This window comes from Hallella absiana (assembly GCF_025457485.1).
Lineage (GTDB): Bacteria > Bacteroidota > Bacteroidia > Bacteroidales > Bacteroidaceae > Prevotella > Prevotella absiana.
In genome coordinates, this window is the sequence record NZ_JAMXSP010000008.1 from 57672 (window position 1) to 115342 (window position 57671).

The 57671-nt window shown below is 49.5% G+C and carries 50 protein-coding genes (2 of these 50 cut by a window edge); 19 read left to right on the forward strand and 31 right to left on the reverse strand.

Annotated features, from left to right (window positions below):
* From porZ to leuS, 4 genes are all read right to left on the reverse strand, one after another.
* Positions 1 to 523, reverse strand: partial view of a type IX secretion system anionic LPS delivery protein PorZ gene (gene porZ, locus NG346_RS05740; protein ID WP_262279505.1) — the 5' end (the start) only. 1472 nt of this gene lie to the left of the window's left edge; 523 of the gene's 1995 nt are visible here — the first part of the coding sequence; its start codon is at positions 521 to 523; its stop codon lies off the left edge, out of view.
* 110 nt (positions 524 to 633) lie between these two features.
* The gene (locus NG346_RS05745; RefSeq protein ID WP_154533087.1) at positions 634 to 1239 is read right to left on the reverse strand and encodes a non-canonical purine NTP diphosphatase; all 606 of its coding nucleotides are present in this window, start codon (positions 1237 to 1239) and stop codon (positions 634 to 636) included.
* Positions 1236 to 2240 carry a YitT family protein gene (locus NG346_RS05750; RefSeq protein ID WP_154533086.1) on the reverse strand — a complete coding sequence of 335 codons (1005 nt, stop codon included), beginning with the start codon at positions 2238 to 2240 and terminating at the stop codon, positions 1236 to 1238. The genes NG346_RS05745 and NG346_RS05750 overlap by 4 nt, the downstream gene beginning before the upstream one ends.
* A gap of 3 nt (positions 2241 to 2243) precedes the next feature.
* On the reverse strand, positions 2244 to 5105 hold the full coding sequence (gene leuS / locus NG346_RS05755) for a leucine--tRNA ligase (protein ID WP_262279504.1): 2862 nt from the start codon (positions 5103 to 5105) through the stop codon (positions 2244 to 2246).
* A gap of 357 nt (positions 5106 to 5462) precedes the next feature.
* On the opposite strand from leuS, the gene ahpC reads away from it, so the two are divergent.
* Positions 5463 to 6029 (forward strand): alkyl hydroperoxide reductase subunit C, encoded by a 567-nt coding sequence (gene ahpC, locus NG346_RS05760; protein ID WP_262279503.1) that lies wholly within the window; start codon positions 5463 to 5465, stop codon positions 6027 to 6029.
* 76 nt (positions 6030 to 6105) lie between these two features.
* Entirely contained in the window at positions 6106 to 7656 is a 1551-nt protein-coding gene (gene ahpF, locus NG346_RS05765) for an alkyl hydroperoxide reductase subunit F (RefSeq protein WP_262279502.1), read from the forward strand.
* Between the two features lie 59 nt (positions 7657 to 7715).
* Here ahpF and NG346_RS05770 read toward each other — a convergent pair whose 3' ends face one another.
* The 5 genes from NG346_RS05770 to NG346_RS05790 all read right to left on the reverse strand — a co-directional run bounded on the left by NG346_RS05770 (position 7716) and on the right by NG346_RS05790 (position 11626).
* The gene (locus NG346_RS05770; RefSeq protein ID WP_262279501.1) at positions 7716 to 8279 is read right to left on the reverse strand and encodes a hypothetical protein; all 564 of its coding nucleotides are present in this window, start codon (positions 8277 to 8279) and stop codon (positions 7716 to 7718) included.
* A gap of 671 nt (positions 8280 to 8950) precedes the next feature.
* Positions 8951 to 9394 carry a hypothetical protein gene (locus NG346_RS05775; protein WP_262279500.1) on the reverse strand — a complete coding sequence of 148 codons (444 nt, stop codon included), beginning with the start codon at positions 9392 to 9394 and terminating at the stop codon, positions 8951 to 8953.
* 1 nt (position 9395) lies between these two features.
* Complete coding sequence (locus tag NG346_RS05780; RefSeq protein ID WP_154533080.1) at positions 9396 to 9959, reverse strand: RNA methyltransferase; 564 nt, start codon at positions 9957 to 9959, stop codon at positions 9396 to 9398.
* The gene (locus tag NG346_RS05785; RefSeq protein WP_154533079.1) at positions 9952 to 10380 is read right to left on the reverse strand and encodes a SufE family protein; all 429 of its coding nucleotides are present in this window, start codon (positions 10378 to 10380) and stop codon (positions 9952 to 9954) included. The genes NG346_RS05780 and NG346_RS05785 overlap by 8 nt, the downstream gene beginning before the upstream one ends.
* Entirely contained in the window at positions 10367 to 11626 is a 1260-nt protein-coding gene (locus NG346_RS05790) for a peptidase U32 family protein (protein WP_262279499.1), read from the reverse strand. The genes NG346_RS05785 and NG346_RS05790 overlap by 14 nt, the downstream gene beginning before the upstream one ends.
* Positions 11627 to 11668: 42 nt before the next feature.
* On the opposite strand from NG346_RS05790, the gene NG346_RS05795 reads away from it, so the two are divergent.
* The 11 genes from NG346_RS05795 (at position 11669) to mutS (ending at position 27592) form a co-directional block, all read left to right on the forward strand.
* On the forward strand, positions 11669 to 12730 hold the full coding sequence (locus NG346_RS05795; RefSeq protein WP_262279498.1) for a C1 family peptidase: 1062 nt from the start codon (positions 11669 to 11671) through the stop codon (positions 12728 to 12730).
* On the forward strand, positions 12711 to 12932 hold the full coding sequence (locus NG346_RS14570) for a CPBP family glutamic-type intramembrane protease (protein WP_396266737.1): 222 nt from the start codon (positions 12711 to 12713) through the stop codon (positions 12930 to 12932). The genes NG346_RS05795 and NG346_RS14570 overlap by 20 nt, the downstream gene beginning before the upstream one ends.
* Before the next feature lie 29 nt (positions 12933 to 12961).
* Positions 12962 to 13801 (forward strand): CPBP family intramembrane glutamic endopeptidase, encoded by an 840-nt coding sequence (locus tag NG346_RS05800; protein WP_262279497.1) that lies wholly within the window; start codon positions 12962 to 12964, stop codon positions 13799 to 13801.
* 344 nt (positions 13802 to 14145) lie between these two features.
* Positions 14146 to 15708 (forward strand): ATP-binding protein, encoded by a 1563-nt coding sequence (locus NG346_RS05805; protein WP_262279496.1) that lies wholly within the window; start codon positions 14146 to 14148, stop codon positions 15706 to 15708.
* The gene (gene miaA / locus NG346_RS05810) at positions 15705 to 16658 is read left to right on the forward strand and encodes a tRNA (adenosine(37)-N6)-dimethylallyltransferase MiaA (RefSeq protein ID WP_262279495.1); all 954 of its coding nucleotides are present in this window, start codon (positions 15705 to 15707) and stop codon (positions 16656 to 16658) included. Before NG346_RS05805 ends, miaA begins: the two co-directional genes overlap by 4 nt.
* A 483-nt stretch (positions 16659 to 17141) precedes the next feature.
* Positions 17142 to 19088 (forward strand): amylo-alpha-1,6-glucosidase, encoded by a 1947-nt coding sequence (locus NG346_RS05815; RefSeq protein ID WP_262279494.1) that lies wholly within the window; start codon positions 17142 to 17144, stop codon positions 19086 to 19088.
* Positions 19089 to 19102: 14 nt separating this feature from the next.
* Positions 19103 to 20368, forward strand: coding sequence for a glycosyltransferase family 4 protein (locus NG346_RS05820; RefSeq protein WP_262279493.1), 1266 nt, complete (start codon positions 19103 to 19105; stop codon positions 20366 to 20368).
* Between the two features lie 256 nt (positions 20369 to 20624).
* Complete coding sequence (locus tag NG346_RS05825; protein ID WP_262279492.1) at positions 20625 to 22115, forward strand: alpha-amylase; 1491 nt, start codon at positions 20625 to 20627, stop codon at positions 22113 to 22115.
* Between the two features lie 633 nt (positions 22116 to 22748).
* Positions 22749 to 23984 carry a VapE domain-containing protein gene (locus NG346_RS05830; RefSeq protein ID WP_262279491.1) on the forward strand — a complete coding sequence of 412 codons (1236 nt, stop codon included), beginning with the start codon at positions 22749 to 22751 and terminating at the stop codon, positions 23982 to 23984.
* A 243-nt stretch (positions 23985 to 24227) separates the two neighbouring features.
* A complete protein-coding gene (locus NG346_RS05835; protein ID WP_262279490.1) occupies positions 24228 to 24851 on the forward strand; it encodes a YhcH/YjgK/YiaL family protein in 624 nt (207 codons plus the stop codon).
* A gap of 71 nt (positions 24852 to 24922) precedes the next feature.
* The gene (mutS, locus tag NG346_RS05840; RefSeq protein ID WP_262279489.1) at positions 24923 to 27592 is read left to right on the forward strand and encodes a DNA mismatch repair protein MutS; all 2670 of its coding nucleotides are present in this window, start codon (positions 24923 to 24925) and stop codon (positions 27590 to 27592) included.
* A 141-nt stretch (positions 27593 to 27733) separates the two neighbouring features.
* Here the strand turns inward: mutS and NG346_RS05845 are convergent, their stop codons facing one another.
* Both NG346_RS05845 and NG346_RS05850 read right to left on the reverse strand, forming a co-directional pair.
* The gene (locus NG346_RS05845) at positions 27734 to 28780 is read right to left on the reverse strand and encodes a glycosyltransferase family 9 protein (RefSeq protein ID WP_262279488.1); all 1047 of its coding nucleotides are present in this window, start codon (positions 28778 to 28780) and stop codon (positions 27734 to 27736) included.
* 44 nt (positions 28781 to 28824) lie between these two features.
* Positions 28825 to 29430 carry a DUF4254 domain-containing protein gene (locus NG346_RS05850; RefSeq protein WP_262279487.1) on the reverse strand — a complete coding sequence of 202 codons (606 nt, stop codon included), beginning with the start codon at positions 29428 to 29430 and terminating at the stop codon, positions 28825 to 28827.
* A 238-nt stretch (positions 29431 to 29668) separates the two neighbouring features.
* On the opposite strand from NG346_RS05850, the gene NG346_RS05855 reads away from it, so the two are divergent.
* The 4 genes from NG346_RS05855 (at position 29669) to nadA (ending at position 34020) form a co-directional block, all read left to right on the forward strand.
* Positions 29669 to 29905: an acyl carrier protein gene (locus NG346_RS05855; protein WP_154533069.1), complete on the forward strand. Its 237-nt coding sequence runs from the start codon at positions 29669 to 29671 to the stop codon at positions 29903 to 29905.
* Between the two features lie 129 nt (positions 29906 to 30034).
* Positions 30035 to 31297, forward strand: coding sequence for a beta-ketoacyl-ACP synthase II (fabF, locus tag NG346_RS05860; RefSeq protein ID WP_262279486.1), 1263 nt, complete (start codon positions 30035 to 30037; stop codon positions 31295 to 31297).
* Between the two features lie 24 nt (positions 31298 to 31321).
* Positions 31322 to 32386 (forward strand): ribonuclease III, encoded by a 1065-nt coding sequence (gene rnc, locus NG346_RS05865; RefSeq protein ID WP_262279485.1) that lies wholly within the window; start codon positions 31322 to 31324, stop codon positions 32384 to 32386.
* A 635-nt stretch (positions 32387 to 33021) separates the two neighbouring features.
* On the forward strand, positions 33022 to 34020 hold the full coding sequence (nadA, locus tag NG346_RS05870) for a quinolinate synthase NadA (protein WP_262279484.1): 999 nt from the start codon (positions 33022 to 33024) through the stop codon (positions 34018 to 34020).
* Between the two features lie 77 nt (positions 34021 to 34097).
* On the opposite strand, the gene NG346_RS05875 is transcribed toward nadA, so the two are convergent.
* From NG346_RS05875 to NG346_RS05920, 13 genes are all read right to left on the reverse strand, one after another.
* Complete coding sequence (locus tag NG346_RS05875) at positions 34098 to 34253, reverse strand: hypothetical protein (RefSeq protein WP_262288437.1); 156 nt, start codon at positions 34251 to 34253, stop codon at positions 34098 to 34100.
* A gap of 80 nt (positions 34254 to 34333) precedes the next feature.
* Complete coding sequence (locus tag NG346_RS05880; RefSeq protein ID WP_317620782.1) at positions 34334 to 35455, reverse strand: chitobiase/beta-hexosaminidase C-terminal domain-containing protein; 1122 nt, start codon at positions 35453 to 35455, stop codon at positions 34334 to 34336.
* Between the two features lie 145 nt (positions 35456 to 35600).
* Positions 35601 to 37196 (reverse strand): carboxylesterase/lipase family protein, encoded by a 1596-nt coding sequence (locus NG346_RS05885; RefSeq protein WP_262279482.1) that lies wholly within the window; start codon positions 37194 to 37196, stop codon positions 35601 to 35603.
* Between the two features lie 275 nt (positions 37197 to 37471).
* The gene (locus tag NG346_RS14575) at positions 37472 to 38299 is read right to left on the reverse strand and encodes a CPBP family intramembrane glutamic endopeptidase (protein WP_154533869.1); all 828 of its coding nucleotides are present in this window, start codon (positions 38297 to 38299) and stop codon (positions 37472 to 37474) included.
* 67 nt (positions 38300 to 38366) lie between these two features.
* Positions 38367 to 38519 carry a hypothetical protein gene (locus NG346_RS05890; protein WP_262279481.1) on the reverse strand — a complete coding sequence of 51 codons (153 nt, stop codon included), beginning with the start codon at positions 38517 to 38519 and terminating at the stop codon, positions 38367 to 38369.
* Between the two features lie 548 nt (positions 38520 to 39067).
* A complete protein-coding gene (locus tag NG346_RS05895; protein ID WP_262279480.1) occupies positions 39068 to 39907 on the reverse strand; it encodes a CPBP family intramembrane glutamic endopeptidase in 840 nt (279 codons plus the stop codon).
* Positions 39908 to 39939: 32 nt separating this feature from the next.
* Positions 39940 to 40614, reverse strand: coding sequence for a lysostaphin resistance A-like protein (locus NG346_RS14580; RefSeq protein ID WP_396266736.1), 675 nt, complete (start codon positions 40612 to 40614; stop codon positions 39940 to 39942).
* An 807-nt stretch (positions 40615 to 41421) separates the two neighbouring features.
* A complete protein-coding gene (locus NG346_RS05900; protein WP_154533862.1) occupies positions 41422 to 43584 on the reverse strand; it encodes a peptidase domain-containing ABC transporter in 2163 nt (720 codons plus the stop codon).
* Positions 43585 to 43595: 11 nt separating this feature from the next.
* Complete coding sequence (locus NG346_RS05905; RefSeq protein ID WP_262279479.1) at positions 43596 to 44768, reverse strand: HlyD family secretion protein; 1173 nt, start codon at positions 44766 to 44768, stop codon at positions 43596 to 43598.
* Positions 44769 to 44775: 7 nt separating this feature from the next.
* Positions 44776 to 45015: an HTH domain-containing protein gene (locus tag NG346_RS14585; protein ID WP_154533860.1), complete on the reverse strand. Its 240-nt coding sequence runs from the start codon at positions 45013 to 45015 to the stop codon at positions 44776 to 44778.
* 8 nt (positions 45016 to 45023) lie between these two features.
* The gene (locus tag NG346_RS05910) at positions 45024 to 46367 is read right to left on the reverse strand and encodes a TolC family protein (protein ID WP_154533859.1); all 1344 of its coding nucleotides are present in this window, start codon (positions 46365 to 46367) and stop codon (positions 45024 to 45026) included.
* A 139-nt stretch (positions 46368 to 46506) separates the two neighbouring features.
* Positions 46507 to 46869, reverse strand: a complete 363-nt coding sequence (locus tag NG346_RS05915) for a DUF3244 domain-containing protein (RefSeq protein ID WP_262279478.1) — start codon at positions 46867 to 46869, stop codon at positions 46507 to 46509.
* Positions 46870 to 47037: 168 nt separating this feature from the next.
* Positions 47038 to 48621, reverse strand: coding sequence for a helix-turn-helix transcriptional regulator (locus NG346_RS05920; protein WP_262279477.1), 1584 nt, complete (start codon positions 48619 to 48621; stop codon positions 47038 to 47040).
* A 291-nt stretch (positions 48622 to 48912) separates the two neighbouring features.
* On the opposite strand from NG346_RS05920, the gene NG346_RS05925 reads away from it, so the two are divergent.
* Positions 48913 to 49125, forward strand: coding sequence for a hypothetical protein (locus NG346_RS05925; RefSeq protein WP_262279476.1), 213 nt, complete (start codon positions 48913 to 48915; stop codon positions 49123 to 49125).
* 66 nt (positions 49126 to 49191) lie between these two features.
* The gene (locus NG346_RS05930) at positions 49192 to 49842 is read left to right on the forward strand and encodes a CPBP family intramembrane glutamic endopeptidase (RefSeq protein ID WP_262279475.1); all 651 of its coding nucleotides are present in this window, start codon (positions 49192 to 49194) and stop codon (positions 49840 to 49842) included.
* Between the two features lie 100 nt (positions 49843 to 49942).
* On the opposite strand, the gene NG346_RS05935 is transcribed toward NG346_RS05930, so the two are convergent.
* The 7 genes from NG346_RS05935 to gap form a co-directional block, all read right to left on the reverse strand.
* On the reverse strand, positions 49943 to 50707 hold the full coding sequence (locus NG346_RS05935; RefSeq protein WP_262279474.1) for a CPBP family glutamic-type intramembrane protease: 765 nt from the start codon (positions 50705 to 50707) through the stop codon (positions 49943 to 49945).
* Positions 50708 to 51282: 575 nt separating this feature from the next.
* The gene (gene rhaD, locus NG346_RS05940; RefSeq protein WP_262279473.1) at positions 51283 to 52092 is read right to left on the reverse strand and encodes a rhamnulose-1-phosphate aldolase; all 810 of its coding nucleotides are present in this window, start codon (positions 52090 to 52092) and stop codon (positions 51283 to 51285) included.
* A 20-nt stretch (positions 52093 to 52112) separates the two neighbouring features.
* A complete protein-coding gene (locus tag NG346_RS05945) occupies positions 52113 to 53147 on the reverse strand; it encodes an L-rhamnose/proton symporter RhaT (RefSeq protein WP_262279472.1) in 1035 nt (344 codons plus the stop codon).
* A 79-nt stretch (positions 53148 to 53226) separates the two neighbouring features.
* Positions 53227 to 54477, reverse strand: a complete 1251-nt coding sequence (locus NG346_RS05950) for an L-rhamnose isomerase (RefSeq protein ID WP_262288438.1) — start codon at positions 54475 to 54477, stop codon at positions 53227 to 53229.
* A gap of 8 nt (positions 54478 to 54485) precedes the next feature.
* Positions 54486 to 55952 carry a rhamnulokinase gene (locus tag NG346_RS05955; protein WP_262288439.1) on the reverse strand — a complete coding sequence of 489 codons (1467 nt, stop codon included), beginning with the start codon at positions 55950 to 55952 and terminating at the stop codon, positions 54486 to 54488.
* A complete protein-coding gene (locus tag NG346_RS05960) occupies positions 55949 to 56827 on the reverse strand; it encodes an AraC family transcriptional regulator (protein WP_262279469.1) in 879 nt (292 codons plus the stop codon). The genes NG346_RS05955 and NG346_RS05960 overlap by 4 nt, the downstream gene beginning before the upstream one ends.
* A gap of 235 nt (positions 56828 to 57062) precedes the next feature.
* A protein-coding gene (gap, locus tag NG346_RS05965) for a type I glyceraldehyde-3-phosphate dehydrogenase (RefSeq protein ID WP_154533032.1) crosses the window boundary here: on the reverse strand, positions 57063 to 57671 show its 3' portion. It continues 462 nt past the right edge of the window; the window shows 609 of its 1071 coding nt (coding positions 463–1071); its start codon lies beyond the right edge, outside the window; the stop codon is at positions 57063 to 57065.

Genomic DNA, 57671 nt, shown 5'->3' on the forward strand with positions numbered 1-57671 from the left:
GGGCAGCACTGGCGGCATAGAGATACCCGTCCTTGACATAGGCGTAGTTGACCGAGAAGCCCAGTCTGTAGGTGTTGGTGACCTCAGCATCGGCCACGTTGAGTGCCACGATGCCGAAGGCTGTAGAGAGATACGCCATGCTGCCATTGACATCCACACCGTTGACCGTCTTGGTGTCTGTGGTGGAATAGTTCTGATAGTCGGCTATGTTCACCACCTCACCGTTGGGCGCAAGCAAGTCGATGTTATAGTCGTCGTAGACGATAACCAGCCTTTTGGCTTTCTGCGACCAGCCAATGTGTGTGATACCGCAGTCGCTGAGTCCCGTAGTTTTGTCGTATGTTGTCAGGCTCTGGTCGCTTCGGTCGTAGCGATAAAGGCCGCCAGAGGCCAGCACATAGATGTTTTTTCCCTCGCCCTCCACGATTTCGGTAGGGTCGTAGTAGCTCAGATAGGCTTTCCACTGAGCATGGAGCAGGAGTGGAAAGAACAGGATGAAAAGAAGCAGGCGATACTTGCTCATGGTGGAATCGATTGAAGGGCGTTAAAGACAGACTCTATAGAAGCTATAGAAACTATAGAAACTATAGAAGCTATAGAAACTATAGCCTCTATCTCTTCTATAAAAAACTATTATAGCATCTCGCTTTTCAAGTGCACGGCGAGCTGCTCGACGGCTTTAGCGCGATGCGAGATGGTGTTTTTGATCTCCTCGCCCAGCTCGGCGAAGCTCTTGTCATAGCCGTCGGGGATGAAGAGCGGGTCATAGCCAAAGCCCTCGGTGCCGTGTTTCTCGGTAGCGATGCGTCCGCGCACCTCACCCTCGAACTGATATTCGCGGCTGCACACCGGGTTGTCGCCCTCCATGGTGATCAGCGAGATGACCGTGCGGAAGCGCGCTTGGCGGTTGTCCTTACCGTCGAGCTCTCGCAAGAGTTTCGCCATATTCGCCTCACTGTCGTGGTCTGTGCCTTCGGCATAGCGGGCGGAGTGCACGCCCGGCGCACCGCCGAGAGCCTCCACTTCCAGTCCTGTATCGTCGGCGAAGCAGTTGAGATGATAGTGGTCAAAGATATATTCTGCCTTTTGGTGTGCATTCTCCTCAAGCGTGTTGCCAGTCTCGGGAATGTCCTCATGGCATCCAATGTCACTGAGAGAGACGATCTCAAAGTCAGGACCAAGGATTTCACGTATCTCGCGCAGCTTATGCTGGTTGTTGGTAGCAAAAACGATTTTCATGCTTTATCTGTTTGGTTGTTATCCGTCTGGCCATTTTCGGCAGGCGGAATGTCGAAAAGATTCTGTTTATTCTTGAGTTTCTTAGGCACATTGACCTTAATGCGGTCGAAGCCCTCACCATACACACCGATGACCGAGCTCTGGCTGACGAAAGCCTGCGGGTCGATCATCTTAATGAGACGGAAGATAGCTACGCTCTCGTTTTTCTTGGCAAGGATACAGAGCACCTTCATGTCCTGTCCCGTGTACCATCCGTGTCCGTCGAGGATCGTCACGCCGTGCTCCATCTGCGTGCCGATGGCGTTGGCGATCTCCTGATATTTCTTTGAGAAGATCATGAACTGTACACTCTGCCGCTGGATGTTCATCACATGATCGAGCATGAAGTTCTCCACCACCATGGTACAGAAACCAAACACCACCTTGTGGGCGCGGTCGAGAAAGTCGCCGAATTGAGGGAAGAAGAAGCAGGAGCCGATGATACAGAAGTCCACAGCCATGAGCACCTGGCCCAGCGACACGTCGCGATATTTATTGACGCAGGCGGCAATGATGTCTGTTCCACCCGTCGACCCGTTGTTGAGGAATACGATTGCCAAGGCCGATCCTGTGAAACAACAGCCGATGAGCAGCGACATGAAATCCTGTCCCGGTCCGAGAATCTTGACATAGTGCCCCGCAGCATCCATCGGCATGAGCACCTGTGCGAACTTCAAGAGGAAGTACAGCGTGAAGATAGCATAGATCGTCTTCATTAAAAACTTCCATCCAAGAATCTTCAGCGCCACGACAAGCAGGGCGAGGTTGATGATCATGTAGGTGTTCTCAATCTTAAACCCCGTAGCGTAGTAGATGATAGCCGACATACCAGTCACGCCGCCCGTGACGATCTCGTAGGGCAGGAGAAAGATGGTGAAGGCGGCAGCATACAAGACGAGGCCAAGGGTTATGCCTACATAATCCTTAGCCTCGTTGTATATGATACGATGATCAATGGTCATAGACTATTTGATAACGATATTGATAATCTTCTTGGGCACGACGATGACCTTGACGATCTGCTTGCCATCGAGATACTTCTTACTGCGCTCGTCGTCGAGGGTAGCCTGCTGGATATCGTCTTTAGAGGCATCGGCGGGGAACATCTTCTGATAGCGTGCCTTGCCGTTGAAGCTGACCGTCATCTGCAACTCATTGTCCTGCAGGTAAGCCTCGTTCCATTTGGGCCACTGTGCGTCGCATACCGAACCCTTCTCGCCCAGCTGATGCCACAGTTCCTCAGCGATATGGGGAGCGAAGGGCGCGATGAGGATGACCACGTCGCGAAGCATTTCACGGTTGTGACACTTCTGCTGACCGAGCTCGCTGACACAGATCATGAAGGCAGAGATGCTCGTGTTGTAGGAGAAAGCCTCGATGTCGCCGGTCACCTTCTTGATGAGCTTGTGCACACTCTTCAAGCTGTCCTTCGAAGGCTCGGCGTCGTCGACGAGCCATTTGTCGGTGCGGTTCTCCCAGAACAGGCTCCAGAGCTTCTTCAGGAAACGGAAGCAGCCGTCGATGCCATTGGTGTCCCAAGGCTTGCTGGCCTCAACCGGACCGAGGAACATCTCGTAGAGACGGAGCGTATCGGCACCATAGTCACGCACAATGTCGTCGGGGTTGACCACATTATACATTGACTTGGACATCTTCTCAATGGCCCAGCCGCAGACATATTTGCCGTCTTCAAGGATGAACTCGGCATTTTTGTACTCAGGGCTCCACTGCTTAAAGGCCTCTATGTCGAGGATATCGTTCTTTACGAGGTTGACCCATACGTGGATCGGGGTGACTTCCTTGTAGTTCTTGCGCAGGTTGTAGCTGACGAACACCGGTTTGTCGGCAGTGCTGAGCTCACCCACACGATAGACAAAGTTGCTTCGTCCCTGAATCATGCCTTGGTTGATGAGCTTCTGGAACGGCTCTTCCTCACAGCTCACGCCGTAGTCATGGAGGAACTTATTCCAGAAACGGCTGTAGATCAGGTGGCCGGTGGCGTGCTCCGTGCCGCCCACATAGAGGTCGACATGGCGCCAGTATTCGTCAGCCTTCTTCGAGACAAGCTCCTCATCGTTGTGGGGATCCATGTAGCGGAGGTAGTAAGCGCTGCTGCCCGCAAAGCCCGGCATGGTGTAGAGATCGAGCGGGAAGACTGTCTTCTGGTCGATCTTGGCGTTCTCCACCACCTGTTTGTTTACGGTATCCCATGCCCATTTCTTAGCACGGCCCAAAGGTGGCTCACCGCTCTCGGTAGGTTTATACTCTGAGATCTCGGGCAACTCGATAGGCAGACACTCTTCGGGCACCATGCGAGGGATGCCATTGTCGTAATAGACAGGGAAAGGCTCACCCCAATAGCGCTGGCGAGAGAAGATGGCGTCACGCAGACGGTAGTTGACCTTCACGCGTCCGATACCCTTCTCGGTGACGAATTTCTTCGTAGCGGCAATGGCTTCCTTCACGGTCAGACCGTTGAGCGAGAAGCCGTCGAGGCCTTGTTTGCCCTGTTGCGGCGAGTTGGTGACGATGCCCTCCTTGGCGTCGAAGCTCTCCTCCGACACGTCGGCACCCTCGATGAGCGGGATGATAGGCAAATTGAAGTGCTTGGCGAAGGCATAGTCGCGGCTGTCGTGAGCCGGCACGGCCATGATGGCACCCGTACCGTATCCGGCAAGCACATACTCCGAAACCCAGATAGGAATGGCATCGCCCGTAAGCGGGTTGATGGCGTAAGAGCCTGTGAACACACCCGTGACCTTGCGGTCGGACATACGCTCCAGCTCGGTGCGCTTCTTGACATAGTCGATATATTTGTCCACCTCGGCTTTCTGCGCCTCAGTAGTCACCTGGCTGACATAGTCAGACTCTGGGGCGAGTACCATAAACGTCACGCCGAACATGGTGTCGGCACGGGTGGTGAAGATCGTGAACTTCACGTCGGAGTCCTTCACCCGGAACTCTACCTCGGTACCTTCCGAGCGTCCGATCCAGTTTTTCTGCGTTTCCTTGATGGAGTCGCTCCACTGGATGGTGTCAAGACCGTCGAGCAAACGCTGAGCGTAAGCGGAGACACGCAGGCACCACTGGCTCATCTTCTTCTGTACCACGGGGAAGCCGCCGCGCACGCTGACGCCCTCTACTACCTCGTCGTTGGCCAGTACGGTGCCCAGTCCGGCGCACCAGTTGACCATGGTCTCACCCTTGTAGGCGATGCGGTAGTTCATCAGCGCGTCGCTCTTCTGCTTGTCGTCCATGGCATTCCACTCTTCAGCGGTGAAGCTGACGGTGTCGTCGCCCTGCGCCACGTTGAGTCCTTCCGTACCCTGCTTCTCGAGATGCGCGATAAGCTTGTCGATGGGCTGTGCCTTTTTCAGGTCGTTGTCGTAGTAAGAGTTGAACATCTTCTCGAAAGCCCACTGTGTCCAGTGATAGTAATGCGGATCGCAGGTGCGCACCTCACGGTCCCAGTCAAAGCAGAAGCCGATCTTGTCGAGCTGCTCGCGGTAGCGGTTGATGTTCTGCTCGGTGGTGATGGCTGGGTGCTGACCGGTCTTGATGGCATACTGCTCAGCGGGCAGTCCGTAAGCGTCATATCCCATAGGATTGAGAACATTGAAGCCGTTGAGCCGCTTATAGCGGGCGTAGATGTCGCTGGCAATGTATCCCAACGGATGACCTACATGCAGTCCCGCGCCGGAAGGGTAAGGGAACATGTTGAGCACGTAGTATTTCGGACGGTTAGGGTCCTCTGTGACTTTGTAGGTCTGATGGTCGACCCACTCTTTCTGCCACTTTTTCTCAATCTCTCTGAAATTGTAGTCCATGTGTATATTATATCTTGTTTATTGTTTCTTTGGCTTACACCTTATTATAAATAGGGCATACTACATGCAAAGTTACACAAATCAATCCACAAAACAAAATCAAAGGTGCAAAATGTGAGGCAGGAGCAAGAAATGAGAAAAGCCGCAGGTTGTCTATGACAAAATAGGATACTGATAAACAATCACTTATCCTTTGGTATAGATTTTATCTATGATGCGATAGACACTGTCTGTTGCCATCATCAAGGAATATCCATAACTTTGCATCAGAAAACAAGAAAACACTTCACAACATCACAAACAAAAGAGTTTTTCCTCACAACAACACAACACAAAATAAATAAAAAACAAGAGATTATGGAAACGATCATCAATCAGCACGCACCCGAGTTCACCGTTCAGGCCTTCCAAAACGGCAGTTTCAAAACCGTCAGCAGCAAGGACATCGAAGGCAAGTGGGCTCTGTTCTTCTTCTATCCTGCCGACTTCACCTTTGTATGCCCTACCGAGCTGGAGGACCTTCAGAGCAAATACGATGAGCTCAAGACCATGGGCGTAGAGGTCTTCTCAGTGAGCACCGACAGCCATTTCGTCCACAAGGCATGGCACGACACCTCTGACCGCATTGCCAAATTGCAGTATGCTATGCTCGCTGACCCGCTCGCTGTGCTCTCCCGTGGCTTCGGCGTATACAAGGAGGATGAGGGCGTGGCTTACCGTGGCACCTTCCTCGTCAACCCAGAAGGACTGATCAAACTGGCTGAGATTCAGGACAACAGCATCGGCCGCAACGCCGACGAACTCGTCCGCAAGGTGAAGGCCGCACAGTATGTAGCTTCGCACAACGGTGAGGTTTGCCCCGCCAAATGGCACGAGGGTGCTGAGACGCTCAAGCCCAGCATCGACCTCGTAGGCAAGCTCTAAGGAGCACCACTGCTTTTTAGCAAAACATTACGACTGCACGAAGTGCACAACTCTCTAATTCCTACAATTTCAACTTATGCTCGATCTTAATGTTATCACTCAAGTGAAAAGCGTACTGGCCCATCTCAGTGCTCATTTCACATTTGTCGTAGAGCGCGACGACAGCGATGCCGACGCCACTCATTTCAGTCAATTTGTAGAGGATGTGGCTTCGTGCAGTTCACATATCACTGTAGAATACCGCAGCGGCAAGGCGTTTCGCTTCTACATTCTTCGCGATGGTCAGCACACGGGCATCGCGTTCCGGGGCATCCCCAACGGACATGAGTTCACCTCGCTGTTACTGGCACTGCTCAACGCTGATGGACAGGGGCGCAATCTGCCCGACGACCGTCTGCGCCAACGCATCGCGTCGCTGCAAGGCAACATCAGACTGACAACCTACGTGTCGCTGACGTGTACCAACTGTCCCGACGTGGTGCAAGCTCTCAACGTCATGGCACTGCTCAATCCGAATGTCTCTCACGAGATGGTCGACGGGGCACTTGCGCAGCAGGAAGTCAACGAGCTCAACATCCAGGCGGTGCCCGCAGTGTATGTCAACGGTGAGTTGCTGCATGTGGGTCGCGGTGAGCTCGGCACACTGCTCGACGAACTGGAGGATCATCTCGGCACCGACAGCAGCGCAGCACACGAGGCTGTGGAGCGTCGCTACGATATTGTGGTACTCGGCGGTGGTCCGGCAGGAGCAGCCGCAGCCATCTACGCTGCCCGAAAAGGGCAGAGAGTCGCCGTCGTGGCCCAGCGCATTGGCGGTCAGGTCAACGACACGACGGCCATCGAGAACATCATCTCTGTGCCAAAGACCACCGGCGCGCAGTTGGCCGCCGACCTCTCCAAACACTTGGAGGCTTATCCCATAGACACATACACCAACCGCAGGATCACACGTGTGGACTTTTCAGAAAAGGACAAACGGGTAGAGGTGAGAGGAGGAGAATCATTCATCGCCCCGCGTGTGATCATTGCCACGGGTGCCGGATGGCGCCGTTTGGGACTGACAGGTGAGGACAAGCTCATTGGTCACGGCATTCATTTCTGCCCTCACTGCGACGGGCCTTTCTACAAAGGCAAGCACGTGGCAGTCATCGGCGGCGGAAACAGTGGCGTGGAAGCGGCCATCGACCTGGCCGGAATCTGCGATCATGTCACTGTGCTGGAGTTTGGCTCTCAGATGCGCGCCGACAAGGTGTTGCAGCAAAAGCTGCGCGCACTGCACAATGTCGACATCCATTTCCGCAGTCAGACCGTCGGTCTCTCGGAGCAGAACGGACGCCTCAACGGCATCGACGTGCGTGATCTCGACAAGGACGAGATGCGGCACATCAGTCTCGACGGTGTGTTTGTGCAGATAGGCCTACAGCCCAACAGCGACATCTTTAAAGGTCATGTCGATCTCACCCCGCGCGGTGAGATCATCATCGACGACCGCAACCGCACGTCGGCGGCAGGCGTATATGCGGCAGGCGACGTGTCGACCGTGCCATTCAAGCAGATTATGATTGCCATGGGCGAAGGAGCCAAGGCTGCCCTTGCCGCCTTTGAGGATAGCCTCTATCAAAATTAATGGACCCCCCCCTACAATGAGGACTGCCTCTATCAGAAAGTGTAGTTTTTAGTTCGGTTTTATAACGCAGAAGGACGGAGCCGCCTGACGGTGATTCCGTCCTTTTTTCCTGCCACATAGACAAAAGGACCATTGCCGTCGTGCATGAGTTTGTCGACAAAGAGCGGCTCGTGGCTCAGAAACAAAGAGCAAAAGAAGGTGTCACCCACGCTGAGCTTGGTGTTCTGAGCCTCCACGACGCGGAAGCGTCCGTCGCCAAGATACTCCACCCGACAAAGGCGGTTGGGCAGCCAGCTGAGCTCCAACAGGTCGCCGACAGCGAGATCCTCACACGAGACTTTGTCGCAGAGGGTGATGTCGCTCTGCACATCGGCATGCTCATTATCGACTTTGAAGGCCTCGTAGTCGCGGTAGCCCAGAAAGCGGGCAAGTACGTCAAGAGTGTAGGAGCGTGGCGAGGAAGCACTGTCGATATAACCCCACAAGCGCTTCAAGGTAGAAGGGCTGACCATTTCCTCGGTTTTGAAAAAGATCTGCTGGCTGAGCTTGTCGAAATCCTTGGGCGAGTCATAGTGCTGGCCCGTGACTTCTTCGATGCGTTGGATGAGTATTTTCTCTTTCATATTAAGGCTGTGTTGTTGTTTCGTAAGCTTGTTTTCTATTCCGCCCCATGGTCCTTCATGCGCAGACTTGCTATTCCACAGACCGATGGAGCCATACAAAAATACAAATATTGCCCGAAATAAGCCCTATATTTCCTGTTTTTTTTTATTTCTGATAATGCATTATCAGACAGCCATCGACTTTTATTAACATCAAAGCTTATTACAAAACTTATTCATCGCGGACTTGCAATCTGGAGAAGCCATCAAGAGAGGATGAAGAAAAAAACGGGGAAAAACACTCAGATTTGAAGCCTCTCACTGTCATCTCACTGATTTCACCTTGTCATCTCACTGATTTTACCTTGTCATCTCACTGATTTTACCATGAGAAATCAGTGAGATGACAGCATGAAAAAGGTACTTTGACAGAGATTTCCATCATTTTTTCAATGCCAAAATTGCACTAAGAATTCATCAAAAACAGTCTACAAGTGTAGTTCGTTAATTATCAAACAGTTACAAAAACATTCCAAAATTCGCGTTTTTCTGGGCAAAGTATGGTTTGCTTCAGAAAATCGCCTGTATGAGGGCGGAAAATTGTCAGTTTATCCAACAAAACATGTGTCTACACTTCGACAGACTTTCTTGGTCGTGTAGTGCGCAAGGCATCGAACATAGCTGGCTTCAAATCACTCTACCTTTTCGAGAAGTTGGTATCTCTCGTATTTCTTATCGAGTACCACCAGCTTCATGGGCTGCATGGAATAAGCCAGTGAAGTGTCATTAACAGCAATATGCCATACCAAAATAAGGCACTTATCGCCGCTGCGCTTGATACGTCGGAGCGAGATATTGGTAAGATGGTTGGTGACGGGCAGTACTTTCGCTACGACAAAATGCTTGCTGAAGTCTATCTTTGTCGACTCACCACCCTTACCCATAAAGGCGGCCTCACCAAAATATTGCTCCAACTCTGCCTGGCTGCGGATGATCAGCAGGTCAGCGGGTTGCTTGGCATCGTTGCGAAAGAAATAGTTGCGGGCTTCACTATAGTTGACGGCACGGTTGCCGGTAGCGCAGGACGCCGTGAGCATACCTGCCGCGAGGAGAAGCATCAATGGACAGTGTCTCATGTCATTTCTGCTGCAAGAGTAGGTGTTTGGCAAATTCCCACACTACGATGCCCGCCGTGACGCTGACATTCAGACTGTGCTTGGTGCCGAACTGAGGTATTTCCAGACAGCCGTCGCTCATGTCCACCACACTTTGCAACACGCCTTTGACTTCATTGCCAAAGACGACAGCATAGCGCTGAGCTACGCCTTTCTCACGCTGTGTGGCCAGGGATTCTCTGAGGTGCTGTAGCTTGGTACTGCCCTCCACCTGCTCGATGCTGTAGACAAAATAGCCCTCACGCTGGAGTTCGGCCACGGCATCCTCAGTGTTTTTGAAGTATTTCCAGTCGACACTGTCCTCTCCGCCGAGTGCCGTCTTATGGATCTCGGCATTAGGCGGACAAGCGGTGATGCCGCAAAGATAGACGGCTTCCACACGAAATGCGTCGCACGAGCGAAACACCGAGCCGACGTTGTAGAGCGACCTCACGTTGTCGAGCACAACCACCAGCGGCAGCTTCTTGGCTTCCTTAAACTCTTCCACCGTGAGGCGGTGCATCTCTATGGTTCTGAGCTTATGCATTTTCCTTCATGTTATACGCCAGCGCATACGCCTTGATCTGCTTCACCATAGCCAACAGACCGTTGGAGCGGGTGGGAGAAAGGTGATCGCGCAGCCCGATCTTGTCGATGAAATAAAGGTCGGCGTCGAGAATCTCTTTCGGCGTGTGGCCGCTGATCACCTGAATGAGCAGGGCGATGATGCCCTTGACGATGAGCGCATCGCTGTCAGCGGTGAACACCAGCTTGCCGTCGACAAAGTCGCATTGCAGCCACACACGACTCTGACAACCGTCGATGAGGTTTTGCTCGGTCTTGTATTTCTCATCGAGCGGCTTGAGCTCATTGCCCAGGTCGATGAGCATCTGATATTTATCCATCCAGTCGTCGAAGTCGCTGAACTCCTCCACGACTTCGTCCTGCAGTTCATTAATCGTCTTCATATTCTACTTTCTCCAACTTAAAGAATTTATCGTTTGGTCTGACTTTTCCCGTCACGGGGATGGAAACCAGCCATCCCTGCTCGGCCCGCCTGACAGGCTTGAGGTCGTAGCGGATCTCGGTACAGTCGAGATACATCGCGCCGGTGGTGTTGCCGGTGATGAGCAACTTGTCGCCCACTTCAAAGGGAGCAGCCTCAACGGCAATCTCCGCCACGTTGAGTTTCGAGAAATACTTCGTCACCTTGCCCACGAGACGCTTGCGCTCCGTGGCGAGCGAGCCGTAGTGCTTGTTCCACTCGCCCATTGTCTGCCCCTGATAATAGCCGTCCCAGAATCCGCGGTTAAAGACAGTGGCGAGCCGCTCGTCCCATGCGTCCTTCTTCTCTTCGGTAAACGTGCCGTCGAGTACCGCTTTCAGTGCCTCTTTATAGCAGGTCACCACGGTATAGACATATTCTGGTCCACGCGCACGTCCCTCGATTTTGAAGACGCGCACACCGGCCTTCATCATCTTGTCGAGGAAGCGGATGGTCTTCAGATCCTTGGGACTCATCACGTATTTGTTGTCGATCTCAAGCTGATTGCCCGTCTCGGCATCGGTGACGATATAAGAGCGACGGCAGATCTGCACACACTGGCCACGGTTGGCGGAGCGGTCGGCAGCGGCCAGACTCATGTAGCACTTGCCCGAGACCGCCATGCACAAGGCTCCATGGCAGAACATCTCTATGCGCACCGGCTTGCCGGCAGGGCCGCAGATCTGTTGCCGCTCTATCTCATCGTGGATGTGGCTCACCTGCTTCATGTTCAGCTCTCGGGCGAGCACGCTGACGTCGGCAAACTGAGCATAGAACTTCAGTGCCTCCACATTGCTGATGTTGAGCTGAGTGGAGAGGTGCACCTCCATGCCTACCTGGCGGCAATAGACCATCACGGCGACATCGGAGGCGATGACAGCCGAAATGCCGGCCTCACGGGCTGCGTCGATGATGGTGTGCATCGTGGCCATGTCCTCGTCATAGATGATGGTGTTGACGGTGAGATAGGTCTTCACGCCATGCTCGTTGCAGATGCGCGCGATGTCGTGAAGATCGCTGATGTCGAAATGATTGGCACTGTGCGACCGCATGTTCAGCTGTCCGATACCAAAGTATACGGAGTCGGCGCCGGCCTGCAAAGCTGCAGCGAGCGACTCACGTGAGCCCACGGGGGCCATGATCTCAAAATCCTCTATTTTAGCATTCATAGTGCAAAGGTAATCAAATAATTGCTTATCTTTGCACTTGAAATGAAGAAAATAGTCTTTGGCCTGCTTGGCCTCGTGATGATCATCAGCTGCGGACGACCTCTAAAACGTCAGCCGGTGAAGAGTGAGTTCAGAAATGATGTGGTCATCAAGACCACACCGGTTCTCGACCAGGGGCGCAGCCCGCTCTGCTGGGTCTATGCCATGCTGGCTACCATCGAGTCGGAGCATCTCATGCAAGGTGACTCGGTGCACCTCTCGGTGGACTATATGGCCAGAATGCTACTCAAAAACGAGGCCACCAACTACTATTTCAACCGCAACGACGGCAAGGTGACGATGCGAGGCATGGCGTCGATGGTCTTTGATCTCATGGCAATGTATGGTATGTTGCCCTACGACAGCTATTATAATAATGTGTCGGTCGACTATCCCGTCGTTGCCCGCACAGTGCAGCAGATTGCCCGTGCAAGCACTTCTCTTGGCATGCTCAACGGTCGCGTCGACAAGGCACTCGACGAGCACATCGGCTATCTGCCTGGCACCATCATGATGTTGGGAGCCCGCTACACGCCCCTGGAGTTTGCCCATAGCGTATGCCGTCCCGAGGAATATCTCTCGCTGACGAGCTTCTCCCATCATCCTTTCGGCAAGCCGTTCATCTTGGAAGTCCCCGACAATCAGATGCGTGACTATTTCCTCAACGTGCCTATCGACTCGCTCATGCATACCATCGTCCATGCTCTCAAGCACGGCCATCCCGTCTGTTGGGAAGGCGACATCAGCGAGCCGGGCTTTGACTTTCAGCGCGGCGTCGCCGTACTGCAAAACGGCAAGGCCGACTATGACCAGTTCGACCGGCAGCGCGCCTTCGAGACCTTCCGCACCACCGACGACCATTGCATGGAGCTCTGCGGACTGGCCCATGACCGGCAAGGCCACCGCTTCTTCATCGCAAAAAACTCATGGGGCAACGGAAACCGATTCGACGGGTTCATGTATCTCAGCTATCAGTACGTCAAACTCAAAACTATTGCTATATATCTCAGCAAGGAGGCAATGGGGAAAATGGCTTGTCAGCATGATGGAGAGAAGTCGCTTTAAGCCTATTGTTATCATTCTGTGTAGCTCCGTATTGTTTTTCTGTGCCCATCTTGGAGACCCCTTCTTAAGAGTAGACAAGTTTATCTTTGCAATACCTCTATGTTATCTGTTCATCAGATACCATGATGTGAGATATTGCTTCATCGCCCATGCCGTCTGCAATTTGACAGGAATAGCTTTCCCAGTCCTCGTCCAATGGTAATCATTAAGATCGAAATTTAATATCTGTATATGAACAACAAAAGAAACAAGATGGACTTCTATGAATGGATATGTTTTTTCTTCATAGGTATCGTCTGCTTTCTGTTCATCATGGGCTTCTTCGAAGCCATCTTGATGATGGATTACACCATCTATGCAAAGATTCCAATTGCGTTGGTTGCTTGCTGGGTGCTGCTGCTTTCGTTCAGGAAGTTTCTCGTGCTGTATACCAGAGTCAAAGCCAAGATATTTGCCACACCGCAACATGATGTCAAGATACTGTTGACAGGATGGGGAGTGTCTGTTCTGTTCTTTGGAACCATCATGGCGAGCTTATACTACCTGAACGTCTATCAGCCGCAGAAGATCAACTGCGACATACAGAACCAACTTTACGGCTGGCTGTTGTTTGCCGTCGTCGGCATTGGTGAGGAGATCATCTGCCGAGGAATCGCCTTCAGACTGCTTTGTGACAGAATAGGCATGACTTGGGCCTTGATCCTTTCTGCCGTGATCTTTGGCTTTGCCCATATCTTCAATGACGGGGCAACCGTCTGGTCGGCCTTAGCCATAGCTGTCACGTCGGGATGGCTGTTGGGAGTAGCTTATGTCTATCATCAATCGCTATGGGCACCGATAGGGATGCACTGGGCCTGGAACTATCTTGAAGGATACGTTTTCGGCTGTCCGGTTTCCGGGGCGTTTATCCAGCATCCCATTATCATGTCACGTCTCGTCGGTCCGACATGGCTGACAGGCGGTTCCTTTGGCCCCGAAGCTTCCGTCATCGCTATATTAATAGGTGTGGCCATCTCCCTATACTATACGCTAAAGCTAAAGCAAAAACGCCACAATCAAACCACAGCATAAAATAATAAGTTCTATCGCAACGGAGTTCGCTACATTTGCTTGCATAAAGAGGAAAGATTACAGAACGTGAAGATCTCCCTAAATATAATGGTAGAATTAATAAAAAAGAAATGAGAACCACTTTTGGCTGTGACTTCATTAACGTGATTACCATGAAAGGCATCAAAGAGAAATTGCTCAAAATGACATCAGTCAGTCGCTAAGGGGGGATTTGTTACATATTCTGAGTTGATGCTTTGTTAAACATAAATTATGAATCCTCTTACATAAAAAACGGGAGATCCGACTTGCGGGTCTCCTTTTTTTTATGTAAGTTTGCAAATAGAATAAAAAACGAATCAACGATGGTAAAGTATCCAGTAGGCATACAGAGTTTTGAGAAGCTGCGCACCAGCGGGTTTCTCTATGTCGACAAGACGCGGCTGATGTACGATGCCGCGCAGAACAACTTTGTGTTTCTCTCGCGTCCCCGCCGCTTTGGCAAGTCACTTCTCACCAGTACCTTCAAGGCTTATTTCAGTGGACAGAAAGAACTCTTCAAGGGATTGGAGGTGGAGCAACTGGAGACAGAATGGAAACAATATCCCGTGCTCCACTTCAGCCTGGCCTCGGCAAAGAAAGGAACTATAGAAGACTTGGACAACAATATCAACTTTCAACTGGAATGGGCTGAAAAGGAAAATGGAATTTCCGTAGGAGGCGATGATATCCCAACGAGGCTGACCTCCTTGGTGAAAAACATCTATGCCAAGACGGGCAACAAGGTTGTCATCCTCATTGACGAGTATGATGCGCCCCTGCTCACGGTGCTCCACGACAAAGAGCGGCTCGAAATCATGCGCACCGAACTGCAGTCGTTCTATTCGCCACTGAAGGATCTCGACCCTTATCTGCGCTTTGTCTTCATCACGGGCATCAGCAAGTTCTCGCAACTGAGTATCTTCTCTCAACTCAACAATCTGGTGAATATCTCCATGGTTCCCCACTATGCCACCATCTGCGGCATCACCGAACAGGAGCTCAGAGACAATTTCGCGGAAGGCATCCATCAGCTCAGTCTTACCTACAAGACAACGGACGAGAAGATCTTTGCCGAGATGAAACGACGCTACGACGGTTACCACTTCACAGAAAACAGTGAAGGTGTCTACAATCCTTTCAGTTTACTATATGCCATCACGATGGACAAAATCGACAACTACTGGTTTGGCACCGGCACACCGACCTTCCTGATCAACATGCTGAAGAAGTTCCACACCGACATCACGCAGTTGGAGGGCAGCGAGGCTATAGCGGAAGAGTTTGACGCTCCCACGGAGGACATGCACTCCGTGCTGCCGCTGTTCTATCAGAGCGGCTATCTCACCATCAAGGCCTATGACCCGATCCTCAACCTCTACACGCTCGGCTACCCCAACGAAGAGGTGAAGGTGGGCATGATGCGCACGCTCGTACCTTATTATCTATGCCGCGACACCAACCTCACGACGATCACCGTGGGTAAGATGTACCTGGCATTGCGCAAGGACAACATCGACGAGGCCCTGCGCATCGCACGCTCGTTCCTTGCCGGCATCCCTTACGAGGAGGGCACGCTCAAGGACGCACCCGCACGGGAAGGACATTTCACCGCCATGCTCTACGTGATGTTCTCGTTCCTCAACCTCTATGTCTATGCTCAAGTGCGCACCGCAAAAGGCCGTATGGACATTCTGCTTAAGACCGACAGTCACATCTATGTCATGGAACTGAAGATGGACGGCAACGTCGACGACGCATTGAAGCAGATCGACGACCGCGGATATGCTATCCCTTACGAGGCCGACGGCCGCAAAATCGTGAAGGTGGGCATTAACTTCTCATCGGAGGAGCGAACCATCAACGACTGGAAGATTGTAGAACTATGAAGAAACTCTTGACCATCCTCGGCCCCACAGCAACGGGCAAAACCGACCTCGCCGCACACGTGGCACACGTGCTCGGAGGCGAGATACTTTCCGGCGACTCTCGTCAGGTCTATCGTGGCATGGACATCGGCACGGGCAAGGACCTCGAAGACTATGTCGTCGACGGTCAGCCGGTGCCCTATCATCTCATCGACATCGCGGAACCGGGAACGAAATACAATCTGTTTCAGTATCAGCAGGACTTCCACCGCGCCTACGACGACATCCAGCGGCGGGGTGCGCTGCCTATCCTCTGCGGTGGCACCGGCCTGTATATCGAGGCGGTGCTCAAGGGCTATGCGCTATCACCCGTACCGCAGAACCCGAAGCTGCGGCAGAGTTTAGAGAATAAGACGCTCGACGAACTGACCGACATGCTCGTGAAACTGAAACTGCAGACGGGCTCCACGATGCACAACAAAACCGACGTGGACTCTTGCCAGCGGGCCATCCGCGCCATAGAGATCGAGAACTACAACCTCGAGCACCCCACCGAGCTGCGGCAGATGCCGCCCATCGACAGCGTTGTCATCGGCGTGGCCATTGACCGCGACGAGCGCCGCCGCCGCATCACCGCCCGTCTGCATCAGCGCCTCGACCACGGCATGGTGGAGGAGATGCGCCGTCTGCTCGACAGCGGCATCAAGGTCGAAGACCTCACTTACTACGGACTGGAATATAAATACGTCACTGAGTACGTCATCGGACAGCTCAGCTACGACGAGATGGTGCGCCAGCTGGAGATTGCCATCCACCAGTTTGCCAAGCGCCAGATGACGTGGTTCCGCGGCATGGAGCGCCGCGGCACGGTCATCCACTGGGTCGATGCCATGCTGCCAATGGAGGAAAAAGTGAAAAGGGTCGTCGAAATCTATCAGTCCGCCCTCCATTCCCTGCAAAAGAAAGCGTAATCTTTCTTGATAATACGCGCTTAAGATCTATAAAAAAATGAGCGATCCCGAAGAGGACCGCTCCCTATGTCAAGGCATGTTTCTTTGCTACTATGCCTTGACTATTTTTTATTTGTTGCTGATCGCTATCAACATAGCGAATCCTATGATCCCTTAAGCGATCATAAAATACCAATAGGGTATCATAAGACTCCATGATGGGCTCAAACGTAAATAATAAGCAGAATAACATCACAACAATGTTGATCCGTTCAAGATGACAGCAATCAGCCTTGAGCAAGAGAAATACCGTGCAGAAACTTACACCTAAATCATCAACGGTTTACTAAATTACATTTTTTCGTCATCTTACCAAAATAATGATTACATTATTTGCTTTATTCCCAATAATTTACTAACTTTGGGGTCAACGTAGAGCCTACGCACTGCGCCTAACAATAAGAACAATCATCAATAATAATATAATAACCTTAATTGCGAACTATGAGCTATCTAAAATTTGAAAAAGCCCTGATGACCAATTTACAGGAGAGCCTGCCCAAGGAAATCCTGCGAACCAACCGCTCGGGAGCTTACTCATGCTCGACGATAGTAGACTGCAACACTCGCAAATATCATGGTCTGCTCGTGGTCCCCGTACCGGAACTTGACGATGAAAACCATGTGTTGCTCTCTTCACTCGACTGCAGTGTCATCCAGCATGGGGCAGCTTTCAACCTCGGTCTGCATAAATATCAGGGCAACAACTACAGCCCGATGGGGCACAAGTATATCCAATCATTTGATTGCGACAAAGTGCCCACCACCACCTACCGTGTTGGTGGCGTGATCCTCAGGAAAGAAGTCGTCTTTCAACACCATGAAAACCGACTGCTCATCCGCTATACCCTCGACGACGCACACTCGGCCACTACACTACAATTCCGTCCCTTCCTCGCCTTCCGAAGCGTCAGACAATTTACACATGAGAACAGTGTGGCCAACAAAGACTATACAGAGGTGGAAAACGGCATCAGAACCTGCATGTATCCGGGCTATCCCGACCTCTACATGCAGTTCTCGCGTAAGGTGAAATTCGTCTTCCAGCCCGACTGGTACCGCGGCATCGAGTACCCCAAAGAGCAGGAGCGCGGATACGCCAGCAACGAGGATCTCTATGTGCCCGGCTATTTCGAGATGCCTATCCGCAAGGGCGAAAGCATCGTCTTTGCCGCCTCCACCACAGAGAACAAAGTGCGCACACTCAAACCGCTCTTTCAGGAAGAGGCCGACAAGCGCGCGCCACGCGACAATTTCTTCCACTGCCTGATCAACGCAGCCCATCAGTTCCACGTCGAAGACAAGAACGGAGAGAAATATATCCTCGCCGGATACCCATGGTTCAAGGCACGCGCACGCGACACCTTCATCGCTTTGCCCGGACTGACACTGAGCATCGAGGAGACAGAATTCTTCGAGGCTGTGATGAAGACAGCAGAGAAAGGACTCCGCGAATTCATGGAGGAGAAACCGCTCACCGTCAACCTATATGAGCTCAACCAGCCCGACGCGCCCCTGTGGGCTATCTGGTGCATACAGCAATACGCCAAGGAGGAAGGCGATGAGCGTTGCGCTAAGAAATACGGACAGCTCGTTTGGGACATCATCTCCTATATTTCCGACAGCAAACATCCCAACCTGATCGTCGACGACAACGGACTCGTGAAAACCGACGGCTCGGAGCGTGCCGTCACCTGGATGAACTCTACCGCCAACGGACGCCCCGTGGTGCCGCGAACAGGATATATCGTGGAGTTCAACGCACTGTGGTACAACGCACTCTGCTTCGGTGCCAAACTCGCACAAGAAGCTCACCACGACGACCTTGCCACCAGCCTGAACCAGCAAGCCGACAAGACTAAAGACGCTTTCCTCACTACCTTCGTCAACAAGTTCGGCTATCTCTTCGATTATGTCGACGGCGACAAACAAGACTGGAGCGTCAGACCCAACATGATCTTCCCCGCTGCCTTTGACTATTCTCCACTCTCGCAGGAACAGAAAAAAAATATCATCGACATCTGCACCAAGGAACTGCTCACCCCAAAAGGACTCCGCTCGCTATCGCCAAAAAGTGGCGGATACAACCCCATGTATGTAGGACCACAGGCACAGCGTGACTACGCCTATCATCAGGGTACGGCATGGCCGTGGCTCTTCGGCTTCTATGTCGAAGCATGCCTGAAACTATACAAACGCACACGCCTGAGCTTCATCGAACGACAGATGGTCGGATACGAGGACGAGATGTTCTGTCACTGCGTCGGTACGCTTCCCGAGCTCTTCGACGGCAACCCGCCCTTCCACGGCAGGGGCGCCATCTCCTTCGCCGCCAACGTGGCCGAGATACTCAGAGCACTGGAACAACTGGAAAAATATAAATATCAATAATAGGAGGAACCAATATGAAAGTCTTAATGTTTGGATGGGAGTATCCTCCTCATGTCTATGGCGGTCTGGCAACTGCCAACTTCGGTATCTCGGAAGGACTGCACGCTCAGGGCGATGTCGACATCACGCTCTGCCTGCCTAAGCCCTGGGGAGACGAGGATCACACCTTCGCGCATATCGTAGCCATGAACTGCGTGCCTATCGCCTGGCGAGATGTCAACTACGACTACGTCAAGCAGCGCATCGGCAACCTGATGAGCCCCGAAGAATACTACCACTTCCGTGATCATATCTACGCTGACTTCAACTATATGAACGTCAACGACTTGGGATGCATGGACTTTGCCGGTGGATATCCCGCCAATCTCCACGACGAGATCAACAACTACTCGATCATCGCCGGCGTGGTGGCGCGATCAGAAGAGTTCGACATCATCCACGCCCACGACTGGCTGACCTATCCTGCCGGCATCTTTGCCAAGCAGGTCAGTGGCAAGCCCCTGTGCATCCATGTCCACGCTACTGACTATGACCGCTCACGCGGACATGTCAACCCCACTGTCTACGGTATAGAGAAAGACGGTATGGATCATGCCGACTGCATCATGTGCGTCAGCGACCTGACACGCAACACGGTCATCAACCAATACCATCAGGATCCACGCAAAGTATTCACCGTGCACAATGCCGTCTATCCTTTGTCACCCGAGAACAAGATGATCCCGCGTCCCGACCACACCGACCGCGACAAGATCGTCACCTTCCTCGGACGTATCACCATGCAGAAAGGACCGGAGTATTTCGTCGAGGCTGCCAACATGGTGCTCCACCGCACACGCCACGTCCGCTTCTGTATGGCAGGCTCAGGCGACATGATGGACCAGATGATCTACCTGGCCGCTGAGCGGGGCATCGCCGACCGCTTCCACTTCCCGGGCTTCATGCGCGGCAAGCAGGTCTATGAATGCCTGAAAGACTCTGATGTCTATGTCATGCCGTCGGTCAGCGAGCCCTTCGGCATCTCGCCACTCGAAGCCATGCAGTGCGGCACGCCGACGATCATCTCCAAGCAGAGTGGATGCGCCGAAATCCTGCACAACTGCATCAAGGTCGACTACTGGGACATCCACGCGCTGGCTGACTCCATCTACAGCATCTGCCACAACCCAAGCCTCTTCCACTATCTGCAAGAAGAAGGAAAACGAGAGGTGGACCAGATCACTTGGGAGAAAGTGGGACGATGGATCAGAGAACTATATATAAAGACGCTGGGGTGGTAATAATAAACAGCCTCACCCCCCAGCCCCTCTCCAAAGGGGGAGGGGAGTGAAATGCTTCAAGAGTAAGAACAAGGGAGGGCTACAACACAAAGGTAGGCTACTTTAGAGGTAGGCTGCTTTAGCGGTAGGCTACTTTAAAGGTAGGCTGCTTTAGCGGTGGGCTTGGTTCTGTAAGACGGTGCTGCGCACCGTCCACCTTGCAATTCATTATTCAACACTGAGTAAATTCATCATTCAACACTCAACATTCAACATTATGAAAACCATTTGTTTATATTTCGAAATACATCAGATCGTACATCTGAAGCGCTATCGCTTCTTCGACATCGGTACCGATCATTACTATTACGACGACTACGAGAACGAGCGTTCCATCAACCACATCGCTGAATGCTCCTACATGCCGGCCCTCAACACGCTGCAAAAGATGATCGAGGACAGCAACGGTTACTTCAAATGCGCGTTCTCTATCTCCGGTGTCGGAATGGAGCAACTCGAGATACACGCTCCGCAAGTGCTCGACAAACTACAGGAGCTCAACAAGACGGGATGCGTGGAGTTTCTCGCAGAACCTTATTCCCACGGTCTGTCATCGCTCAAAGACAGTGAGTGCTTCGCTGCCGACGTGCGCAAACAGTGCCAGAAGATGGTCGACTACTTTGGTCGCAAGCCTACCGTGCTCCGCAACTCTTCACTCATCTACAGCGACGACATCGGACTGCAAGCTGCCCAACTCGGATTTAAAGGCATGCTTACCGAAGGCGCCAAACACGTGCTCGGATGGAAATCACCCCATTATGTCTATAACTGCTCGATGGCTCCTGAGTTGAAACTTCTGTTGCGCGACGTCAACATGAGCGACGACATCAGCCTCAGATTCAACAACAGCGACTGGGAAGGCTACCCGCTCTTCGCCGACCAGTATATCGACCGCATCGCCAAAGCACCGCAGGAAGAGCAGGTTTTCAACATCTTCATGGAACTCTCTGCCCTCGGCATCGCACAGCCGCTGTCGTCAAACATCCTTGACTTCATGGCCGCACTGCCGAAATTCGCCAAAGGTGCCGGCATCTCCTTCTCTACGCCTACCGAGATCTGCAACACTCACGACAGCGTAGGAAACCTCGATGTCCCCGACACACTGTCTTGGGTCGACGAGGAGCGCGACGTCAGCTCATGGCTCGGCAACCCCATGCAGCGTGAGGCTTTCGACAAGCTCTATAGCGTCGCTGAGCGTGTGCGCATCGCCAACGACCCGCGTATCAACCAGGACTGGGACTATCTGCAGGCCAGCAACAACTTCCGCTTCATGACCACAAAGCCCAGCAGCGTGGGACTCGACCGAGGCATCTACTCCAGTCCCTTCGATGCCTTCACCAACTACATGAACATCCTCGGCGACTTCATCAACCGCGTCAACAGCCTCTATCCGCCTGAGATCGACAACGATCAGCTCAACTCGCTGCTCACAACGATCAAGAACGAGGGCGACGAGATAGAGATGAAAGACAAGGAGATCGCAAGACTCCAGGCTAAACTCGAGAAACTTGAGGCTGCCAACGAGAAACTGCGTGAGAAAGAGGAAAAGCCCAAAGCTAAACCGGCACGCGCTCCCCGCAAAACCGCAAGCAAGAAGGAGAAGGATAAAAAGGAAAAGAAAACCATAGCAGAAGCCAAAGCTCCTGCTACGGAAGCCAAAGCTCCTGCTACGGAAACCAAAGCTCCTGCTACGGAAGAAAAGAAGTAGCATCTGCTCTATCATAAGATCTCAATCCATCCCCCAATGTTTGGAAACGACATGATTGCGTTATCAAACACCGGTTCCGGCACAAGGGGATGAACGCAAAAGAGGCGACGTATTGCAAAGATACGTCGCCTCTTTTTGCGTTACGCATATATTTCTTATAATATTTCTGTGTGTGCGCACACAAATGTTTGACATAGGTCAAGAAAAGAACACTTTACCCATAAAATCATCATAAAGTGTTGTTCGTACATAAAAAACTTTCTACCTTTGCAGTGTCAAAAGGAAACAAGTTCGTGAGAACGATAATCTGAGTAGACTGAACACTTTTTGTTCAATAGGTTTAAGGTTAGTAGATTGTTTCATATAGGTTTTTAGTTTTTAGGTTTAAGATTATTTTTTTTAGGTTTTCATTAGGTTATTAAGTCACTTAAGGGTAAAATTAAGATTGTTATTTAGGTTAGCACAAATCCTCACCTCCCAATGGGAGAGGTGAGGATTTGCTTTTTTATGCCCCTCAAAACATCTTGCACTCCCATAGCCGACAGTGTCTCCTGCTCTATACCACATAGATAGCTAATATTTTGTTTTCTCGAAATATATTGGTATCTTTGCACTATAGATAGAATCACGACGATGGATGCACTCACCTACCTTGAAAGTCAATGCCGGCTCAGACGCAATGTGCTGACCGGAGAAACGCTCTATGCCCCTACCGACATGGCCGAATACAAGCCGCTGTCTGTGGAAGCACAGAACACACTGCTGTTGATGGCCAACAGCCAGGGTGTTGATCTCACTGAAGAGCAACTGCAACAATACATCCACTCGACCATCATCGAGCAGTGGAATCCCGCCAAGAGCTGGATGGAAAGCCTTGAACCGTGGGACGGAAACGACTATGTAGGTGAACTGGCACAGCGCATCATCACCTCAAATCCCGACTGGCCGCACCGCTTCCATAAGTGGATGCTGCAGATGGTGGCACGCTGGATGGGGCTGACCGTGGCGCAAAACGATGTCATCGTACCCGTCATCGTGGGACAATTCGGCTATGGCAAGACGACTTTCTGCAATCTCATCCTACCGCCAAGCCTCAGACGCTACTACACCGATCAGGTGCGTGTGCGGCAGATGGCCGACGTGCATGAGCTCGTCACCACCCATCTGCTCGTGGCGCTCGATGAGTTTTATCAGGAGAATACCGATCAGCTGCCCGCCGTGCGCTATCTCTTCTCGCGCAGCACGCCCGTACAGCGGTGGCCTTACGGCACCACACGGGAACCACGGAAAAAATATGCGGCCTTCATCGCCACGACTGGCAATCTCCATCCAATGACTGATGCTGTCGGTGCCGCGCATCTCTTCTGTGTGGAGATCACCCACGCCATCGACACCAAAACGCCTATCGACTATGACCAGCTCTATGCGCAGCTTGCAGAAGAACTGGAGAATGGCGAGGACTATACGCTGACCGACGAGGAGCGTGAGGCTATGGCAGTGCAGAACTCTCCCTTCCAGGAAGCCGACAACCTCGTGAAGATGGTGTCCATGCTCTACGCTGCGCCTCCCAAGGGCAAGAAGGTGAAAGCCACATATATCGACGCGATCATCGACAGGCTGATGAAGGAATATCCCTACTGGACACCGGGTGAGCACGTCAATCAGGACGTAGGCTTCGCCTTGCAGGACGCCGGCTTCACACGCACACGCATTCACGGACGCTCAGCTTATAAGGTTGTGGAGAAAGACCCAAGGAAGATCGACGATAGTTTCGACAGCGAGCCTGAGGAAAAAGAAGAGGAGAACTTCGACAACAACCCGCTCGCCCGTGCACTGCTCGCCGGACTTGGCGGACTGAAAAAGCCATGACGGCAGACAGAAAAAAAATGAGTGAGGACTGAAAAAGCTATGACGGCAAGCTGAAAAGCCGCTTTTCACGACGTTTCTCCCCCCATGCTCATGCCGTGCGTCTTTCTAAGGCTAAGTTAAGTGCGCCTTATTATAATAAGGCGTCCACCGCTTTTCATAAGGCGTCCACCGCTACATTTGCCCGCACACCTTATTATATATATAGACACATCAACAATAAAATCATATCAACAACCCATACAGATGAAAAAAGCATTTCTCTTTCTGCTGCTCAGCCTGCTGACAGTAGCCACACATGCACAAGGATATTACACAAAATACTATGCCGACAAAGCCTTCGTCAAAGAGGCGCAGAACTGGATGAACAGCGGTGCCTGGCGTGAGGGATTCACAGCCGCAAGTCCTCACTCCACCGTCAACGCCGCTGAGTTCTATACACAATATCAGAAAAATCCGGAGCAGTGGAAGGCACTCTTCAGCTGGTTGGCAAAGACAGACTTACTCGCACTGCCCAAGGGACGCACGCCGATTCCCGGCTCTACGCTTGTCGCCAGTGTGGAAGACGACGTCAACCGGGAGCTCAGCCAGCAGCGGTCTGAGAGTCATCACCATCATATCGACTTCCAATATGTCGTGAAAGGCACGGAGCGCTTCGTGCTCATCGACCACTACACCAGCAAGATCAACGTGCCCTACCGCCCCGATGTCGTGCACTATGCCTATGACGTGCAGCGTACCCGCTTCTACGACAGCGACCCGCAGCACTTCTTCCTCTTCTTCCCCGGCGACTGGCACATTGCTAAAGTGAAGACCGACAGCGGTGACCAGCACATCCGTGTCGTCGTCGTAAAGGTTGACTATCTCTAATTCTACAATAAAGGGTAATTGATCATGAGTTTGATACTATCTTCAAAACTCATTAAGTCTATACTAAATATATGTCTACAAAAGATACGGCGCTCACGCCGATGATGAAGCAGTTCTTCTCACTCAAGGCCAAACATCCCGATGCCTTGCTGCTCTTCCGCTGTGGTGACTTCTACGAGACCTATGGCGACGATGCCATCGTGGCCTCTCAGATCCTTGGCATCACGCTCACCAAGCGCAACAATGGCGGCAACACCGGCGACACGCCGATGGCCGGATTCCCGCACCATGCCCTCGACACCTATCTGCCGAAGCTCATCCGTGCCGGAAAACGCGTGGCTATCTGCGACCAACTCGAAGACCCGAAGAAAAAACGCGCCGCCATCAAAGGCAAGAAGGGGCTCTCCGAGATGGACAAAATGGTGAAGCGTGGCATCACCGAACTGGTTACGCCGGGTATTGCCATGAGCGATAACGTACTCAACTACAAGGAAAACAACTTCCTCGCTGCCGTACACTTCGGTAAAACAGCCTGCGGACTGAGCCTGCTCGACATCTCCACAGGTGAGTTTCTCACCGGTGAAGGCACATACGACTACGTCGAGAAGCTCTTGGGAAACTTCTCGCCAAAGGAGGTACTCTATGACCGCACACGCAAGAAAGACTTTGAGCAGTTCTTCGGTACGAAATACTGTGTCTTTGAGATGGACGACTGGGTGTTTACAGAACAGAATGCCCGGCAAAAGCTATTGAAGCATTTCGGCACCAAATCGCTGAAAGGCTTCGGTGTGGAGCATCTCAAGGCTGGCATCGTAGCCTCTGGTGCGATCATGCAGTACCTGGAACTCACCCAGCATACCAGCATCAACCACATCACATCCTTGAAGCGGCTGGAAGAGGAGAAATATGTGCGCCTCGACAAGTTCACCATCCGGTCACTGGAACTCTTGCAGCCCATGCAGGAAGACGGCCTTTCGCTGCTCGACGTCATCGACCGTACCACTACGCCAATGGGTGGACGTATGTTGCGCCGGTGGATGGTATTTCCATTGAAAGAGGTGTCGCGTATCAACGAGCGACTCGACATCGTGGAGTATTTCTTCAAGCATCCCGACTTCCGGCAGCTCATCGACGAGCAGCTCCACCGTGTCGGCGACTTGGAACGCATCATCTCCAAGGTGGCCGTGGGACGTGTATCACCGCGTGAAGTCGTACAGCTGAAAAATGCGCTGATGGCTGTGCAGCCCATCAAAGGGGCTTGTCAGACGGCCGACAACGACTGTCTCAGACGACTCGGTGAGCAGCTCAACCTTTGTGAAAGCCTGCGTGACCGCATCGAAAAGGAGATCACACCCGATCCGCCACAGCTCGTCAGCAAAGGAGGAGTCATCGCTGACGGATACAGCCCTGAGCTTGATGAGCTGAGAAATATCTCACGCGGCGGCAAAGACTACCTGCTGGAGATACAGCAGCGCGAGACGGAGAAGACTGGCATTTCCTCGCTGAAGGTAGGATTCAACAATGTTTTCGGCTACTATCTTGAAGTGCGCAACACCTTTAAGGACAAGGTACCCGAAGGATGGATACGCAAGCAGACACTTGCGCAGGCTGAGCGCTATATCACGCCTGAGCTGAAAGAATACGAGGAAAAGATATTGGGTGCCGATGAGAAAATACTGGAGTTGGAAGCCCGTTTCTTCTCTGAACTCATCGTGGCCATGCAGGAGTTCATCCCGCAGATACAGATCAATGCCAACATCCTGGCGCATATCGACTGCCTGCTCTCCTTTGCCAAGGTATCGGAAGACAACTGCTATGTGCGTCCCGTCGTTGACGACAGTGATGTGCTCGACATTCATCAGGGCCGCCATCCCGTCATCGAGACGCAGATGCCATTGGGCGAGCGCTATGTGCCCAACGATGTCTATCTCGACACCGAGAAGCAGCAGATCATGATGATTACGGGTCCCAACATGGCGGGTAAGTCTGCTTTGCTGCGCCAAACGGCACTGATTGTACTCATGGGACAGATAGGATGCTTTGTTCCGGCAGAGAGTGCAAGAATAGGTGTCGTGGATAAGATCTTCACACGTGTGGGTGCCAGCGACAATCTCTCGTTGGGCGAGTCTACATTCATGGTGGAGATGACCGAGGCAGCTGATATTCTGAACAATGTGTCGCCTCATTCTCTCGTGCTCTTCGATGAACTCGGACGCGGCACTTCCACCTACGACGGCATCTCCATCGCCTGGGCTATCGTGGAGTATCTTCATGAAAATGAGCATGCCCACGCCCGTACGCTCTTCGCCACGCACTATCATGAGCTCAACGAGATGGAGAAGCACTTCCCAAGAATCAAGAACTACAACGTCTCTGTCAAGGAGGTTGACGGTAAGGTGATCTTCCTGCGTAAGCTCGTTCCGGGCGGTTCAGAGCATTCCTTCGGTATTCATGTGGCTGAGATTGCCGGTATGCCGCGCTCTATCGTCAAGCGTGCCAACACCGTCTTGAAGCAGCTTGAGGAGGAAGGATCGGAAGTGGGAGCGGCAGGAAAGCCCAAGATGGAAAACATCGCGGACAAGAAAGACGGTGTGCAACTCAATATCTTCCAACTCGACGACCCTGTTCTCTCTCAAGTGCGTGACGAGATTCTCGGTCTCGACATCAATAATCTCACACCCGTGGAAGCTCTCAACAAGCTCAATGAAATCAAGAAGATAGTGACGGGGAAAAGCAAGTAAGGGGAAGCCTCACCCCCTTACCCCTCTCCCAAGGAGAGGGGAGTGAAATGCCAGATAAACAATTCACCTACCACACTTGGCGGTAAATGCGTAGGGGCAGTCACAAAGTGGCCGCCCCTACTATTGGTTATTATTGTGTAATCACTTGAGTATTCTGTCTACTTTCTCAACGATGTCAAGGGGCTGAATACCCGTCAGACAAGCGTAGTCTCCGCGGCGGCACACCTTATTGCCATAGATGGAGCAAGGACGGCACGGCAGATCTGCCTGCACGGCATTGTCCTCACTCTGTCCCCATCCCATAAATCCGGCATAAGGATGCGTGGCTCCCCATACGCTCACCACAGGCGTAGCGACGAGAGAAGCCAAGTGCATGTTGGCGCTGTCCATGCTGATCATCACGTCAAGATGACTCATCAACACCAGTTCCTTCATCATACCACCCAGCGCGGCAGAGGCATTCACACAGTTGCTGTGACGGCTCACAAGGTCGTCGAGCTGCTGTTTCTCATTGTTGCCACCGCCAAAGAGGAAGATGCGGCAGGAAGGATGACGGCGCGTCAGCTCAGCCACCACCTTCTCCATCTGTGCCAATGAATAGGCTTTTCCACGGTGTGCGGCAAAAGGAGCGATGCCGATCCACTGCTGAAACGGCTTCTTGATGTTATAGCCCTCCGGCAGTTGTGACAGTCCGGCCTGCTCAGGAGTAAGCAGTGAAGTAAATTCCAGATGTACGGGATAGCCCAACTGCTCAAATACCTTGGCGTAATTGTCAAAAGCGGAAGGTATGGGCTCCAACACCTTATTATTATAGGATACCAGCTGACGGCGCTGCAAGCGGTGCTTGTCGAGATGCGCCACACGATAGCGGTCGAAGTTAAATCGCATACGCAGGTAATCCGACCGTATGACATTGTGCAGATCAGCGATCGCCGTGAAGTTCTTGGCAGTCAGACGGCGGTAGAGCGCATTGAGACCCTTCAGTCCATGATATTCATTAGCCAGGTCCGCCTCCATAAATCCCACGTTTGGCGCCAAGTTCTCAAACAGCGGGCGGGCAAACGGCTTGGACAGCATGGTGATGCGCACGTTGGGATACTGCTTTGCCAACGAATAGACCACAGGCACCGTCATGGCGACATCACCTAAGGCAGAAAAGCGGATAATCAGTATATGTTCGGTTTTCATGTTATTTTTAGGGCTAAGGTATCCTCACTTCTCGTCAGCTGTTCTCACTTCTTGCCGTAAAGCACAGGATTGGTACTCGGATCGTTGTACATCTTCATCTGTCGGTAAACCTTCATGTATTTTCGTCCTTCCTGTATGTCCTCCAGCAATTGATCGATGGCCAGCGAGAGATCCTTCTGCTGCTCCAGGAGCACGTTGAGCTTCGCCTGGCAGCGTGCCTTGTGCTCTTCGGTAGCGTCGTCGCGCTGCGTCTGCTCCTTCATGTGGTAGATCTTCAGTGCGAGGATACTCAGCCGGTCCACAGCCCAGGCGGGACTCTCAGTGTTGAGTCGTGCATCGGGCAGGGGAGTGACATCGGAATACTTCTGCCGGAAATAGGAGTCGATCTGCTCCACCAAGTCCGTGCGGTCCTGGTTGGATCGGTCAATGCGCCGTTTGATGCTCAACGCCTCTATAGGATCGATATGCGGGTCACGGATGATATCTTCCAAATGCCACTGGACAGTATCTATCCAGCACTTCAGATAAAGCCGGTTGTCGATGGATTCGCGCTCATAAGGATTGTTGATCGGCGTATCCACATTGTCCATGACATGATAATCATCAATGGCTTTGTTGAAAATCTCGTTGCACTGTTGAGTAAAAGACATATATTGTTCAGAATTGATTGATGCGTTCATGCAAAGTTACCAACTAATTTTGAGATATACAACGAAAAGGAGGAAAAAGAAGAAGAAAAAAACTATATTTTATGCACAAACAATAGGTTAATGTGCACGAAAATAGCATTTTATCGATAAAATATTTGTGTAATCGGTAAAAAATTTGTTCCTTTGCACCCAGTTTAATAGTGAAAATACAAAATTAATCATTTAAAACGTTACAATTATGTCAGAAATTGAATCAAAGGTTAAGGCTATCATCGTAGACAAACTGGGTGTTGACGAGGCTGAAGTAAAGCCAGAAGCAAGCTTCACCAACGATCTGGGCGCTGATTCTCTCGATACCGTAGAGCTCATCATGGAGTTCGAGAAGGAGTTCGGCATTTCTATTCCCGACGACAAGGCTGAGACCATTCAGACTGTAGGCGACGCCATCAAGTACATTGAGGACAACGCTAAGTAATCTACGTCTGAAGCGTTTCTCCGTTTAGCGTTTAATGTAGTTCACCATTTACATTTCTTTCAGACTGCCAGTTGGCAACTGACTCAGACACATTAAACGCTAAACTCTTTTAATCAAAAACATAATCCAATGGAATTGAAAAGAGTAGTTGTAACAGGTCTGGGTGCCGTCACGCCCGTAGGTAACTCCGTCGAAGAGATGTGGAGCAACCTGCTTGCAGGCAAGAGCGGCGCAGCACCTATTACATCATTTGACACAACCAATTTCAAGACGAAGTTCGCTTGTGAAGTCAAGGACCTCAATGTCAATGACTACATCGACCGCAAGGAGGCCCGCAAGATGGACCGCTGCACGCAGCTGGCCATGATCAGTGCCATTCAGGCTGTCAAGGACTCGGGCATGGATTTGGAGACTGTCGACAAAAACCGCGTGGGCGTGGTCTACGGTATCGGCATTGGAGGCATCAAGACATTCCAGGACGAGGTAGTGTACTACGGCCAGCACATGGATCGCGGACCGATGTTCAACCCGTTCTTCATCCCCAAGATGATTTCAGATATTGCAGCTGGACAGATCAGCATTCACTTTGGCTTCCATGGTCCCAACTATGTGACCACCAGTGCGTGCGCCTCGTCATGCCATGCTTTGGCTGACGCTTTCAACCTGCTGCGCCTGGGCAAGGCTGATGTCATCCTGGCCGGAGGTGCCGAGGCTGCCATTTGCGACTGCGGTGTCGGTGGTTTCAACGCCATGAAGGCTCTTTCCACCCGCAACGACGATCCTCAGGGCGCAAGCCGCCCCTTCAGCGCCAGCCGCGACGGATTCGTCATGGGTGAGGGATCAGGATGCCTGATTCTTGAGACTCTTGAGCACGCCAAGGCACGTGGTGCCAAGATCTATGCCGAAATTGCCGGTGAGGGCATGAGCGCTGACGCTTATCACATCACAGCCTCGCATCCTGAAGGTCTCGGTGCCAAGCTCGTCATGAAGGCTGCCCTTGAGGACGCTGGCATGAGCGTCGAGGACATCGACTACATCAATGTTCACGGTACGTCCACTCACGTAGGCGACATCTCTGAGGCCAAGGCTATCAAGGATCTCTTCGGCGAGCAGGCTTACAAGGTCAACATCAGCTCTACCAAGAGCATGACCGGCCACCTCCTCGGTGCCGCAGGTGCCGTAGAGGGCATGATCTGCGTGCTGAGTGTAAAGAACGACATCGTGCCGCCGACCATCAACCACGCCGAGGGCGATGATGATCCGGAGCTGGACTACAACATGAACTTCACTTTCAACAAAGCTCAAAAACGTACCATTCGCGCTGCCCTGTCCAATACCTTCGGCTTTGGCGGACACAACGCTTGCGTCATCGTCAAGAAGTACGCTGAGTAATAGATTGCTGAACAAAGAAAGTATATGTTTAATCATATCTTAGACAGAATAAGGCTCCCCTTCCGAAAGGATAAGGAGCTTTATTCTTCTTTATACCATATCATCGGTGTGTATCCACACAACATCAGCTATTACAAAATGGCGCTGATGCACAAAAGTGTCATGCACCGCAACAAAAAAGGCAAACCCGTCAACAACGAGCGACTCGAATTCCTGGGCGACGCCATCCTCGACGCTGCTGTAGGCGACATCGTCTATCGACACTTCCCCGGAAAGCGTGAGGGCTTCCTCACCAACACTCGCTCGAAACTCGTACAGCGCGACACACTCAACAAACTGGCCATGGAGATGGGCATCAACAATCTCATTCTCTCCAGCGGCCGCTCCGCCACACACAACAGCTATCTCGGTGGCAACGCTTTCGAGGCACTCGTCGGCGCGCTCTATCTCGACCGTGGCTACGACGCCTGTATGACGTTCCTCAAGAAGCGCATCCTCTCGCAGATGATCAACATCGACAAGGTGGCTTACAAGGAGGTGAACTTCAAAAGCAAGCTCATCGAGTGGAGTCAGAAAAACAAGGTAAACCTCGACTTCAGCCAGACCACACAGAGCAAGGATGCCAACGGCAATCCTACCTTCTGCTGCGTCATCAAGCTCGAAGGCCTTGACGGATGCATGGGCAAGGGCTTCTCCAAAAAGGAGAGCCAGCAGAAAGCCGCCAAGGACACCCTCGATAAACTCAAGCGCGAACCGCAGTTCATCGACAGTGTCTTCGCCGCCAAGGCCAGCCGCACCAAGATGGAAGAGGAGCCGGTACAGGATGTGCCGAGCACCAGCGAGGCTGAAGCTTTCGTCAAGACGACAGACGCTTCCCGCAATATGGGACCGAAGCACGAGACATCGTTCCGCGAGCAGGTCTTCTCCGAAGAAGACAGTGCACTCGAGCAACCAGCCAACTCTGTAGAGGCAAAGGAAGAGGAATTCGACCTGAGCGATATCAGTGCCAGGGAGAAAAACCGGGAGGAGATCATCGCTGCCGCTGAAGAGGCTGCCTTCGTTGAAGACGGAGACAATCAGAAACAATAGCTTTTATTCTATCCATACGATGATGATGGGCCCAACCTCGCCGCAGGTTGAGCCCATCATTGTTTTTCTACGCCAACCTACGAACAATGACACCGTCAGGCTGACGCGCCCTTCTCATGATCTTTCATATACTTTATCCGATCATGTTTACATAGCACATGATACACGATACACGATCAGTGATCCATAAAATCTTATTCACTATACACAATACATTGTCATTTCTATGTGGATAACCCTGTGGAAAACTGTGGAAAAACCCCGGAATAACTTTATGCTTATCCACACGATCGTGTCGAAAAGCCACGGACTGGGGATATCCACAGTCTTTTGCGAACAATGCGACAAAGTTTTCCACGCTTTTGCACCGAAAAAAGATATAAACTTATTATCTTTGCACAATAGTTGATAATTGTGGATAAGTAGACAATGAACTGATAAACAAAGAGAAGATATTCAACCACGGTGTGCATCTCTCTGTATCCCGTGTTGATATCCTTATCTCCAAATTTTTCCGACTTCTCATATCAACTTTTCCACATTACATCATCATACTATTATTTCTTTTTTTATAGAAGAAAGACTAATAGAATAATAATGAATGGTGGATAACACCGAAAACGGAACGCATACGCATGGAGACAATCAAAGAGGAATGGAAGGAAAAAGGATTCGTCGATGAGCCGGTTCCCGAGGGACTGGACTTGAAGAAGGCTATCCGGCAACTGTGCAAGGAGAAGGATGCCATCATCCTGGCGCATTACTATACCGTGGGCGACATTCAGGACATCGCTGACTTTGTCGGTGACTCCCTGGCGTTGGCGCGCAAGGCTGCCGACACCGATGCGAAGATGATGGTGATGTGTGGCGTGCACTTCATGGCTGAGACGTGCAAGCTGCTCTCGCCCGACAAGACGGTGCTCTGTCCGGATCTCACCGCGGGCTGCTCGCTGGCTGACAGCTGTGACGCTGCAGACCTGAAGAAATACAAAGAGGAGCATCCGGGTTATCAGGTGGTGAGCTATGTCAACACCACGGCGGCCGTCAAGGCCCTCACCGATTGTGTGGTCACCTCGGGCAATGCCGAGAAGGTGATGGCGAGCTTTCCCAAGGAAGCGAAGATCATCTTTGGACCGGACTATAACCTGGGCAACTATATCAACAGCGTCACGGGGCGTCACATGCTCTTGTGGAATGGCGGCTGTCATGTCCATGAGAAGTTCTCCGTTGACGGCATCGTGAAGCTAAAGCAGGAGCATCCTCATGCTGTGGTGATGGCGCATTTGGAGTGCAAGGCTCCCGTGCTGGCGATCGCCGACGTGAAGGGTTCCACTGCCACGATGCTGAAATACGCGCAGGCGCATCCCGAGGTAAAGGAGTTCATCGTGGCCACGGAGGCGGGTATCTTGCACGAGATGCAGCGCACGTGTCCCGATCAGACTTTCATCCCCGTACCGCCGGAGGTCAGCGAGGGTGGCTTAGGCTGTTCATGCAACGAGTGCGAGTACATGAAGAAAAACACGTTGGCTAAGATCTACAACGCCTTGAAGTACGGTTGGCCCAGCGTAGAGATAGACCCCGCCATCGCCCGAGAGGCCGTAAAGCCCATCCAGCGCATGCTCTCGCTGTCGTAAGGAAAACAGCCTCACCCCCAACCCTTCTCCAAGGGGAGAGGGGTACAGGGGTGAGGCTGTGTTTGGGGGGGAGGCTGTTATTCTTCCTCCTCCCACTGGTTGCCGGGGAACGACCCTTGCTTTGAGAGAGCACTGGTACCACTTACCTGCGGCGTGTTTTCCGTGGTGCCTATTATACCAGTATAGATTTCACCTGTTGGAGCGAGGTTGTATTCTCCACTTCCGGCCAGCATACTTTCCTCCGCGTCTATTTTTATGGATTTCAAGGAGGGTTTCACATAAATTGCTTTCATTGTATTGACGTTTTAGGGTTTTACTTCAGGATGACTTTATGGCCGTTGACGATGACCAGGCCTTGATAGTTGTTGTTGACGCGCTGTCCCACGAGGTTATAGCGCACGCCGTCCGTGTTCTTAGCCTCTACTACGCCATTGCTGATGTCGGTGGTAGTGTTGCTGATGGCATAGTAGGGTTTAGCGGAAGAAGCGGCGGGGAGCGTGAGGTTGCCTTTGAAAGGTGCCAGCGTTTCACCTGCCTTCACGGGATAGAAACTGCAGCCGTCGCCATGCTGAGCCAGCACATAGATGGAGAAGACAGTTGGCACCTTTGTGTCTGTATCACCGAACTTCAGGTCGTTGTCAGTGATTGTTGTTCCCGGATCGTCTTGCTGCAAGTCATACGTTCCAGCGTTGCCCTTGACGACGACTGCCGTATTGCCGGGGATGGCTGTAACGGGAGATAGCGTCACCTGATTGGCGGTAGTATCGTACTTTACCGTGTAAGCGCTGAGATTACTGGTATTAGAGAAGTCCACAAAGGTGGCCCATCTGGCAGTGCTTATCTTTGCCTGATCTATACATTCACTGATGCTTAGCAACTGTACGTTCTTCAGTACTTTAGCATCATTATCTGTATCTACAGTAGCTGCAAGGACGACCTCGTCACCACGAACAATCTGAAAGGCATTCGATATTTTAGTATTTTGAAGATATCGTCCGTTTAATATTCTGAGAGTTTCAGCAGCGTTTTCGGCGTCAGCTATGTAGTAGTTGAGCGTGGGACAACTGCTGTTGTATGTATTGGTCTTGGCGATCTTTGCCTTGATATATACTTGAGTGCCGTTGTCAGTTTTAAGAGCTTGTGCAACAGAGATTAGTTCGTTCTCTTCTACCTTTTTAAAGTTTTGTGAGATCACCTTGCTTCTTTCACCATTTACGTAGGCTACGGCTTTCACGGTGGTGGAGCTTTTTAGTGAAAAAGGTGCCGTGTATGCTGTGCTCTGATCTGTAGGTTCTGTGCCGTCGGTAGTGTAGTAGATCTTGGCATCTTGATTTTCGCTACTGAGCGTCACAGAAGTACTGTCGAGAAATGAGGTGGAGCCGGAGATATGAGGAGTGCTGTCTGAAGTGTAATAGGCTATTTTAGAGATTTGAATAGACCCATGCCCTTTACAGCAATGGTCTTCTTCTGAAGGCTTTTGCCGTCAGAGAAGATCATTGCCTTTACAGTACTGTATGTATCCATTCTTTATTTTTGTAAGATCATTGGTTCCTGCATCAATAGCAGAACCGGACTGACGTTTATTTGCCGTTGCAGACAAGACGGAGAATCATCTTGTTGCGTTGCTCCCGCTTGGCATCTTGCTCTACGAAGCTGTTAACATCGAGTTGCAGGATGGGCTCCACCTCCTTGTCATAGGTCGCAGGCCAGCTGACGAGGCCCAGTCCGTTGGGATTACCCGTCTTGATGAAGTTGGCGTAGTAGTTGCTGAACTGATCCGATACCCAATAGTCTTCGGGTTGCCAGTCGTAGACGCGGTTGGTGGGCAATGTGCCCATGGCGTACTCAATATCGGCAGAGTGTACGGCACCCTTATCTCGCGGCATGGCCGGTTGGCCGCTTTTGGCATCCTGCACGCCGCCGGCGAGTCCAGGCACTTTACCTTTCAGGGCCATTGCCGGACGTGGATGGCAATAGCGATAGCGGTAGACAGGTTGTCCGCCTGTCTGTGCATGTACATAGCCCCACCGCCAAGTGGAGAAGTCGAGGAAGAGATCCGAGGCCAAGTCGATGCCGGGACGCCCCTTCAGATCGGCTTGTGTCTCTATGCCATAGAGTGGAAAGATAGAGTCGGTGGCGGTTCCAAAGACTTGCTGCGCCATTGCCTTAGCCTGATCTACGGTGGCAACGAAGAGCGTCATCTCCTGGTTGTTGCCGCCCAAAAGCAGAGGCACGTGAGCCTGACGACCCTCGCGGAATGTGATGGAAGGCTGCTCGGTGAAGAAGCGTCCGTCGATGCACGGCGTAGGCATACTGCGGTAGTGCACCTTCTTCATCAGTTCTTCAGCGGGCATGGCGCGCAGTGCCTTCAAGTTGCGGCATCCAGCTTTCTCCATCATCTTCTTTCCCTCAGCCTCCGCCTCTTTCAGTGTGGGCAGCGGACGGAAGCCTAAGATGGAACCACTGGAACCAATGGCTTGGGCAAAGAGGTCTTTGCTCATCGGCGAAGCCATCAGCGCGCTCACCGAGACAGAGCCTGCCGACTCGCCCGCAATGGTAATGCGCTGGGGATCACCGCCAAAGGCAGCGATATTGTTTTTCACCCATTGTATGGCAGCCGCCTGGTCCATGAGACCATAGTTGCCGCTGCCTTTTCCGCCGCTTTCCTTGGAGAGTTCGGGCAGACTCAAAAAGCCGAAGATGCCCTCGCGGTAGTTGGCGGTGACGGCGATGACGCCCTTGCGTGCCATCGTCTGCCCGGCATAGCGCGGCTCACTGCCACTTCCGGCCAGCAGTCCGCCGCCATTGAAGTAGATCAGCACGGGCAGTTTCTCCTTCATCGTCTTGGCCGGTGTCCAGATATTCAGATAGAGACAGTCCTCGCTCATCTCCTTCGTACCAAAGTTCATGTCACCGAAGAGCGCCTCCTGCATGGGATTGGGGCCAAACTGCGTAGCCTTTCTCACACCCTGCCAGGCTGCCACGGGTTGTGGTTCACGCCAGCGGAGGTTGCCGACAGGCGGTGCGGCGAAGGGCACGCCCTTGAAGATCTTCACGCCCGAGGAATCAGTGCCAGCTAAGATACCCTCGGCAACGCGTACATTGACCACATTTTGGCTGCTCAGACCTAAAGTCAGGAACAGCGAGGCAAGCGAAAGAAAGAATCTTTTGTTCATGATATATAACGACTTAGGATTGTTTCCACAAAATTACGAAATAGTTTTGGCTTCTCCAACAGATAGGAGAAAAATAGTGGTGAAGACTCTTTAAGCGATAAAAAGCAAGGAAAGATTACGAGTATTATTTCCCGTTTTCTTCAACGCGCCATCATTGAGGTCATAGCTACACCTATTTATTATAGCGGCGACGGAATAGAAACTGAAGCTTCCTTCCGTGCTACATAATATTGCTAAAAATATATGCAGCGTCCAAGTAATTGTCCACTGAATAACTACTCGCTATGGGCAATCTTATCGAGGCACCAAATAGAAAAGGTGAAAATAGCAAGACTAAGCACTATGGTAAGAGCCAGTGGAAAGTGTATCATTCTACATAATTCTGAAGTCGTAGCACTTCCATCCCCCCATCTGTCCAACATTGCACAATATATATTGTTTAACGCATGCAGGCAAAAGGTCGGCGTGACACTTCTGAACTTATAGTATAGCCACCCTAACAATAGGCCAAACGTAAATGCACTTGCGACCTGTGAGGGGTTGATGTGCATGAGGCCAAAAAATAAAGAGGAGACAATAATGGCAAACCATGGACTTCTTCTCAGTTTTAATAACATCTCTTCGATATACTCTCTGAAGACGAGTTCTTCGGCAAGTGGGGCGAGCAAGCATGTCGACAAGAGCCCAAGTTTACTATAATCCAATACATAAAATACGTCGCGGTTTAAATCCACAAGATTTAAGAGATCGTTGATATAACTGTCAATGAACGTATAAGCAAAAGAAAGGGCAAGCATAGGGAGAATCAGGTTGAGCCGAAGCCTACGTTCTGCGCATTTCGCGACAAGAGTGTGCTTACCATATTTGTGAAAGAATATAACCAACATAACTGTCTCCGTAAAAAAACACTGAAATGGGAGCATTTGACTTCTATAGTTATCCCATACATTTAAGTCTGTATCAGAAAAAAGAAGCGACACCGAACTGATGAGGACACAAAGTAGTGGCGAAAGAAATTGAACCCAGACTAAGAATCCTATAAATACAAGACTGACCTTCTTTATAATGCGTCCTTCGAATCGATTTAATATTGGTCTTGCCATATTGCCTGTTTCCTAAAAGCTCCTTCTATATTTCATGTAGGAAATGAAATATAGAAGGAGGCATTATCTATCCTTTTACCATTCTTAGTCCTTGGGCTGCATAATACAAAATGGTCAATGCAAGATAAGTGGCATCGTATGCAAAAGACGTTTTAGCATTCGGTCTACCACCTTCGCCTTCCTGCATTTCCTCATAAGAGAGGTCTTCTATGATTTTCATACATTCTCTTATTTAATGTTCTTTGACGAAGTCGCGAGCAGCGGTCTTAATATCTGACCAATTGTCAATGATGTAGCCCACCACGGCTGACCATCCAATTCTACGAAGCAGCCCACCTCCAGAATAGCTTTGCAGCTCTTTCTCAGTGAGTGGACAGAAAAATTCTCTGTTATTCATTTTACACTTAGATATGTTTATATGAAACAATGTTATACAAGTTGTCGACTTCTTGTGATGCAAAGGTAAGAAGACATAAAATAAGTAGAGAATAATAGCACTAAAAATGTATGCTGCGTTCAAGAAATTCGGACGGAAGCACACTACTTACTTCAAAATAGCAATAACAGCACCTATAGCTCCACTACAGACACCGGTCCAAAAAGCACACTTAAAAGCAATAGTAAATCGCTGCCAAAAGATATTGTTCCTATTCATCTGTTGTCTTGTTGTTTTTCTTTGCTTTCTTTATTCATTTATATTTGGTTTCGCTTCACGTTCCGCAATAGCAAGTAAGAGTGACGAACTCCGTTGCGATAGAACTTATTATTTTATGCCGTGGTTTGATTGCGGCGTTTTTGCTTTAGCTTTAGCGTATAAAATAGAGAGATGACCACTCCTATTAATATTGCGATGACGGAAGCTTCGGGGCCAAAGGAACCGCCTGTCAGCCATGTCGGACCGACGAGACGTGACATGATAATGGGATGCTGGATAAACGCCCCGGAAACCGGACAGCCGAAAACGTATCCTTCAAGATAGTTCCATGCCCAGTGCATCCCTATCGGTGCCCATAGCGATTGATGATAGACATAAGCTACTCCCAGCAGCCATCCCGACGTGACAGCTATGGCTAAGGCCGACCAGACGGTGGCTCCGTCATTGAAGATATGAGCAAAGCCAAAGATCACGGCAGAAAGGATCAAGGCCCAAGTCATGCCTATTCTGTCACAAAGCAGTCTGAAGGCGATTCCTCGGCAGATGATCTCCTCACCAATGCCGACGACGGCAAACAACAGCCAGCCGTAAAGTTGGTTCTGTATGTCGCAGTTGATCTTCTGCGGCTGATAGACATGTAGGCAGTATAAGCTCGCCATGATGGTTCCAAAGAACAGAACAGACACTCCCCATCCTGTCAACAGTATCTTGACATCATGTTGCGGTGTGGCAGATATCTTGGCTTTGACTCTGGTATACAGCACGAGAAACTTCCTGAACGAAAGCAGCAGTACCCAGCAAGCACCCAGCGTAATTGGAATCTTTGCATAGATGGTGTAATCCATCATCAAGATGGCTTCGAAGAAGCCCATGATGAACAGAAAGCAGACGATACCTATGAAGAAAAAACATATCCATTCATAGAAGTCCATCTTGTTTCTTTTGTTGTTCATGTACAGATATTAAATCTCGATCTTAGTGATTACTATTGGACGAGGACTGGGAAAGCTATTCCTGTCAAATTGCAGACGGCATGGGCGATGAAGCAATATCTCACATCATGGTATCTGATGAATAAATAACATATAGGTATTGCAAAGATAAACGTGTCTACTCTTAAGAAGGTGTCTCCAAGATGGGCACAGAAAAACAAGACGGAGCTACACAGAATGATAACAATAGGCTTAAAGCGACTTCTCTCCATCATGCTGACAAGCCATTTTCGGAATAGCATCTCCTCAGTGAACGGGCCTAACAGACCTGTCGCAACAACAGAAATGAGCAGTGGGGATAGTTCCGTAGTGGTAGAATGTGGGTAATCGGCTTTGCTAAATTGGCAGATGAGATATATGGATAGTTGCCAAAGCAGGCCTAAAAGAACAGATATAAAGACAACTTTCATTTGTAGCCTCGACCGTTTAAACGTCCATAAGTCAAGTTTCTCAATTTTGTTTTCTACGGCTAACGCGACTAACAGAAAGGCTGAGCATGCCATAACCATCATGTCAGGTGCAGATTTGAAAGTAACAGCGTTGCTGCCCCTGTTTATGAAAAGCCCTATAAGGGGGGCGGAAACTAATATAGAACCCAACAAGCATATTATCAAGAAAGCGGTAATTCTACATAGACATTTTGTTTTGTTATAACCTATTATATTCATTATCTAATATTTTAAGCTGTCATAGTAAGTACACCATGGCATATTATTTTATTTAATATATTTACAACTCAATAGATTCTTAGCATTATATTATCATAAATACAATGGCTAAGAATCTACCAAATCATAAAATAAGATATAAATTCTCTTATTCTATTTTCTTATTCTGGACAGACTATCCAAAGATAGCAATACAAAGGTGACCAATCGACTGAAAGATTGAACCACCAAGATGGCACTGCATACAAGCTCTTGCCCATCTCTCGTGCTTCTGTGTCTTGGTTTCTCCGCCATTAACACAGACCAACTCAGACTCTGACAATTCTGTCAAGTAGGAATTTGTTAACTTTTTCATTTTTGTTCTTTTATTAATTTTACTTTGGCTGTGTAAGTTGTCGACTTCTTACTTATGCAAAGTTAAAGGGAAATTAGGACTCTTGCAAATATTATCTTGTAAATATTTGCTCTGTGCAAAATTGCTGCACGGAGTAACTAATTTAACAAATTCTTTTGAACATTGAGAACATCCTCCAATTATTTTTGTCTCTTCTTTGCCAAGAGCCTTTACATTTAACGATAGCATCATTTCGAACTTGTTAGTATAGCAAAATGTGTGCTTTGTCCTGCTGTAACTGATTTCAGCTCCCATATTTTTCAATTCTTGTAGCATGTAATACAGTTCTCTTCGCGAGACACAAAGAGTCGACGCAAATTCATCCGGGGAACCTGTTTGCTGACTGAATATCAACTTATGGATCTTGTGAATCCTTTTTAAATCTTCTATCACATACATGATTTCCTATCTTTTTAGTCGATTTCGTCGCTTTGGTTACTCCACAGGTTACGGTAGAGTTCCGAGGTCTCAATCAGTTCTTTATGAGAGCCCTCGGCGACCACCTTGCCTTTGGCCAACAAAATGATATGTTGTGCGTCCTTTATCGTGCTGAAACGGTGAGCGATGGAAATGATGGTCTTGCCCTGTAGTGACAGTTGGCGGATCATCTGTTTGACATATTTCTCAGATAGAGTGTCTAATGAAGATGTAGCTTCGTCAAAGACTATGATGTCCGGGTCTTTGTATAGTGCTCTTGCGATGGCTATACGCTGTCGCTCACCACCGGACAGCGATGCCCCGTGCTCTCCGATATAAGTATTGATGCCGTTGGGCAAGCCATTGATAAAGTCGGTAAGTCCAAGTTCTGCAATAAGGTCTGACACCTTGCGGACATCAGGGTTGAGGTCGCCGATTGCGATATTCTCAAGCACAGTGCCTTGAAAGAGTTCTATCTGCTGTGGCACGGAGCCGACATGCTTTCTCAGGCTCGTATTAGAGATTTGTGCCAAATCGTATCTGCCGATAAGAATGCGTCCTTCGTTAACAGGGTAGATGTGCTGGAGCAAAGATGCCAGCGTCGTCTTTCCGGAGCCACTCTCTCCAACGATGGCAGTAGTCTCTCCTCTATGAATGGTAAGATTCAGCTCATCGAACACGTCTTTGCGAGTACCATACCTAAACGCCACATGGTCAAAGACGATGTCGCCTATCATATCACTCTCTAGTTCTACCTTCCCGCTCTCGTCCTCTTCCTGCTCCAAATCCATAATCTGAAACAAACGGTCTGCGGCAATGTTGGCATCTTGCAGCTGTTGATTGGAAGATATAAGCGATTGCAGCGGACTTAGCACATACCCAATAATCGAATAGAACATCATCAACGTTCCGGGACTGATTTGCTTTTCGACGACAAAGCTGCTCCCCACCCACAATACGGCAATGGTGACAGCGGTAGACACGAAGTTCAGACCATTTGCTGTGGCTATGCCTCCATAAGCTGCAGAATATGTGTCATTGAGTAGTCGGACGAACCTATTCTCAGTTTTTAGATTCGCGAAATCTTCGAGACCAAAACGCTTGACTGTGACAATGGCGTTGAGTGACTCGACCAAATGTGATTCCAGATCAGCACTCTTCTCCATGATCTTCCGCATAAATCTTTTGTTCAGTCGGTTATATCCAACAAATATCAGTAAAAAGAACGGGGTCGCGCATAAAGTCACGAGTGCCAGCTTCCATGAGAATATCAGCATGACAGCAAGGGTGACGATGAGGATCATCACGTTGACGACCACATTTAGAAACACGTCATTGATAAAAGTCCGTATCTTCACAGCATCGTTTACGCGTGAGATGATTTCACCGACACGCATGGTGTCGAAGAACTGCTGGGGAAGTTTTAGGATATGCTTGTAATATCCGAGGATGAGTGAAGCGTCAATACACTGTCCCGTCTTCAAAGCTAATATGCTTTTTGTCGCCCCAATGAATGTTTGAAGAATGAGGATGACGATCATCGCCAGACTCATCATACGGAGCAAATTCATATTGCCGTCAACAAGGACATAGTCGGTAATCTTGCCCACATAAACAGATGTAGATAATCCGAGAATACTACAGGTAAGCGCTCCAAAGAAAGCCTCTGTCATTACCCTGCGGTGAGGGGTGAGCAGAGAGATGAATTTAGAAAAGTTGCTCGTTGCCTCCCTCCCCACATGAAAAGTATGATTGGGTTGCATGAGCACAAGTATGCCAGTCCACATCTCCTTGAAATCATCTATGCTTTTCTTATGCATCGCGCCATCTGCCGGATCCATGTAAACGACATGTTTGTCATTCACCTGATAGATGACAATAAAGTGAAGAAGCACTTTGTTAACCACAACATGTGCGATTGCGGGAAGAGGAATCATCTGCAGAGCCTCTAACTTTGCCTTTACACCTTTGGCACTAAGTCCCAATTTCTCAGCAGCTTTGATAAGTCCAAGAATATTCGTTCCTTTCTTGTCGGTATAAGCATACTGGCGTATTCTTGCAACAGAGTATAGGAGTCCATAATATGCACATATAGACGCAATGGATGCGGCACCGCAATCAGTAATATCCTGCTGCTTGATTTTTATATGTGAGTTCATAACGTGTCTTCTTACTTCGCGTTCTTACTTGGATATTGTGTTGGATTCACCCAACTGTCCATTGATTGGTATAGCAGGTCAAACAAAGATTTCTTTGTAACCATAAAGCGAACGACAGCTGTCATTCCTTTTTTGATGTACCCCCGTTGGTGAGTTCTATCATCTGTAAGATAATTCTTGTCTAATCTTACGCGGACTTTGAATAGATAATTATTACTTGAGTCAACAACATAATCAGACGAGACACTTTCCACCTTGCCTTCCAACATACCCCATTCATTATAGTTGAGCGCGTCGATTTGAATCTTTGCTGTCATATTCGGTCTGATGAATGCTATATCTTTCGGTTTCACAAAAGCCTCAACATAGAGAGGAGCCTTTGGACTGATGACAGCAAGGCTTGTACCTGCTTGGACAGGTATGCCCGGATAGATGCCACTAAAGTTTTCGACAGTTCCAGAAACCGGTGCCCTCAAAATGAGCATATGCTTATCACTGACGTCTCCTTCTATATTTGAATGCGCCTCGCGAATCTGCTGGTGTAGATTGTTCAAGTCTGTTTCCCACGTTGCATGTTTGTTTTCTACCAGTGTTTTCAGTTCATTCTGTTTATCAAGGTATTGGTAATAATATTTTTCGTACTCCTCTTCACTTATCAGTTTGTCGTCATACAGTGCTTTATTGCGTAACCACTCTGTTTTTAAGTGCCGTATATCAGTCTTCATCTGTGCACATTGAGCTACCATGCTGTAATATTCCTGTTCGCGATTAGAGGATTTAAATGTCTGCGGACAACTGCCTTTGACAAGAAACTCAAGATCATGGCATTGGCTCAGGAAATCATTCTGTTGTGATCTCTGATAGTTTATCTTCACATCAGTATTGTCAGTTCTGAATTTTAGGATCGGCTGCCCTTTAACGATAGCATCACCCTCTTTGACATAGACTTCATCCACAATTTCTGTAACAGGGGCAATGATGGTACTCCTTTCGGTTTTGGGTCTGACATTTCCTGTCCCTTCAACAGAAACATCGACATAAATAAACGGCAATAGCACTATACATGTCATTACGAAAACAATAGCGACGGCGTAAATGATATTAGATTTAGCTTTACGTCTTGAAAGATAGTTTTCAAGCGTGTCGTTAATCCATTCACTTGGAAGTATTTGAGCATTATCCACTGTATCGTTATTTATTTATGTTGACTTCTATATCTATGTCAAAGCTATTCCCATAATAGTAGCTGCCTCGATACTTGTCATATTTGATTTCTGCTCCGATCTCTCGTAGCATCTCAAGGTCATTGTATAGTTGCCGCCTACTGATATTTAAACGTTGGGAAAACTCATCGGGATTACCTGTCGCTTTCATGGTTATCAGGTCATTCATTCGATTGATACGTTCCAAATATTTAAAAAGCAATTGCATAATATGGATTATATTTCTCTTGGATTTTTGTATAACTTAAGCAAATAGCACTGGTAGTAGTAATCAAAAAGTGCTTGCAAGCGACTACTCTCCGCCTCCAGCAATTTTACTTTGCTGTCATCAAATTCAAACAATGTGGCCTTTCCGCATTCATACTTCTTCGTCGTAAGCTTGAATGATTCTTGGTTGCTATTTACTGCAGCAGTGTAACTTGTAATTTTTGCATAGGCATTCATTGCGTGAGCATGAATTTGCGTGATTTTATGATAAAGATCGTTTTTTGCTTTCTTGAGGAGAATTTCATTTTTGTCTTTTTCTATACGTGCTTGCCGTATGCTGTTACGAGTCTCGAAGCGATTGAACAGTGGAATGGTAAGTTGCAACTGTATTTCCTGACAAAAGTTGTTCCTTAGTTGGTTGCCAAAAGATCTGTTGTCTATGCCGTTGGTCTTATAGTAATTTGTCCCAATTCCCCCTACCAATGACAATTGAGGATAGAGTGCAGAGCGGCACATCTTTATTTTGTCTTCGGAACAGGATATGGAGGCTTTCTGCGACTGTATTGTTGGGTAATTGTTGATAGCCTCAGCTAAAATGGCATCTATATTGTCTGGCATCATTAGACATAGGTCATCCTCTTTCGGCTTAGCGATGGAAAAGTCCTTAGGTACCTCTAAATCCATTAACTGGCAGAGGCTAAGTTCGTCCGTAGAGAGTTGATTCTTTTTCTCGGAGACGTTCGCCATACTACTTTGCAGAGTAGCGTGTTGTTGGACAACATCCACATAACTGATTTTGCCATGCTTCAGAAGGCCTTGCAACCGTAAGGTCTGTAATGAATCTATTGAAACTTGACGCTCAGATATTTCTAAAAGCTGCATGTCCATAAGAACCTGCAAATATGCTTCGGCGACATTCATGATGAGTGTCATCTTGGCATCGGATAGGTTATGTTCTTCGACAAGGACTAGATCCCTAGTCATTCTCTTTTTGTATCGAGAACAGAATCCGTCAAATAGATTCATTTTGCCTGTAAGCGAAACGGATGTCTGCCCTGTACTAGTATTGGTATATGTGTTTTCGTACGTCAAGCTTCTGCCAAATGTATATTGTTGTGAAGCCGATGCTGATATTTGTGGAAGCCACGAATTACGTTCTGTGTTCAAATCAACATTCTTGCTTTTCACCGACAGCTCTAGCATACGCACTTCTGGGCTATGCTGCAGAGCATAGTCCACACATTCTTCTAATGTCCATTTGTGTGCAGGAGGCATGGCTGAACCAGAAAAACAGCAAAAGAACATTACCATAGAAATAATAAAGATTTTTAATCTTAATTTATTGAAGAACATGATTAATTATTACGTAGTGGAGACAGACTGTCGCATTAACAATCCTTATTTAGGATCGTCAATACAACAAGTCTAACTAAAGAGATAATGTACAAAGAATTATGAAAGATACAGAGATACTATCCGAATTCAAATCATTCTACGCATCAAACTGCCCGACATAGGTTGCATTACGCAAAACTACATCCAGTGTGTAGCCGCCTTCATCAAGGGTTCCTAAGTCCAAATAAACGGAACCGCCATTAACTACAGAGTTCATCGTGTATCCTACAACATTTCCCTGCGAATCGCTTACGTAAACTTGAACGTTACCTGTATAAGCAGAAACATTTAAAGTTAATTTACCATTTTCATAGTCAGCTGACAGTCGAGTTGCTGATGGCACACGCATTCTTCTGTGTTGGAAAGTTGATCTCGCTCTAATCATTATAGGTCTTGAAATAATAGGCGAAATTCCAGATGCTAACAGCAGAAGCAAAATAAGAATTTTCTTTTTCATCATGATATTTTGGGTTTACGGCTGCAAAGTTAGGCTGAAAAAGCGGAGTAGACAAAGGATATAGGTCTAAAAATGCTCTTTGAAACGATTTGATATAATCACTTGTATTTCAACATGTTTTGAGTTTTATACCATAAAATAACGGTCTAAAAAAGCAGAAGAAGGCCTGTTTTAATAATCTTCGATGAACCTCTTTGCGGACGTGGAGCTATCTTTTAAGCCCAATTTCTCCTTAATGAGAAATAGTTTTTGCTTGACAGATTTAGGTTCTATATTATAGATTTGAGCAATGGTAGAGTATGGCAATTTCAACCTTATCAGCATAAGGAACTTAACATCCTTCGGAGTTAAGTTTGGGAATTCATTTTTTAATCTTTCGACGAACACATTGTCAGAACTATTCAGAAAGACTTCAAGCTCTTCCCAATCAAAATCAGACAGCAAAACCTGCTTGACCTTGCCAGATTTCAACGATTCCAATTTGTGTAATATGCTAATCTTACGCATAAGGAAATTACGCATTGTGGATATTTGCGTGCCTTGATGCTCTATTATCAAGCGCTTGCGCTCTTGCTGTTCTTCATTAAGTCTTTGCATTTGCGCTCTTCTATATCTTGAAATATACAATATGAATGCAATAATAATTATCGAGACGATAATGATGCTAATAATGGCCCATGTCTTGAATTGACTTTCATTTTGTTCCCTTGCTCGTTGCCGCTCTTTCCTTATTACCTTATTATAATAGGCGTCTTTTGCTTTCGCATTAGCTGAATTCATGGATTCAAGGGCTGCCACAAGAGAATCTTTATATACATTTGCCTTCTGCAAATTGTTTTTCTTCAAGGCCATTGCGTAAAGTAAAGAATATATAGAACTTCCATATTGAAGATACTCCCGTCTTGAAATCGATTTTATCAGTCTTTCAGACGCTTGTAAAGAATCAACATCACAATACGCCCATGCCAGTGACAAGACCGATGACGTATCATGCTTTCGCTTGTACATAAACGACAGTTTTGAAGTGTACAAAACAGAATCCTTATTGTCTAAAAGACTCCAAAATGCCGACAGATCTTGGTAGGAGTCACTCAATGCCAGTGTATCCTTCTGTGCAATTGCCTGTTTTACGGCTTGCTTAGCGATAACGAAGCTTTGTTTAATTCCACCCTCTTTAAAGGAATAGCACTCGGCTAAATTCAACAAAGCATAGGCTTTGTTGTTGCTTGGGGCATTCTTCACCTTATTATATAGCCCAACAGCCTCATTGGAAAACTTTATAGCAAGATCAGGATCATATTCCCTAACAATAACCGATGATTGAACTAACGCCAGACTTTGTGTATAGTAATCATTTTGTCGTTTTGCAGCTTTGACAGAATTGGAAAAGCAGCGAAGCGCTTTTTCACTGCTGTCGTTCAAGGCATAATATTTTCCCATGTAGTACTCACATTTGGCATAGAGGCTATCAGCAGGCTTGCCATTGTACCAATTATACGCGTTGCGGAGCAGCGAGTCGTTGTCTACGTCTATTCCGGACTTGTCTTGCGCCATGGTATAAGCTATGGAATATAACGCAACAGCTTTCTCTGAAAGCTTAGTTTGGTCTACCTTTTTGAGCAAGGCGAGTGCACTGTCCGGCTTTTTCTCTGCCAATGGTATAATGGTAGAGATATATCGGCCTTGTTTGTCATTGCAGCCAACAAAGTTTATAGCTATTAGTAAAACAAGAATAAGGTCGAATATCTTTCTCATTGCGTAACTTGCATTTCGGTGCAAAGTTACTACTTTTATTCGACATAAACTTACATGGGCGGGCTATAAACAGGTTGAAAAGGGAGATTGTGAACATCTGTTCAGCGATTGTTGCTCACACAGAGTCACAGAGCGCACGGAGAAGTCATAGCCTTAAGGAGTACACAGAGAGTAATCTATAAATAAAAAATGGAAGAGTGTACAAAAATTGCATTTTTTTGCCGTAACTTTGCAAGTGCATATATAAGGGAACGACCTACATACATGTATTTATATATTATAACTTTTATAATGATGAAAGAAACAAGTAAGAAGTACATTGCGGAAATGTCTTGCAATGAGATGAAACGCACAGAAGGAGGCTATACTCTCCCTGAGGTAGTAGTTGTTGGAAGCAAAAAGAACTTTGAAAACAATGTAGGAGAAGTATATAGAGACTTCGGGTCAGATGCAGCAATAGCCTTAGTTATAAATTATTGGTATTACAAAATTTTTGGTTTTTGATAACTAATAGCCCCCTCCAAAATGGAGGAGGGGGTATTGAATCTATTTCATGACAGTCAGGATGATATGAAGAAGGCAATCAATTGGTTGACGGCAGTGCTCTTCTTGGCATTGCCTGCATTGGCGACGTTGGTAATCGTACACATTATCTATACCCTATTTGGTCACTTCTATAATGAAAAAGAGACGCTGCTGTATTTCATCGTCAGTCAGCTCTCAGTATTAGCGACAGTGTTCGCTTTTCGTAATATTCAGAGCATGGCATTTATGAATCTCCCCAAGCTACGTTTACGTCCGACCATGATAAGCATTGCACTTGGACTGGCTGTTTGGGCGATGGCTGCGATCTTGTATACCTTTGCTTATCCAGGAGCTCATCCGCGTATAAGGAACAACTATGCGCTTTGCTTAAGTGTCATGTTTTTTTTGGTGTCACCAATAGTCGAGGAGATGTTTTTCAGAGGATGGGTGCTCTGTTACATGGAGTCTAAGTCTTTCTCTAAGCCCACAATCATTCTGACCATCTCAACAATGTTTTACCTCTATCATTGGACTCCTGTCATACCCTTCTATTCATGTTTGGACACGTTTGCTCTAAGTGTTCTGACTTGTTGTATGTTCTTCAAAACACGGGATATACGTTATTGCATTCTCATGCATTTTGTCTTGAATTTCATGAATTCATTGATTGCTTTTATTCCATATCTGATAAGCTAAGGAGAAAGGATATGGGCAATATAACTATCTCCGTAAAGAAGCACTTAGATGGGAGCATTTGATTTTTATAGTTAAGTCTGTATTGCTTTACATAGGCTATTCAGCTCCCTAAAACGTTTTGTACATTCAATAGGTAACCGGTTACAGAGATAAAGTTAACGAGGATATGGAGCAGGTAGCCATAAAAGAAGCCAAGGCGTCGTCTGAAATAGGTGGCGGTGATGCCTAACAGAAGTTGAGGGGTGCACATGATGACGGCAAGAGGCAAGAGAGGCAAGGAAAGATCATAGTTGGTGACATGCAGGAGCATAAAGAGAAGCACAGAGACCGCTGCCGCTACGTCTTTGACCTTGGGAGTAATGCGAGACTGCAACTTCGTAAAGATAGCAACTGTCAGGCCGCTTGCCAAAAGTGACCATAAAATCTTGGAGCCAATAGCCGTCATGAACGCGGAATTGGTAAAACCATGCAAGCCATACGTTATCAGCTTTGGATAGACGAGCGTTCCTTGGAAGAAGGTCAATGTCAGATAGCACAGACAAAACGAACTGACAGCAATGTCTTTCTTGGAGAAGGACAGCCACAAACGAAAGACGATCTCCTCTAACAGAGGCGCAAACAAGGCGATGACAAGGATGGCATTCATTGGATGTCCCATGATTGCCTCACGGAATACGCCATTGACGATATGGTCGCTGATGTCCCATTTCAATAGATGAGCCAAAATGGCCAATGTGGCGAGGATAGGATAAGTGATGGCAAAGTATTTTACATAGAACACTATGCCCTTTACAGCAATGGTCTTCTTCTGAAGGCTTTTGCCGTCAGAGAAGATCATTGCCTTTACAGTACTGTATGTATCCATTCTTTATTTTTGTAAGTTTTACAGTATCTTGTAGATGCCGGTTGCAAGGAGAATGTCGTCAACGATAGTTCTAAGCTTCTGTCCCAATTTATGCCCCATATTGTAAGCTTTCTTGTAATATCCCTCCATCAATCATTTGTGACTCTTTTGTTGAAAGTGCCACAAGCAATAGATGTCCATATTCTTGTTCTTCCATGTTTGAATTCTTTTTATTAGTTTACATGCAATTAGAAAGAGGAAAAACATAGTCCTCATTTTCTACTGCAAAAATAATATGTATCAGTGAAAACAAATTGCACTATACATAATTTAACAAATGAAGATCTCTACAAATGTAAGGCAATACAGAAGCCTAAAAATTATTATGACTCATAGAATTGATTGCCCTTGGAAACAATAATCTAACAGCCAAGTGAACCAGAGAGAAACACAAAATTGAAATCAACGACCCTTTTGCCTATGAAGACAAAAGGGTCGTTGGATATAAGGGCTTGCAGTCCCAAACAGAGCGTGCACTGTTTAGGACCAATGCCCTTGTGAATATAAATACTTTTATTTCAGATGAGAAGGCAGCCTTATTTAGGCAAATGGAAGGCGCGGGTCATCTCCTTCATCTGTTCGTCGCTCATGCCCTCAGGCTCAAAGCCCATGGCACGGCAGTCGATGTAGATCTTTGCGCTCTTCGACAGCACGTCGACCTGATCAAAGGCGTCCATGATGTCTGTGCCTTTTGCAAAGACGCCATGCTTTTCCCACAACACGACATCGTAGTCGGCCAGGGCGTTGAGCGTGCCTTCAGCGAGTTTCACGCTACCGGGCAGTTCGTAGGGTACAATGCCCAGTCCTAACGGGCAGAACGCTTTGGTCTCAGGAATCATGCTCCACAGCAGGCGGGTAAGCACGTCTTTCTTTAAGAACGGACGGTGATGGCTCATAGCCACTAACTCTATCGGGTGGGTATGGAGCGTGGCCTTGTAGCCACTGCCCGTCTCCACCTGCTTGTCGTGGACAAGAAGGTGTGAGGGCAACTCGCTGGTAGGCATGACAGGGTTGTCGGCGATGATTTCGTAGTGCTCGCAATCGTCGAGGATGCGGATGATGCTGCCGTTGTCCATAGGACGGCGAGCAAGGTCGCGCATACGCTTGCCGGTGCCTTTGCAGAAGAAATAGCAGCCGCGCAGGTGAGGAAGCTTCTCGCCGATGACAATTGGCTCAGTGATAGCAGGCATCTGGCGTATGTCGTCGTCGACAAGATCCGTGATGTTCACCGTGATGTTACCGCCGTTGCGCTCAGCCCACCCGTTGGTCCACAGGTATCCGGCCACTTCGGCAATCTTCTCGACCTCCTCTTTCAAGGCCGGTCGGTTTTCCAATATACTCTTCATAAGTGATAGAATGATTTGATTCAGATGATTTGCGGAAGGAAACAGGAGATGAGCAGCACGACGATACCTGTGACGAGGATGGCTATCGTAGTGCGGTCGCAGCCTTTCCATTCCTTAAGGATGATGCCCCACACGTTGCTGAAGACCACGTTCAGTGCCATGAGGATGCAGAACGAGAGCGTGGTGAGTACGGGTGAGGAAGTGAGGAAGCCCTTGCCCAAAGAGAGTCCGAAGAACTGGCTGTACCACAGTGCGCCGGCAAGAAAGCAGAAGAAGAGGTTGTTGCCCCATACCTCCCCCTTGCCGTAGTCACCCCATGTGTGGTTGTGCTGGTTCTGCCACAGACAGTAGACAGCGTTGGTCACGAAGCCACCAAGCGTGACAAGCAATGTGGCGGGCAACGTTCGGTACATCGCTGGTGTCAGTTCACCGAAGTTGATGTCCTTGCCAAACTCCAGTCCAACGTTGAAGCATCCGCTCATGAACCCGGCGAGCAGCGCAATGGTGATGCCTTTTGGGAAGTTGAAGTCCTTGACAGCTTTGCGTTTCTCCTCCTCCGAGAGTGTTGCCGTCTTGCGTTTCCCGGCCCATCCAATGATGGCAATGCCGAGAAGGGTGACGGCGACACCGATGAGTACAGAGGCGGTCAGCTGGCTGAGAGCGTGCTCTTCGGGGAAGAACGCGTTGATGAGCACTGGTCCCATGATGGTTCCCAGTCCGGCACAGGTGCCCAAGGCGATAGACTGTCCGAGGGCTACGCCGAGGTAGCGCATCGACAGACCGAAGGTAAGTCCGCCTACGCCCCAAAGTACTCCGAAAAATACTGTCATGGCCACATGGAAACGGTTGGCACCGGCCAACAGCTCTATGAGACCATGACCAGCCGGCACGGCCAGCTCAGCGCCCAACAGCGGCAGGAGCAGCCAGGCAAAGACGCCCTGTATGAGCCAGTAGCTTTCCCAGCTCCATTCCCTGACTTTGTTGATGGGCACGTAGCAACTCGACTGGCAGAAGGCACCGGCAGCGATAATCAATAAACCTATCAGTATCTCCATAATCGGTAGACAGCGGATGGAGGACACTCCCCCACCCTGCTGTAGTTTATAGTTTCTGTTCCTATATATAAATAAGGTGTCAGCGCTTGCTGAGCACGTCTTTCTCGTATTGCTCCACGTCGGCGAGATAGTCCTCAGCCACGGGCACGTTGTTCTTCAAGTTGTAATAGTCATAGACAGCGCCGAGGGGCAGCGTCTTCTCCTCTTCCAGCAGGGCAAGGCGCTCGAAGAAGCGTCCTTCATCCTCGTATTGGCGGAGCTTGGGCAGCGGTTCGAGCAAGGCCTGCAGGAGGCTCTTCTGCGCGGCCCGCACGCCGATGATGTAAGCACCGATTCGGTTGATGCTCGCATCGAAATAGTCGAGACCAATATGTGCACGATCGAGGGCGTTGGCACGCACCAGTTCGGTGAAGAGGTTACGTGTGTTGTCGTCGAAGAGCGTCACATGGTCGCTGTCCCAGTGCATGGGGCGGCTGACGTGGAGCATCAGTTCGGGCACGAAGAGCAACAGCGAGGAGACAGCGTCAGAGACATTCTCTGTGGGCTCATAGTGACCGGTGTCGAGGGTATAGATGACATTGTTCTTGGAGCAGTAGCCGGCATAGAAGTCATGCGAGCCGACGGTGTAAGCCTCCAGTCCGATACCAAAGAGCTTGGCTTCAAGGCAGTCCTTCATGTTGGGAAGCTTCTCAACGAGGATATCATCAAGGCTGTTCTTGAGAATCTCGCGGTAGCGGTATTTCTCCACGGTGAGGTCTTTGCTGCCGTCATGGATCCAGATGTTCATGATGCAAGGGTCACCCTGTGCCTTACCCATAGCGTCGGCGATGCGGCGACAGCGCTTGGTATGCTCAATCCAGAAGTCGCGGATCTCCTTGTCGGGATTGGCCAGTGTCAGTGAGCCGCTCTTGGGATGTGAGAACGATGTAGAGTTGAAGTCGAGGCTCATGTGACGCTCTTTCGCCCACTGCATCCAACCCTCGAAGTATTTGGGTTCCACCTGGTCACGGTCTACGAACTTTCCGCCAAACTCGCCGTAGGTCTCGTGGAGGTTGAAACGGAAGGTACCGCCGAGCAATGAGAGCACCTTGTCGACGTCCTGGCGCAGCTCGTCGATATTGCGGGCACGTCCGGGATAGTTGCCTGTAGCCTGAATGCCGCCTGAAGCAGCCTCACCGCGCTCAAAGCCGACGACATCGTCGGCCTGCCAGCAATGGAGGCTGATCGGTGTATGCTGGAGTGTTTCCAGTGCTTTGTCGGTGTCTACGCCAAGTGCGGCATAGCGTTCACGGGCGATCTCATAGTTCTGTTGGATTTGTTTCGTTGTCATATTGGTCTTTATTTATTTGGTTGATATTCTTTCAGTGTGATGCTTTGGGCAATAACGCGACGCATGTCCCAGATGTCCCCTACTCCACCGCCAGCCTTAGCCTGAAGCATGATGTTGCCGAGAGCCGTGCCTTCCTGTGGTCCGGCGAGGACGCGCACACCGAGCGCGTCAGCGGTCATCTGGTTGAGATAAGCATTGAGGCTGCCGCCGCCGATGATGTGCAGCGTGTCGATAGTGAACGGAGCGAAGTCCTGAAGCCAGCCAAAGACTGTCTTGTAACGGTTGACGAGAGAGTCGAAGAGACAACGGCAAACCTGCGCACGGGTCGCGGGAATGGGCTGATGATGAGTCTCACAGTAGTCGCGGATGGCCAGCAGCATGGAGTCCGGAGCGGCGAACATTGGGTCGTCGGGGTTGACGAGTGTGCGGTTGGGTGCCTCTTTCATGGCGTCGTCCTGCAAGCGTTTGTGGCTGAGCTCCTCTTTGATGCGCTGTATTGCTTTTGTCTCATCATGCTCTTCAGCGAGAATTTGTTTCTTCCATTCGCGACGGCAGCACTCATACATCCACATGCCGCAGATATTCTTCAGGAAGCGTGTGGTGCCGTCGATGCCGCCCTCGTTGGTGAAGTTGCGTTTTTGGCTATCCTCGTTGATGATAGCCTTAGGTGTCTCTATACCCATGAGGCTCCACGTGCCGCTGCTGAGATAGGCGAAGTGCTCGTCTTTGGCTGGCACGGCAGCCACGGCACTGGCTGTGTCGTGACCGGCAACAGTGATAACGGGCACGGCTCCGAGCCCTGTGAGTTTCTGTACTTCCGGTGTGAGCGTGCCGAGAACGGTACCCGGCATAGCCATTGGACCAAAGACATCACGGGCAATGCCGAGTGCCCGGAGCAGTTCCTCGTCGAGGTCGCCGGTAGCGGGATTGAGCAGCTGAGACGTAGATGCCACGGTGTACTCGCAGACAGCCTTACCGGTGAGCATGTATCCGAGAGCATCAGGAATGAAGAGAATCTTCCTGGCAGCCTTTAAGGCACTGTTGCCGTGCTGCTCCATGGCATAGAGCTGGAAGAGGCTGTTGAAGTTCATAAATTGTATGCCGGTGCGGCGATAAACCTCGTTCTTAGGCATGCGATCGTTGAAGAAGTGCTCCATCATGCCGTTGGTGTGCGGGTCGCGGTAGGCGATGGGATTGCCAAGCAGTGCGCCGTCGTCGCCAAAGAGCGCAAAGTCGCAGCCCCAGGTGTCGATGCCGATACTCTGAATGTCAATGCCACGTTGTGCAGTGAGCTGCAGTCCGCGTATGATTTCGTTGTAGAGAGCGTAGAGATCCCAATAGAGATGTCCGCCCAAAGCGATGAGCGGGTTGTCGAAGCGCGTGAGCTCCTCAAGGTCAATGCGGCCTTTGTCGAGCGTGCCGATGATGGTGCGTCCGGAGGTAGCTCCCAAGTCAATGGCTAAATAGTGTTTCATCTTTTCTTTCGGAAATTGGCTGGTGTAATATGATTTTTCTTTTTAAAGGCAGCAGAAAAATAGTCGGCATTGTCATAGCCAACGCGGTCTGCTATCTCGGTGAGGGTGAGATCAGTACCCACGAGCAGTTGTTTGCTGCGCTGAAGGCGGAGCTCCTGCAAATACTGCAAAGGTGCGTAACCGGTGTATTCTTTGAAGAGCCTGCGGAACTTGGAGTATCCCATGTTGATGGCGTCAGCGACATCAGTGGGGCCAATCTTCTGTCCGAACTTCTCCGTCATGATGATTTTAGCCTTATGGATGGCTTCGGCGGCCTGCTGATCTTCAAAGGTGTTGTGGCGGTTAAGGGCGAAGGCGTAGCCTTGCAACATGTTTGCCACACCACCGAGCATCTGTTGGAATCCGATGCTCTGCTCGCTTGCGATGGCGATGGCATTGCGGTAGAGCCGCACGATGTCCTCGCTGAGACCCACGTGGAAGATTGGTTCACGTGGCAGGAAGAAGCCATTGCTCACGCGGCTGTCGATGTTTAGTCCCTTGAAACCTATCCAGTATTCGTCCCATCCTGTGGTTTCGTCGGGCTGATAACTGTGCCATTCACCGGGAAAGAGCAGAAACATGTCACCCTCCCCGACCGTTGCCTGTCCGAAGCTCTTTGACTCGAAGACGCCGCGTCCGCGGGAGATGTATACAAACTGATACTCATCGAGCACACGTCCCCTACCCGCCTGGAACGAATAAGCCTGCGGATGTCCCTTAGGAGGATAGGCTTCTCCGGGCGCGATATGCTGATAACCGACAGTGCTGACGGTCAGTCCCCAGTTGATATCCTGGTCATTGCTGAGCAAGTAGATAGAAGTCAATTGCGTGGGCATGACGTTTTCAGTTATAGGAATCCTTGATTATTGATCATTGTTTGGTTGCAAAGATAGCGTGTTTTTCTTACTATTTACGGTCATAAATGATAAAAAACACGTGAATTTTGATATATAATAGTAATTATATCATCAAGAAGAGCCAATCCGCGCACATTGCTTGTACGGCGCAAAAAAAGGCCCGCAGCGAAATGCTGCGAGCCTTATTATTTCAGAGTTGTTACCTTTTCGGGTATTACTTCAGCTCAGCGAAGTACTTGATGGTGCGAACCATCTGAGAAGTGTAAGAGTTCTCGTTGTCGTACCAAGAAACAACCTGCACCTCATAAGTGTCGTCATCGAGCTTCACAACCATTGTCTGAGTAGCGTCGAAGAGAGAACCGTAGCGCATGCCGAGGATATCAGAAGAAACGATCTCCTCGTCGTTGTAACCGAAGCTCTCGTTGGACTCAGCCTTCATAGCAGCGTTGACGCTGTCAACAGTAACATCCTTGCCCTTGACAACAGCGTAGAGCAGAGTTGTAGAACCGTCTGGCACAGGTACACGCTGTGCAGCACCGATCAGCTTGCCGTTCAGCTCAGGCAGAACCAGGCCGATGGCCTTAGCAGCGCCAGAGGAAGCAGGAGTGATGTTGCAAGCACCGGCACGGCTACGACGCAGGTTGCCCTTGCGCTGAGGACCGTCGAGGATCATCTGGTCGCCAGTGTAGGCGTGGATGGTCTGCATGATACCAGCCTGGATAGGATACTTGTCGTTCAGAGCCTTTGCCATAGGAGCCAAGCAGTTGGTAGTGCAAGAAGCTGCGCTGATGATTTGGTCGTCCTTAGTCAGAGTCTCATTGTT

Excerpts from the sequence above, each read along its gene's own strand:
- NG346_RS05845 (WP_262279488.1), bottom strand. The coding sequence starts at position 28,780 with ATGAAAACCGAACATATACTGATTATCCGCTTTTCTGCCTTAGGTGAT.
- NG346_RS05960 (WP_262279469.1), bottom strand. The coding sequence starts at position 56,827 with ATGCCCACGCAATTGACTTCTATCTACTTGCTCAGCAATGACCAGGAT.
- NG346_RS14585 (WP_154533860.1), bottom strand. The coding sequence starts at position 45,015 with ATGCAATTGCTTTTTAAATATTTGGAACGTATCAATCGAATGAATGAC.
- NG346_RS05875 (WP_262288437.1), bottom strand. The coding sequence starts at position 34,253 with ATGCTGGCCGGAAGTGGAGAATACAACCTCGCTCCAACAGGTGAAATC.
- NG346_RS05920 (WP_262279477.1), bottom strand. The coding sequence starts at position 48,621 with ATGAGAAAGATATTCGACCTTATTCTTGTTTTACTAATAGCTATAAAC.
- NG346_RS05890 (WP_262279481.1), bottom strand. The coding sequence starts at position 38,519 with ATGAAAATCATAGAAGACCTCTCTTATGAGGAAATGCAGGAAGGCGAA.
- NG346_RS05785 (WP_154533079.1), bottom strand. The coding sequence starts at position 10,380 with ATGAAGACGATTAATGAACTGCAGGACGAAGTCGTGGAGGAGTTCAGC.
- rnc (WP_262279485.1), top strand. The coding sequence starts at position 31,322 with ATGTTTAATCATATCTTAGACAGAATAAGGCTCCCCTTCCGAAAGGAT.
- NG346_RS05915 (WP_262279478.1), bottom strand. The coding sequence starts at position 46,869 with ATGATGAAAAAGAAAATTCTTATTTTGCTTCTGCTGTTAGCATCTGGA.
- NG346_RS05935 (WP_262279474.1), bottom strand. The coding sequence starts at position 50,707 with ATGGATACATACAGTACTGTAAAGGCAATGATCTTCTCTGACGGCAAA.
- mutS (WP_262279489.1), top strand. The coding sequence starts at position 24,923 with ATGTCTACAAAAGATACGGCGCTCACGCCGATGATGAAGCAGTTCTTC.
- NG346_RS05800 (WP_262279497.1), top strand. The coding sequence starts at position 12,962 with ATGAACAACAAAAGAAACAAGATGGACTTCTATGAATGGATATGTTTT.
- NG346_RS05900 (WP_154533862.1), bottom strand. The coding sequence starts at position 43,584 with ATGAACTCACATATAAAAATCAAGCAGCAGGATATTACTGATTGCGGT.
- NG346_RS05770 (WP_262279501.1), bottom strand. The coding sequence starts at position 8,279 with ATGAAAGAGAAAATACTCATCCAACGCATCGAAGAAGTCACGGGCCAG.
- NG346_RS05830 (WP_262279491.1), top strand. The coding sequence starts at position 22,749 with ATGGATGCACTCACCTACCTTGAAAGTCAATGCCGGCTCAGACGCAAT.
- NG346_RS05815 (WP_262279494.1), top strand. The coding sequence starts at position 17,142 with ATGAGCTATCTAAAATTTGAAAAAGCCCTGATGACCAATTTACAGGAG.
- NG346_RS05945 (WP_262279472.1), bottom strand. The coding sequence starts at position 53,147 with ATGGAGATACTGATAGGTTTATTGATTATCGCTGCCGGTGCCTTCTGC.
- NG346_RS05950 (WP_262288438.1), bottom strand. The coding sequence starts at position 54,477 with ATGACAACGAAACAAATCCAACAGAACTATGAGATCGCCCGTGAACGC.
- ahpF (WP_262279502.1), top strand. The coding sequence starts at position 6,106 with ATGCTCGATCTTAATGTTATCACTCAAGTGAAAAGCGTACTGGCCCAT.
- NG346_RS05790 (WP_262279499.1), bottom strand. The coding sequence starts at position 11,626 with ATGAATGCTAAAATAGAGGATTTTGAGATCATGGCCCCCGTGGGCTCA.
- NG346_RS14575 (WP_154533869.1), bottom strand. The coding sequence starts at position 38,299 with ATGGCAAGACCAATATTAAATCGATTCGAAGGACGCATTATAAAGAAG.
- NG346_RS05775 (WP_262279500.1), bottom strand. The coding sequence starts at position 9,394 with ATGAGACACTGTCCATTGATGCTTCTCCTCGCGGCAGGTATGCTCACG.
- fabF (WP_262279486.1), top strand. The coding sequence starts at position 30,035 with ATGGAATTGAAAAGAGTAGTTGTAACAGGTCTGGGTGCCGTCACGCCC.
- NG346_RS05820 (WP_262279493.1), top strand. The coding sequence starts at position 19,103 with ATGAAAGTCTTAATGTTTGGATGGGAGTATCCTCCTCATGTCTATGGC.
- NG346_RS14580 (WP_396266736.1), bottom strand. The coding sequence starts at position 40,614 with ATGAATATAATAGGTTATAACAAAACAAAATGTCTATGTAGAATTACC.
- NG346_RS05825 (WP_262279492.1), top strand. The coding sequence starts at position 20,625 with ATGAAAACCATTTGTTTATATTTCGAAATACATCAGATCGTACATCTG.
- NG346_RS05910 (WP_154533859.1), bottom strand. The coding sequence starts at position 46,367 with ATGTTCTTCAATAAATTAAGATTAAAAATCTTTATTATTTCTATGGTA.
- NG346_RS05885 (WP_262279482.1), bottom strand. The coding sequence starts at position 37,196 with ATGAACAAAAGATTCTTTCTTTCGCTTGCCTCGCTGTTCCTGACTTTA.
- NG346_RS05855 (WP_154533069.1), top strand. The coding sequence starts at position 29,669 with ATGTCAGAAATTGAATCAAAGGTTAAGGCTATCATCGTAGACAAACTG.
- miaA (WP_262279495.1), top strand. The coding sequence starts at position 15,705 with ATGAAGAAACTCTTGACCATCCTCGGCCCCACAGCAACGGGCAAAACC.
- NG346_RS14570 (WP_396266737.1), top strand. The coding sequence starts at position 12,711 with ATGGAGAGAAGTCGCTTTAAGCCTATTGTTATCATTCTGTGTAGCTCC.
- NG346_RS05925 (WP_262279476.1), top strand. The coding sequence starts at position 48,913 with ATGATGAAAGAAACAAGTAAGAAGTACATTGCGGAAATGTCTTGCAAT.
- ahpC (WP_262279503.1), top strand. The coding sequence starts at position 5,463 with ATGGAAACGATCATCAATCAGCACGCACCCGAGTTCACCGTTCAGGCC.
- NG346_RS05805 (WP_262279496.1), top strand. The coding sequence starts at position 14,146 with ATGGTAAAGTATCCAGTAGGCATACAGAGTTTTGAGAAGCTGCGCACC.
- leuS (WP_262279504.1), bottom strand. The coding sequence starts at position 5,105 with ATGGACTACAATTTCAGAGAGATTGAGAAAAAGTGGCAGAAAGAGTGG.
- NG346_RS05955 (WP_262288439.1), bottom strand. The coding sequence starts at position 55,952 with ATGAAACACTATTTAGCCATTGACTTGGGAGCTACCTCCGGACGCACC.
- nadA (WP_262279484.1), top strand. The coding sequence starts at position 33,022 with ATGGAGACAATCAAAGAGGAATGGAAGGAAAAAGGATTCGTCGATGAG.
- NG346_RS05930 (WP_262279475.1), top strand. The coding sequence starts at position 49,192 with ATGAAGAAGGCAATCAATTGGTTGACGGCAGTGCTCTTCTTGGCATTG.
- NG346_RS05780 (WP_154533080.1), bottom strand. The coding sequence starts at position 9,959 with ATGCATAAGCTCAGAACCATAGAGATGCACCGCCTCACGGTGGAAGAG.
- NG346_RS05895 (WP_262279480.1), bottom strand. The coding sequence starts at position 39,907 with ATGAACAACAAAAGAAACAAGATGGACTTCTATGAATGGATATGTTTT.
- NG346_RS05750 (WP_154533086.1), bottom strand. The coding sequence starts at position 2,240 with ATGACCATTGATCATCGTATCATATACAACGAGGCTAAGGATTATGTA.
- NG346_RS05745 (WP_154533087.1), bottom strand. The coding sequence starts at position 1,239 with ATGAAAATCGTTTTTGCTACCAACAACCAGCATAAGCTGCGCGAGATA.
- NG346_RS05835 (WP_262279490.1), top strand. The coding sequence starts at position 24,228 with ATGAAAAAAGCATTTCTCTTTCTGCTGCTCAGCCTGCTGACAGTAGCC.
- NG346_RS05850 (WP_262279487.1), bottom strand. The coding sequence starts at position 29,430 with ATGTCTTTTACTCAACAGTGCAACGAGATTTTCAACAAAGCCATTGAT.
- NG346_RS05795 (WP_262279498.1), top strand. The coding sequence starts at position 11,669 with ATGAAGAAAATAGTCTTTGGCCTGCTTGGCCTCGTGATGATCATCAGC.
- rhaD (WP_262279473.1), bottom strand. The coding sequence starts at position 52,092 with ATGAAGAGTATATTGGAAAACCGACCGGCCTTGAAAGAGGAGGTCGAG.